The organism is Cobetia sp. MC34, from assembly GCF_018340035.1.
Classification (GTDB): domain Bacteria; phylum Pseudomonadota; class Gammaproteobacteria; order Pseudomonadales; family Halomonadaceae; genus Cobetia; species Cobetia amphilecti.
This window is the reverse complement of the sequence record NZ_JADPPY010000012.1, coordinates 56,648-111,054: the sequence shown is the minus strand read 5'-3', so window position 1 is coordinate 111,054 and position 54,407 is coordinate 56,648. Positions and strand designations below refer to the sequence as shown.

Genomic DNA, 54,407 nt, shown 5'->3' with positions numbered 1-54,407 from the left:
GCACTTGATGATGAGTCAGTCGACTGCCTCTAAGCATCATCAAGCGGTGAGGAGCGTTGCTCGATCACCTGTTCCGTAAGGAGTGCGACGTATTCTAGCGAATCGCCCGGGATTGTCAATCGATGATCTTCGAAGCGGACTTCAAAAACCTCAAGCAAAACAACCACCTGCAAACCTCTTTCACCGCTGGTAACGCCATGCGTCCCCGGCAGCGGATGCGTACTTTACGCACGAACCACCGTGAGGGCAAGGGCTTTTTCAAGAGATTGTCATTCTCGGGACATACGGGTGACATCTCTGCTCTGCCTTTCTCTCCCCTCCTCATACTACTTCTCTTTTCTTCTTGTCCTCGTCGCGCCGTTGCTTGCTGACATCTTCCCCCGGCCAGAAACGCATTCGGCCCCGCCAGGAATGGCGGGGCCGAATATCGATCATCACATTGCTGACAGCTGACGCTTACTTGTTACCGCGCAGCTTGCGCCCCAGCGCCATGATCGGGCCACTGGCGACATAGCAACCGAACAGGCCCAGCAGCATCACGGACGGCTCCAGCGAGATGACCACGAAGGCCAGCACGATAGCGAGCAGCGCCACGAAGGGCACCGGCCCCTTGAGGTCGATTTCCTTGAAGCTGTAGTAGCGGATGTTCGACACCATCAGGATACCGGCAGCCGCGACCACGAAGACCATCAGCGACTTGAAGGCGAAGGTCTCGGCGTCGAAGTTGTGCATGGTCCATACGCAGCCGGCCACGAGTGCCGCCGCTGCCGGGCTCGGCAGACCGATGAACCACTTCTTGTCGGTGGAGCCGATCTGGACATTGAAGCGCGCCAGACGCAGCGCAGCGCCTGCCACGTAGACGAAGGCGGCGATCCAGCCGATCTTGCCGACATCCTGCAGAATCCAGCTGAAGGTGACCAACGCCGGCGCCACGCCGAAGGACAGCATGTCCGCGAGGCTGTCGTACTCGGCACCGAAAGCGCTCTGGGTGTTGGTCAGGCGCGCCACACGACCGTCCAGGCCGTCGAGCACCATCGAGACGAAGATGGCGATGGAGGCGTTGGCAAACTCCCCGTTCAGCGCACACACCACAGCGAAGAAGCCGGAGAACAGCGCGGAGGTGGTGAACAGGTTAGGCAGCAGATAGATGCCACGCCGACGAACGGGCTTGCCGTCCTCGATGGCTTCTTCCACGACCTCGCTGTCGTCGGTGAACTCCTCCACTACCTTGTCCAGCACTGAACTGCTGCGGCGTGTCTGTGCTTCGGGGGCTTCGTCTGCGCCGGGATGTCGATTTTCGTCAGTCATGGGATTCCTTGCATCATGCCTCGTCGTGGCAGGGTAACCACATTCTACACCTGCCAGTGAGCGCGAATAGTGGTGACACCCTAGCGGCCTCACCGTCGACTGTCACTTCCCTCTCCCATTCGATAGCGCTTATAGAGCAACAACGCAAGCGGGGCGCCCTCCTGATGGAGAGCGCCCCGCTCATTTCACGCCGGATCCAATAGCCAGGATCAGTTGCGTGACTTGTCGACCAGCTGGTTGGCAGTGATCCACGGCATCATGCCGCGCAGCTTCTCACCAGTCTGCTCGATCGGATGCTCGGCGTTCTGGCGACGACGGGCCGTCATGGACGGGTAGTTGGTGTTGCCTTCCTGGATGAACATCTTGGCGTATTCACCGCTCTGGATGCGCTTGAGTGCATTGCGCATGGCGACACGGGACTGCTCGTTGATGACTTCGGTGCCGGTCACGTACTCGCCATACTCCGCATTGTTGGAGATGGAGTAGTTCATGTTGGCGATGCCGCCTTCGTACATCAGGTCGACGATCAGCTTGAGCTCGTGCAGACACTCGAAGTAGGCCATTTCCGGTGCGTAGCCCGCTTCGGTCAGGGTCTCGAAGCCCATCTTGACCAGCTCGACCGCGCCACCACACAGGACAGCCTGCTCGCCGAACAGATCGGTTTCGGTCTCGTCCTTGAAGGTGGTCTCGATGATGCCGGTACGGCCGCCGCCGACGCCTGCCGCGTAGGACAGTGCGATGTCCTTGGCCTGGCCAGTCGCATCCTGGTGGATGGCGATCAGGTCCGGGATACCGCCGCCCTTCACGAACTCGGAACGCACGGTGTGACCCGGTGCCTTCGGCGCGATCATGATGACGTCGAGGTCAGCACGCGGCACGACCTGGTTGTAGTGGACGTTGAAGCCGTGAGCGAAGGCCAGGGTCGCGCCCTGCTTCAGGTTCGGTTCCACCTGGTTCTCGTAGATGGCCTTCTGGTTCTCGTCCGGCGCCAGGATCATGACCAGGTCGGCAGCCTTGACCGCTTCCTCGACTTCAGCAACCTTCAGACCAGCCGCTTCGGCCTTGGCCCAGCTGGAGGAAGAGCGACGCAGGGCTACGGTGACGTCGACGCCGGATTCCTTCAGGTTGTTCGCGTGGGCGTGGCCCTGGGAACCGTAACCGAGGATGACCACTTTCTTGCCCTGGATGAGGGAGAGCTCACAATCCTTGTCGTAATAGAGTTTCATCGTCATTGCTCCTGGCGGCTCACCCCGTCAGCGGGATGGCGTGAGATCTTGAAAGAGTGTCTGTTGTTCTTGCGACCCTTCCCGCAAGGGAAAGGCGTATGACAGTGTCCAGCGCCGACGGCCATCTGTCTCGGCCGCTCTGCGTCCTGGGGAGGTCGTGCGCCTTGGATCAAGGTCTGCCGTCCTCCTCCTGCGCGGCGATGAGTCCACCTTACCTGCACCTCGACATTGCGTAAAATGCTATATTTGCACCATCATATGCCATATTGCGCAACACAAGGCATTTCCCTCTACAGCACTCACCGACAGCGGACTCCGGCATGGACAATCGTCAACTCAAGCAATTCCTGACCCTCGCCGAAACGCTGCATTTCGGGCGCGCCAGCACAGCCTGCCACCTGAGCGCCTCTGCCCTGTCACGTGCCATCCGGGCCATGGAGGAAGAGCTGGGCGTCAGCCTATTCGAGCGCGACAACCGCAGCGTCGCGCTGACACCGGCGGGTGAACGCTTCCGTCGTCATGCTCGCGAACTTCTGAGTCAATGGGATGACATTCGCCAGTCACTGCTGGAAGACAGCGATGAACTGCGCGGCGAGCTCTCCCTGTATTGCTCGGTGACCGCCAGCTACAGCTTTCTCTACGAGATTCTGGCCACCTTCCGTGCCCGTCATCCGCATGTAGAGCTCAAGCTGCATACCGGCGACCCCGCCGTGGCCTTGGAGCGCGTCCTGATGGGGCACGAGGACCTGGCGATCGCCGCGCGCCCCGACGTGCTGCCTTCCCGACTCGCCTTCACCGACTTCGCCGAGTCGCCACTGCGCTTCATTGCCCCGCGTCGTGATGGCCCCGGCCAGCAACTGGAAGGCATCGGCGAGGCGGACGATTCGGCGGCGGGCGACGACCACATCGACTGGACGCGCGTGCCGATGATCCTGTCGGAGACCGGCCTGGCGCGCGAGCGCTTCGATGCCTGGTGCCATACACGCGGCATCAAGCCTCGCCTGTATGCCCAGGTCGCCGGCAACGAGGCCATCGTCAGCATGGTCGGGCTGGGCTTCGGGATCGGCGTGGTGCCGCAGATCGTGCTCGACAATTCGCCGCTGGCCGACCAGGTGCGCATCCTTGATGTCGATCCGCCGCTGACCCCCTACAAGGTCGGCCTGTGCGTACAGGAAAAACGCCTGCGTCACCCGCTGGTGCGCGCATTGTGGGAGCAACTGCCCGGCTCGCCGCAGCGCCCCGCTGACTGATACCTGACAGCGAGCCAACGAAAACGGCGCCCCGAGGGGCGCCGTTCTTGTCTTGCGATTCCACCACCACCGTCTTACAGGCTCAATACCTTCTCACCGCGGGCAATGCCGGAGACACCGGTACGTGCCACTTCCAGCACACCCACCGGCTGCATCGCCGCCAGGAAGGCATCCAGCTTGCCACCGTCGCCGGTGATCTGGATGGTGTAGAGGCTCGGCGTGATGTCGACGATCTGGGCACGGAAGATGTCCGCCGTGCGCTTGATCTCGTCACGCTGGGCGCCCAGCGCCTTGACCTTGACCAGCATCAGCTCGCGCTCGATGTGGCTGCCCTCGGTGAGATCCACCAGCTTGACCACATCCACCAGCTTGTTGAGGTGTTTGGTGATCTGCTCGATGACGCGATCTTCACCGACCGTGGTGACGGTCAGACGGGACAGGGTCGCGTCTTCGGTCGGGGCCACGTTGAGGGTCTCGATGTTGAAGTTGCGCTGTGAAAACAGGCCGACGACCCGTGACAGCGCGCCCGGTTCGTTTTCCATCAGAATGGAGATGATATGGCGCATCAGGTCCGCTCCGTCTTCGTAAGCAGCATGTCACGCATGGAGCCGAGAGGCACCTGCATCGGGTAGACGTGTTCACGCGGGTCGACATAGATGTCGAGGAACACCAGCTCGTCCTTGTTGCGGAAGGCTTCTTCCAGCGCAGGCTCGAGCTCCTCCACCGTGTGCACCTTGATGGCACGGAAGCCATAGGCACCCGCCAGCTGCACGAAGTCAGGCAGCGACTCCATATAGGAATGCGAGTGACGGGACTTGTAGTTCAGGTCCTGCCACTGACGCACCATGCCCAGCGACTGGTTGTTGAGGTTGATGATCTTGACCCCGATCCCGTACTGCTTACAGGTCGAGAACTCCTGCATCATCATCTGGAAGCTGCCTTCACCGGTGAACAGCACCACATCGTCTTCCGGGTAGGACATCTTGATGCCCATGGCCGCCGGGAACCCGAAGCCCATGGTGCCCAGACCACCGGAGGTGATCCAGCGGTTGGGGCGCTGGAACTTGTAGTACTGGGCGGCGAACATCTGGTGCTGACCGACATCGGTGGCAACGAAGGCTTCACCCCGCGTCGCACGGTGCACGGCTTCCACCACCTGTTGCGGCTTGAGCGGCTCACCCGGGGCGGACGGCTCATACAGCTTGCCTTCACGCTCGGCACGCCAGCCATCGATCTGGGACCACCAGGCCTCCAGTGCATCAGGATTGGCCAGCTCGCGACCCTGCACGAGGCTGATCATCTCGTTGATCACGGCATCGGCCGGACCGACGATCGGCACATCGGCGCGCACGGTCTTGGAGACCGAGCTCGGGTCGATGTCGACGTGGATGATCTTGGCCGTCGGGCAGAACTTCGAGGTGTTGTTGGTCACGCGGTCATCGAAGCGCGCACCGATACAGATGATCAGATCGGTGTGGTGCATGGCATTGTTCGACTCGTAGGAGCCGTGCATGCCGGGCCAGCCCAGACACTGCCGATCGCCCTGCGGGTAGGCACCGATGCCCATCAGCGAGGTGGTGATCGGGAAGTTGAGGCGGCGCACCAGGTCAGTCAGCGCTTCGCTGGCACGCCCGGACACCACACCACCGCCGGTGAAGAACAGCGGGCGACGTGCCTTGAGCATCAGCTCGACGGCTTTCTTGATCTGGCCGCTGTGGCCACGGGTGACCGGGCTGTAGGAGCGCATGCGTACCTTCTTGGGGTAGCTGTACTCATAGCGTTCGGTCGGGGCGGTCATGTCCTTCGGGATATCGATGACGACCGGCCCCGGGCGACCACTGGAGGCCAGATAGAAGGCCTTCTTGATCACCTCGGGAATCTCGCTCGGGTGCTTGATCGAGAAGCTGTGCTTCACGATCGGGCGAGTCACACCGACGATGTCGGTTTCCTGGAAGGCGTCTTCACCGATCAGGTGGCTGGCGACCTGACCACACAGCACGACCATGGGGATCGAGTCCATGTAGGCCGTGGCGATGCCGGTGACGGCATTGGTCGCGCCCGGGCCTGAGGTGACCAGCACCACACCCGGCTTGCCGGAGGCGCGCGCGTAACCATCGGCGGCGTGGGTCGCGGCCTGCTCGTGACGGACCAGAATGTGCTGGACCTTGTCCTGGCGGAACAGGGCGTCATAGATATGCAGCGCCGCTCCACCGGGATAGCCGTAAATATATTCCACGCCCTCGTCATGCAGGGCGCGGGCGATCATGTCAGCGCCGGAAAGCAATTCCACTTGGTTATTCTCCCCTGGAGGTCTCGAGTGCGTCCGGCGGCAATGCGCAAGCCGGATCGAGTGCGACCTGAATGTCGCTACCGCAGAAATTGCGGCACCTGATGCCAAACCCTGGCGTCTGCGGCCCGGTTAGGGCCTGCACTCTTGTCGCATCGGTTGGATGCGGTCGGGGCTGATGGCCGGTCGGTACGGTTGGCGTACCCGGACCGGCGTATCCTTTGACAGGCGGACAGCGACTCAGCGTCTGTCCTTCACGCGGCGCTTCGAGGGTCGCCCGAATGGCCGCGCCCGCAATCAGGAATGGTCAAGAGTCCAACAGCCGCAAGGGGCTGTCAACTCAACCTTACGCCAGTGTGCGCCGCCTGCGCCAAATGCCACACCGATAACAACGAATCCGGCCATAAGCGTGCGTAAAACCTCACCAATGGCGATAAATTCGCAATTTTCTGCTTCGTGAATTTCAGCATGCCTCACGCCGGGTTGTCTTTTTGCGCCCGGGCGGCAGACACAAGAACGCCCCACCGCAAGCGGAAGGGCGTGCTTCCGTCACGGTGGGGCGTCACTCACGGGCGCGCGAATCAGCGCGTGAAGGTCAACTCCCCGCCCTCTTCGCCGACATGGATGACGTCACCGGGCACGAAGTCACCGCCCAGCAGGGCCTGGGCCAGCGGGTTCTCGATGCGGCTCTGGATGGCGCGCTTGAGCGGGCGAGCGCCATAGACCGGATCGAAGCCGGCCTTGGCCAGCAACGCCATCGCCGGGTCGGTGATCTCGAAGCCGAGATCACGCTCGGCCAGACGCGCCTTGAGACGCTCAAGCTGGATGCCCGCGATGGAGGCGATCTGCGCCTGTCCCAGCGCGTGGAACACGACCACTTCATCGATGCGGTTGATCAGCTCCGGGCGGAAGTGATTGCCGACGACTTCCATCACCGCCGTCTTCATGTCGTCGTACTGGAAGGCCGCCTTGCGCTCGGCACGCTCGTCGGCGCTTTCCGTACTGCTCTCGTCTTCCGCCAGCTCGCCATTGAGGCCGCTCATGCGCTGGATCATTTCCGAGCCCAGGTTGGAGGTCATCACGATCACGGTGTTGCGGAAATCGACGGTACGCCCCTGACCATCGGTCAGGCGGCCATCTTCCAGCACCTGCAGCAGGATGTTGAAGACATCCTGATGCGCCTTCTCGACCTCATCAAGCAACAGCACGGAGTACGGCTTGCGGCGCACGGCCTCGGTCAGATAGCCGCCCTCTTCATAGCCGACATAGCCGGGAGGCGCGCCGATCAAGCGAGCCACGGAATGCTTCTCCATGAACTCGGACATGTCGATGCGCACCATCGCCTCTTCGGTGTCGAACAGGAAGTTGGCCAGTGACTTGCAGAGCTCCGTCTTGCCGACACCGGTCGGGCCGAGGAACAGGAAGGAGCCGTTGGGACGATTCGGATCGGACAGCCCAGCGCGTGAACGACGCACTGCATTGGATACCGCGATCACCGCCTCGTCCTGGCCGATCACCTTCTCGTGCAGCGCCTCTTCCATGCGCAGCAACTTGTCACGCTCGCCTTCGAGCATCTTGGCAACCGGAATGCCGGTCCAGCGCGAGACGACCTCGGCAATCTCCTCCTCGGTGACATTGGAGCGCAGCAGCACGTGGGCGGAGGTATCCGCCTCGCCGTCGCCGGCTTCGCTGATCTGCTTCTCGAGCCCCGGAATCACGCCGTACTGCAGTTCCGACATGCGGCTGAGATCACCGGCGCGACGCGCCTGCTCCAGATCGATACGCGCCTGCTCCAGCTCGGCCTTGAACTGGGCCGCGCCCTGAATGCTGGACTTCTCGGCCTTCCAGACCTCATCGAGGTCGGCGTATTCCCGCTCCAGCTCCGAGATCTGGTCCTCAAGCGCGCCGAGACGCTTGAGCGCCGCCTCGTCGGTTTCCTTCTTGAGCGCTTCACGCTCCATCTTGAGCTGGATCAGGCGGCGGTCGAGACGGTCCATCTCCTCCGGCTTGGAATCCAGCTCCATGCGGATACGTGACGCGGCCTCATCGATCAGGTCGATCGCCTTGTCCGGCAGCTGGCGGTCCGTGATGTAGCGCGAGGACAGCCGTGCGGCGGCGATGATGGCGCTGTCGGTGATGTCGACCCCGTGGTGCACCTCGTAGCGCTCCTTCAGGCCACGCAGGATGGCGATGGTGTCTTCCTCGCTGGGCTGGTCGACCTGCACCTTCTGGAAGCGGCGCTCGAGTGCGGCGTCCTTCTCGATGTACTGACGATACTCGTCAAGCGTGGTGGCACCGACACAGTGCAGCTCGCCACGCGCCAGCGCCGGCTTGAGCATGTTACCGGCATCCATCGCGCCTTCGGCCTTGCCCGCGCCGACCATGGTGTGCAGCTCGTCGATGAACAGGATGACCTGGCCTTCTTCCTGCGCCAGCTCCTTCAGCACCGACTTGAGGCGCTCCTCGAATTCGCCGCGGAACTTGGCCCCCGCCAGCAGCGAGCCCATGTCGAGGGACAGCACGCGCTTGTTCTTGAGGCCTTCCGGCACCTCGCCATTGACGATACGGCTGGCCAACCCCTCGACGATGGCGGTCTTGCCGACGCCGGGCTCACCGATCAGCACCGGGTTGTTCTTGGTGCGACGCTGCAGCACCTGGATCGTGCGGCGAATTTCCTCGTCACGCCCGATCACCGGGTCGAGCTTGCCATCCCGCGCGCGCTCGGTCAGATCCAGGGTGTACTTGTTGAGCGCTTCGCGATTGTTCTCGGCATCGGCATCGCCCACGGCTTCGCCACCGCGCAGCGCATCGATGGCGGACGTCAGGGCGGGCTTCTTGATGCCCGAGGAGGTGAACAGCTTGCCGAGATCACCGCCCAGCTCCAGCGCGGCCAGCAGCGCGAGCTCGGAGGCGATGTATTGATCGCCGCGTTTCTGCGCTTCGCGATCGGCCAGATTCAGAAGCTTGCCGAGGGCCTGCGAGGGCGCGACATTGCCGTCGAACTGGGACACGGTGGGCAGATCATCCAGCTGGCGCTTGAGGCCACTCATCAGGCTGGTGGCATCGCCGCCCGCCTTGTTGACCAGTGCCTTGAGCCCGCCATCGCGGTCTTCCAGCAGTGCCAGCAGCAGATGCTGCGGGTGAATTTCATTGTGGCCTCGCCCGACGGCGAGCGACTGGGCATCCGCCAGAGCGTTCTGCAGCTTGCTGGTGAGTTTGTCGATGCGCATGGTGCCTTCTCCTGAGAGTCATGGCGGTACTCCTTTTCTCAGGAGCTTCGCCTGTAACATTTCGTATCTGACTCTCAAGATGGGGGCTGGCGCACGGCTTTCAAGGCAGGATTCGCCGCGCTGCAGCATGTTGTGGCATTTGCCTGATCCAGGTCAGATTCCCGCCACCACGACGACCCGCCGCCCTCGCCGGCCATCATCTTTGCCACACACAGAAACGCCCCGCCAACCTGAGACATCAGGTCAACGGGGCGTTTGTGGGTACTGCATGTCGAGCTGGCGGAATGCGCTGATCCAAGTCCCGATCAGAGATTCCTGATCAGCGCCTCAGCGCAGCCAGATGACCGTGGCGAGGCGTCCGGTCACGCCATCATCACGCCGATGGGAATAGAAGCGGGATTCAGAGGCGGTACAGAAGTGGCCGCCACTGACATGACCGACTCCGGCACGCTCGAGACGCAGGCGTGCCAGCTTGTAGAGATCACCCATGTAGTGCCCGAGCCGGTAGGGGCTGGCCTCGAAGGCGTCATCGGCCTCGGGCAGATCCGCGATGAAGGCATCACGCACCTCGGGGCCGACCTCGAACTGTGCATTGGAGATCGCCGGGCCCAGCCAGGCCATCAGCTCGCCGGGGTCATCACCGAGACGCTCGATGGTGGCTTCCAGCACGCCTTCGACCAGCCCGCGCCAACCCGCGTGCGCCACACCGACGCGCGTGCCCTGCCGATCACAGAACAGCACCGGCAGGCAGTCCGCCGTCATCACCACACAGGCCTGCCCGGTGCCGGTACTGATGCAGGCATCCGCCCGTGGCGGCGCATCCGGCCGGTCTTCGGCGTGGCAGACATCGAAGGCATCCACCACCTGAGTGCCGTGTACCTGATCCAGCCACGCCAGCGGACGCCCATCATCGACCTCCGCCGCGAGCAGCTCGCGCACCTGCGCCACCATCGCCGGGTCATCGCCGACATGCAGCGCCGGATTGAAGCCGGCATACGGCCCCTGGCTGGGGCCGCTCTCACGCGTGGTCACGAAGGCCTGCACCGGGCTCGGCGCGGGCCAGTCCGGCAGTATCAGGGTCGGGCGTAGACTCTCGTCGTGCATAACCTCTCCTTGTGCGGCGTGTCGCGCGAGCCTGCCGCCTCAGCGAGCGATGTCTTCCTTGAGATAGTCGATCAACACCAGCATGTCGCCCGGCATCTCGGCGCGGAATTCGACTTCCTTGCCCGTGATCGGGTGGATGAAGGCGAGACGACGGGCATGCAGTGCCTGGCGCGGGAACTGACGCAGCAGCTCCTTGAGCGGGTCACTGGCCCCCGGCGGCAGCTTCAGACGCCCGCCGTAGACCGGATCTCCGACCAGCGGATAGCGCTGGTGCGCCATGTGCACGCGAATCTGGTGGGTACGCCCGGTTTCCAGCTTGCAGCGGATATGGGTGTGACCCCGGAAACGCTCCACCACGCGGAAGTGGGTGACCGCCGGCTTGCCACTGTGAGTGACGGCCTGACGCTTGCGGTCCTTGGGGTGACGCCCGATGGGCGCATCCACGGTGGCACCGGAGGTCAGCACGCCCGTGACGACGGCATCGTACTCGCGCGACACGGTACGGGCCTGCAGCTGCTCGACCAGGTCCGCCTGGGCGGTCAATGACTTGGCCACCACCATCAGGCCGCTGGTGTCCTTGTCGAGACGGTGCACGATGCCGGCACGCGGCATCATGGAATTGCCCGGACAATGATGCAGGATGGCGTTGAGCAGCGTGCCATCGTGGTTACCCGCGCCCGGGTGCACGACCATGCCGTGCTCCTTGTTGATGACCAGCACGTCGTCGTCTTCATAGACGATCTCGAGCTCGATATCTTCCGGCTCGTGGCTGACTTCCTCTTCCAGCTCGGCGGTCAGGGCCAGACGTTCACCGCCATAGACCTTCTCGCGGGGTTTGACGGCGGCACCGTCGAGGGTCAGCGCACCGGTCTTGATCCAGTGCTTGAGACGCTCGCGGGAATAGTCGGAGAAGATCTCGGCGCAGGCCTGATCAAGGCGCATGCCAATCATCGCCTCCGGGATCCGCTCTTCGCGGTTGATGGTGTCTGCCATATTGCTCTCTGAGGCCGTTTCGCACGAAAGGGCCTTTGCTTTATAGTGAGTGCGGATCGGCGGATTCTAGCATGCCCGCCATGGATTGCCCGAGATGAGGAAACCGATGCGCGCCCTTCCCTTGACTGCCCTCGCCCTGGCCAGCACCTTGCTGGCTGGCTGTGCGTCCAACGAGCCGGCACCGGATCTTCAGGAGCAGGACCTGTATCGTCAGGCCCAGGTTTCCCTGGATACCAGCCGCTTCAACTCCGCTGTGCAACAACTTGAAGCCCTGGATACTCGCTTCCCGTTCGGCAGCTACGCCGAACAGTCGCAGCTGGAGCTGATCTACGCCTATTACCAGGTCGACAACTGGGAGGCGGCACGCGCCGCGGCCAGCCGTTTCATTCGCCTGCACCCCGATCACCCGCAGGTCGATTATGCCTACTACATGCGTGGACTGGCAGCGTACAGCGCGGGTCGTTTCAGCCTGGAATCCCTCGATCTGATCGATATTTCCAAGCGTGACCTGGGCGCGACACGCGATGCCTATGTCGACTTCGGTGAGCTGGTACGTCGCTTCCCCAACAGCACCTACGCGGCAGATTCCCGTCAGCGCATCATCTATCTGCGCAACGTACTGGCGCGCGGCGAGCTGCAGACAGCCGATTTCTACCTGCGCAAGCAGGCCTATCTGGCTGCCGTGAAGCGGGGTGAGTGGGTCATTGAGCACTACCCTAACACTCCTGCCACCCGCGATGCGCTGGCCGTGATGGTCGAGGGCTATCTGGGCCTCGGTCTGCGTGACCGTGCCAGCGAAACGCTCAAGGTGCTGATCCAGAATGATCCGGACAACGAACGTCTGGATGGTCGTACCTTCGAGCCGCGTTACGTGAAGGCTGACGACCTGACGGTCTGACGGTCTGACGGTCTGACGACCGGCAGGCGTCACCATCGAAAAGCCCGTGATCATCGATCACGGGCTTTTTCGTGCTGCCAGCATGGCCAGAATCGTCGGATTCAGGCGCTTTCAGCGTCTTGCGCAAAGAATCCGCAATCCGTCATTCGCCGGCCACCCAGCCATTGACGATCGGGTAGCGACGATCCCGCCCGAAGCCGCGCGGCGTGACGCGCACGCCTACCGGTGCCTGACGACGCTTATACTCGGTACGGTCGACCAGACGCACCACGCGATAGACATCCTCTTCCTCGAAGCCTGAGCGGATGATCGCCTCGGCGCTCATGTCACCCTCGATATAGTGGGTGAGAATCGCATCCAGGGTGTCGTAGTCCGGCAGCGAATCGCTGTCGAGCTGGTCTTCGGCGAGCTCGGCGGACGGCGGGCGCGTGATGACGCGCTCCGGAATCGCCGGACCCATGGTGTTGCGCCAGTTGGCGAGACGGAACACCCAGCTCTTGTAGACATCCTTGAGCGCGTTGTAGCCGCCGACCATGTCGCCGTAGAGCGTGGCGTAACCCACCGCCATCTCGCTCTTGTTGCCGGTGGTCAGCACCATCAGGCCCTTCTTGTTGGAGATGGCCATCAGCAGCACGCCACGGCACCGCGACTGCAGGTTCTCCTCGGTGGTGTCGCGCTCGCTGCCGGCGAAGCTCTCCGCCAGGGTCCCGGTGAAGGCCTCGACCATCGGCGCGATGGGCATCACCTCGTAATTCACGCCGAGCAGCCTGGCCTGCTCGGCGGCGTCTTCCTTGGAGATGTCCGCGGTGTAGTGATACGGCATCATCACGGCGTGCACGCGGTCCGCGCCCAGCGCATCGACGGCGATGGCCAGCGACAGGCCGGAATCGATGCCCCCGGAAAGCCCCAGCACCACACCCTTGAAGCCGCTCTTGTTGACGTAGTCGCGCAGCCCGGTGACCAACGCACAGTAGAGTGACTCCTCCGGCGACAGCAGCTCGGCGATCTCGCCACTCTGCGGCACCCAGTTGCCACCCTCTGCCTTGAGGAACTGCACCGGCATCAGGCCGACATCCCACCACGGCGCCTGCACGCAGGTCTTACCGTCGGCATCGATGGCGGCAGAGCCCCCGTCGAAGACCAGCTCATCCTGACCGCCGATCTGATTGACGTAGACCAGCGGGCAATTGACCTCGGCTGCCCGCTCGGCGAACAGCTGATTGCGCTCGGCCGGCTTCTCCAAGTGATAGGGCGAGGCGTTGAGGCTGACGAGAATCTCGGCACCGGCATCGCGCGCCTGACGGATCGGCGCGCCGTCCCACAGGTCTTCGCAGATGACGATGCCCAGGCGGGCACCACGGCACTCGACCACACACGGCTCGCTGCCCGGCGTGAAATAGCGCTGCTCATCGAAGACCTGATAGTTGGGCAAGGCCTGCTTGGCATACTCGGCGATCCACTCACCATCCTTGAGCACGCCGGCCAGGTTGTAGCGCTTGCCGTCACGCATGCCGGGGTAGCCGACGATGACCATCACGCCCGGCGCGACCTTCTTCGCCATCTGGGCGCGCGCCTCCTCAAGGCGGGATTCCATGGACTCGCGCAGCAGCAGGTCTTCCGGCGGGTAGCCGGTCAGACACAACTCGGGCAGCACTACGACATCGGCCTTGTGCTCAAGACTCGCTTCACGCACCGATTCGATGGCACGCGCAGTGTTGCCGGGAATATCACCGACCAGCGGGTCGAGCTGGGCCATCACCAGAGTCAGATCTTGCATGCGGTAAGGATCTCTCGATTGGCGGTTCGATAAGGGGCCAGTACACTGTGGCCAGACATCTGGCTCAGATCACTGAGCCGTGCACCGGCCCACCTGTCATCATGTTGGCCGCCATTGTCCCGCAAGGTCGCGCCGCTGGCAAAAGCCACGCGCGCCGCCTCATCTGGGAGTCATATAGGAATGAGCCTGTTGATCATCCGTCTGCTGGTTTTCGTCGCCCTGTTCTGGGCCGGCCTGCGCCTTTACCGCATGTATCGCCAATGGAAGCTGAGCCAGGACGACTACGGCAACGACAGCCCCGCCGAACGCGAGGCGCAGAACATGGTGCGCTGCGCCTACTGCGACCTGCATCTGCCGGAAAATGACGCCATCCGCCATGAGGCGCTGCACTTCTGCTGCCAGGAACACCAGCAACACTTCCTCGACGAAGGGCCGCGCAAATGATTCGCCACCGAGACGAGATGCTCGATGGCGAAAGACGGCAACCAATCCCTCAGGCCCAGCGGGTCTCACCGGCATCTGACGACGCATCCAGCGCAGCGATCTCGGCCAGCAGGGTCTCGGGCTGGTAGGGCGCGGGGTCGATGATCGGCGTGCGCCCGAGCAGTTGATCCGCCAGCAGCCGGGTCGAGGCCGGCGCCAGTACCAGTCCATTGCGGTAATGGCCGGCATTGACGTGCAGGTGGCGGCGTTCAGGCACGGCACCGATGAAGGGCGTACCGGTCGGCGAACCGGGGCGCAGTCCCGCCCAGTGGTGCTCGACCTCACACTCCGCCAGCGCGGGAATGATCTCGCAGGCGCTCTTGATCAGTGACTCGCGCGCCTCGGCGGTGGTCGCCTTGTCGAAGCCGACCTCCTCCAGCGTCGAGCCAGCCACGATGCGGCCATCGCCCCGCGGTATCACGTAGCGACCATTCTTGAGCACCACGCGCTCCACCAGCCCCTTGGGTGCCTTGAACAGCACCATCTGGCCGCGTACCGGCCGCACCGGCAGCGCAAGCCCCGCCTCACTCAGAATCTCTCGACTCCAGGCACCACCGCAGACCACGACCTGGCCGGCAGACAGCACCGAATTGGCGGTCTGTACGCCAATGGCGGTGTCGTCCTGCAGCAGAATGCCCTGCACCGCGACATTCTCCAGCAGCCGCACGCGCGGATGAGCGTCGAGCGCGGCACGCAGTGACTTGCCCAGACGCGGATTGCGGATGCTGCCCAGCGTCGGCATCCACAATGCCGACTCGCAGCCGGGCGCGACCGCCGGTGCCTTGTCATAGACGAAGTCGGCGTCCACGCGCGTCAGCGACTTGGCATATTCCCGGGACCAGGCCAGTGCCTGCTCGGCGTCCTCGACATTCAGGTACAGCAGGCCCTGCTGGCGATATTCGGGGTCGATGCCGGTGGTCTCGATCAGGCGCTCGGCCAAGGTGGGGTAGAAGCCTTCCGACCAGGCAGACAGGCGCGAGATCGGCGCGCTATAACGCCACGGATACAACGGCGAGACGATACCGCCACCCGCCCATGACGCCTCACGCCCACACTGGCCTCGCTCGACCAGCGTGACCTCGGCACCGCCATCCGCCAGCTCCAGCGCGGTCAGCATGCCGATCACGCCACCGCCTACCACCACAAAGTCATTCACGCCTGTTCGCTCCTGCCATCAGCCCGGGAAAGGGATCAAGAATACGCCGCCCGCAAGGCGGTGCAAGCGAGCCGCGTGCAATCCAGCATTGCGCAGAGCCTCCAGCATTGAGCAGAGCCGAGCGCTTCACGGCTACCAGCAATCGCCATCGCCTTCAGCCGTCCGGCGCCCGGTACTACTCAAGCTCAAGGACTTGCACTCAGTATCGCGAGCCTGAACACCTGTCGCCGTCGCCTTGACAGTAAAAGCAGTTGCATTGCCATCAAGACTCAATGTGTAAAAGCCATCAGGCGACGTGGTCGCACGCCCCAAACCGTCATCATCACAGCTCGAGCCACCCCCGATACTGGATGAGTATTCACCACAGCGCGCCATGTAGCGCTCCTGCGCCTGTGCCAGCGACACCAGCGCGACATGAGCGTCCTCGCGGTGGGTACGCAGAACATGATTCTGGTAACTGGGATACGCGATGGCAGCCAGAATGCCGACGATGGCAACCACTATCATCAACTCGATCAGACTGAAGCCCCGCCCTCTTCGATAAGCGCTTGACTGACTGTCTATACGCTCATTGGCAATGGCTTGTTCAATCATGGGCATGTCCTGTCGTGAAACAGCCACCGCGGCAAGTTGCGGTGGCTGACATAAGAAGTAAAAGTACACGCTTTACCGAAAGCTTCAGCGCAGCTGGTACCAGGAGACACGGCCAGATGTCGCAGACGTCTGCACATTGAGCTCGAACGGAGTAACCGTGCCAGGGTCGCTGCCACTGGCCCCTGTAGCGACAAAGACATGATTGCCAATACTGGCCAGGCCACTAGGCTCACCAGAGAGTTTGATGCTGACCAGGATATTGCCAACCTCAGGACCAGCTTCATTTACTGTTCCAATAAGATCTCCATCATCGAAGCTACTGTCTCCATTGAGATCGAAAATCGGGACATAGCTTGAGTTGCCGCTATCGTAAGACGGCAAACCAGTCTGTACGTCGACCGCTATCAACCAGCCACTACTATTGGCTTCACAGAAGTTACTGCCGCCGCCGTCAGTGCGTGTTGAGACGACCAGCAGATTGCCCAGCAAACTGGCAGGCTGGACGACCTCCTCGCCAGCATCAACGAGATCCAGATACCAGCCGAAGCGTGACTCCTTGTCACTGGCTAAAGGCTGCTGGCCGTAATCAAAAAGCTGGCCATCCAGCGTGCGCCCGACAATCTCTCCCTCAGCATGCTCCACACCAGTAAACTCACGCTGCTCAAGCTGCTCACGCCCCAGGCCGAGATGCTGGCCGTCATCGAGCACGGTATACAGACTTTGCTGGCTGGCCACGTCATCATCAATCGGCGTATAGAGCTGTTCACCCGTGCCGAATGACACAAGGAGATTGGGCTCTTCCATGGTATTCGTCGCACCAGAGAGGCGGCTCAATGTCGGCTTGACCGTGATCGGCTGAACACTCCCGCTGGCGCAGCCTTCACTACTATCCGAGTCACAGGTGGCAGTGAAAAGCAGACTGGACTTCCACTCCGCTGGGTCCCTCTCACTAAGGTCAAACTTCCACATTCTCCCCTGCATATCACCGCCGTAAGCAAAATCGATCGTGCCGTTGCCATCAAGGTCAGCGACCTGAAGGCTGGTGAGTTCTCCTGCATCACTCCCGCCGACAAGCTTGGCTATCGCGGTACCAGACGTCAGCTCACGCAGAAACAGAGTGACAGAAGCCTTGTCGTTCTCCGGTTTGAGTCCATTGGGGATCAGCAAGGCCTGCTGGCCATTGTTGAGTTGACCAACATGAACACTGCCATAGACATAGCCGATATCCTTATCCTTGAGGCCATTGCGGTTATTGGCGACCCCAAACTCCCAACCTGCCAGTCCAGCAGCCGAAACCTCATTGCCTTTGACGGCATCCGAGACATTGAGCACAAAAACCCCACGGCCACCGCCGCCCAACCCGGACGCCAGCCAGGTACTCCCATCAGCTAACGTCGTCACACGTGGTACGGCATCAACATAATAACGATGCTGGTAACCGGTGCTTGCCAGATAACCGAGCCCTTCTCCATCTTCCTTGCTGAACAACAGCTCAGGAATATACGCGAACTGCTCATCGCCAGACTCGAGATCAAAGGCATGCAACATGCCGTCATTGGCTCCCACAAAGACACTGCCCTGCTCATTTCCGCCATCGCGAGTCACAACGACTGGGGAAGATCCAATGATATCGCCCAACACGCTACCCTGACGGGTACGCAGGCCCTTACCCTCGAGTGCGCGACTCCCCTTGAGCCAGGCAACCACCGCCTCGCGCCCCTCTCTTTTGCTCAGATCATCGGGCGCATAACGCTCCAGATCCTTCTGCTGCGCACTGGTGAGGTTGCCCTCTGACAACACGACTGTTGAACCGTTATCCGCGGTATAGACCTTGCGACTGGCGACTCCTGACTTATTGAGATTGGCCGTCAGCCTGTCCGATGCATTCCATACAGGGGCCTCTTGGTTTGCCTCGAATGTCTCGCTATCCACCACTTCGGCATCGGAGTCTCCCTGAGCCACTGCCGATACCGCCGTGACTTCCCCCGACCAGCTGGCGGGGGAATAGCTGACCTGAAGTACGACACCACCTGCTTCAACCTCCGCAGTACTCAGATTGGTCGCCACACCGCTGACACTCTCACCACGCGCCACGATATCTCGCGAAATGGCTGCCAGAGCATCGACCAAGGCCGCAGGATCAGCGGCATTGAAGTAGAGCCCGCCCCCATCTTCCGCAGCTTGCTTGAGGTCATCGATGGTGCTGGAGGTCGATTCCTGCACATATCCAGGTATGTCGCTATTCAGCCGAGTATTCCACCTGTCATCATCAGCCTCGACACCAAATGCGACGGTATAGGTCGTCATCACCTGGTTCTCATAACTACCACTACCCAATGATTCCTTGAGGTCCTTGTTCGCGTAGTAATAGGCAACATCAGCCAATGTCGTTTTGCCTCCGTATCCTCCATTGGAGTAATACCAACGTCGCCCATCATTATTTGCATCTCCGATCGATTCAACGCGAGTACGATCGCCACTGGTACTTTCGCGGTTCCAGAAACCATCAGTAACCAGAATGGTGAAGTTTTGCTGACACATGCCGCCCAAATCAGCACTCATGATAGGTGAGCTATCACCGCGATAATATTCGCCAGCACGATAGAGTGCTTCACGCAATGGTGTGCCGCGATAACTATTGACACTACTGATTACACTGGTAGCAATGGCATCACGCACATCGTCGAAGTGCGCATTGGTATTGACAGCGGCCCCACCAAGAGCAGAACCCAAAAGACTGCCGACCGCATTTAGTATCTTGGTGATAATATCATCGACTGGTACTTGTTGAGCTGTATCAGAATCTGGATTGATCGTCATGAAGCCAGTACGATATTGCGTCCCTGTCAACAGCTCCAAACTGGCCGCCTTACCCACACTCAGACGATCTCGATAATAGGTAAACCAATTAGCATAATTTTGTTTTTGTGCAGGTAATAGATCTGAAACTTCATATTTTACACTGCAACCACTACCAGCATTACCACTATCCACATAATAGGAAAAACCACGCTTACGATCTGTCAAGTCAACGCGATTTCCTGAGACATCGCCTTTAGAATAATCAATCAAAGCATTTTCTGGATCACTATCATCGGCCCGAGCGCCATCTTCCTCTAGCTTCCAAGGAAGATAATCAAGATTTGGATTATAGGCCTGCGAGTTATATGACGAACAGAAAAAATGCTTATCAAGCTCATACTGGGAGAACACATACTTCCAGCTGCTATTCCAATTACAATAACTGGAACAACGCCAATCGTATCCGAATAGCTTATCATAACCACGAGGCGACCCCCCGCCTTCTACTGTATCTTCAAAGGACATTGACCCAGAATCATCCAACAACAGCAGAACATTCGGAGTGACACCCACGTTCTGGGTAATCGGCAGCTGTGAGAGCGTACGCTCGTCATTTGAAGAGGCAGCAAAGCTTGCTGTAGTGATAAATGCCAAGCCATACATAGGCAGCAGGCAATAACGTAAAGTACGCGGAGTCATGTCAAGAATCCTTACTGTGCCAGTATGATTTCGCTCTGCACGACTGCCAGCGCCTGGCGCTCACTGCCATCCCAGCCAGCTGCAGTAATGCGATATCCATTTTCAGGCAAGGCATTGTTCATGTTGTCGGCATTGAGAATGCCCTGAACGGTGCTGCCCAGATACTCGATGATGTAATTTCCGCTCTCTCCTTCCTTTAAGTGACCGATACCGGTCCAGCCATCTGGAGTCAGCAGATCACTCGGCGCATCAACACCCGATACCGTCAGATCGTAGAGTCCGTTGCTCTCTCCTGTCGAAAATTCGCCCAGTGAAATGACACCACTTTCCAGCTTTTCCTCAGCCTCTTTCAACAATCCTTCAGCACGTGCATAAGCAGTGTCATATTGCTGCACATTGACCGTCATACGGGTTTGCAACTGAGTATTTTCACTGCCCGACACAGCCATCATGCCTACGACTACCAGCATGACCAGGACCATCAGCAGCACCATACCACCTTGCTGGTGGGCCGAAGCATAACGAGGACTCATAAGCCAAGGTTCCGTGGGCTAAACGTCATGGAGAAGGTACGTTGCATGGTGCCACCAGCTTCGCCTTCAACCTGAAGTGAAGGCGGCGTGCTGAGCGCCAGATCAAGGTGGATGCGCCGCACTTGATCCCAACGACCTGCGACTTGGCTGGCAGTCTGATCAACGGCGTAACCGCTGCCTACGGCGAGGTCAAATCGAAGCTGTATCTCATTCACGTAACTGGCCAGCTCCTCTGCACATCCAGCCTCCGGGCCGACACCTGACGCATTATCCGAGCTGAGGCAAAGCCGTTGTGGGTTATCAGTGGTAGACGCCAGCATTACAAGATACCAACGCTCGAAAGGATAGACGAAAGGACGGGTTTGCTGATTACCGCCGTAGCCATGCTGCAAGCCACTCGACAATGACAATTTGCCATCTTCACTACCACTGACAGTGTCGATGTCACCACTCTCACAATCGCTGATCATGACGTAACTACCAGATGACAATTGCTCGCCACTGTAGCTCTTCACCTCAATGGAGCGATCGCCCTGCGCGGCCGCGGAAGACAACTGCCAACCGCGTTGACCGTCATCAGCCAAAGCCAGGGCAGGAATCTGCATGGCAAGGCGGTCATAGCCCACCCCACCCTCAGTGACAGTCTTAACGGCCAGAGGTTGAGCGTGAGTTCCCGTGTTATCGCTGACATTCGACCAGGGTGTACACCCCGAGAAGCCAATATTGCGCATGACCGGCTGCAGACGGTGTGAAACATGACGAGCACTCTCCTGAAGATAGGAAAGAGCTTCTTGGGTCGTTGCGGTAGCGCGTATCGTCAGGAAGTACTGAAGCGCCATACCCGTGATGAACAACCCCAGCACCAATCCCAGCATCAACTCAACCAGCCCAATACCCTGCTGACGGCGAAGTCCTTGTAGTCGGCACCGGCGGTGACCAAATGAAGGTTTCATGGCGCTATCCGGATCTGAAGTGTCTCAGTGAGTGTTTGGCTATCCGTATCTCCGGAACTCCCCTTGTCGGCTGCTGCCTGCCAGGAAAGAGTGAGATCAAGCTGGCCGCCACTTTCAGTGATGGTGCCTATGGATTCAGGTAAACGACTATTGGCAAGTCTTTGCTGCCACGACCAGACGTCATGGGCAGCCAGCGCATCATCGCTTGTCACGGCCTGCTGCTCCGTGGCGGTTTTCGTATTGCTCCCCGAATATTGGCCTTCAGGGTTCGCCTGAATGCGCTCAGCCATACCCACCAGCAAAATGCGCGCTTCAGTGCGAGCGAAGCTCTCATTATTCGCCTGCAGAGTTTCCATCTGCATCAATGCAAACCCGAGCAGTGCAAGCCCCATCAACAGCACGGCAATCAATGCCTCGATCAAACTAGCCCCGTGCTGGTTAGGACGTACTGGCCAGCATGCCTTATCCACAGCTCATTCCTCCGGCTCCATACGCCTCTGGCGCCAGGCGACCAATGATAGAAAGACCCAGCTGACGATGTGCCTGTGACGTTACACGACCACATATCAGAAGGCGCGTCGTGCTTTGCACCGCGCCTTGGCTATCAAAGGAAATGCTTTTACTCGCGATCTGCACTGAAGCGCTGCCAGTGTGCTCGCGTAATACCTCGACTTTATCGGTACTAAAGTTGCTCAAAGCCTCTGCTGGGCTCCCTATAACCACTGCCCAGCCATTGTTCCAGGCAGCCGTATCCTCACAACGAGTACCGTCCCCACTAAGCGGGCACACGGATACCTGGCGCCCTCGAGTCACAGCGGTGCTCCGCGCATAGTTGAGCGCAGCGGTGAGTGTTTCGGCCGTGCTTGCCACCTCCTGACGGGTGATGAACCCCTGCCAAGCAGGCACAGCGACTGTCGAGATGATGGCCAACACCGAAATGGTGACCATCAACTCGACAAGGGTAAAACCACGCATCGCGCTGACCCGCTGCCCGGAGTACCCGGTAGCCATCTGGAGGGATTGCTTCATTGATTCATCCATTGGAGTGGCCCGAAAGACGACCAAAATGCAAATATTCGTAGTTAAGCAGTTACACATTCTCACTCAGCCGATACTCAACAACAAGACCAGGGAGCTTGCGTCCAAACATGCGTGCCTTGAAATACTGGCACATGACAAAAAAAGCCCCGATCATCGTAGATCGAGGCTTCAGGCGCTTGCCATGCAATGTCGGCTGTCAGTGACTACCAACAATCACTGCTATCGGTGTCTTCCGAGTCCTCAAGGACTGCCGCTCCCTTCACTCCCAACTCCGTGAGCGTAAAGGTGGCGCAGTCCTCATCATTGGCCTGACTGCCGGTAGCAGTGGCAGTCAGGGTATAGCTGTCTGCATCCCCTGCGACGGCCAGGTTGTAGAAGCCTTCCTCGCTGACGGCATCTGCCTGTCCCAGCCCGATACCACCGCCACCGCCTCCGAGCGCATCTCCACAGCTGGTCGCCGCTGTCACGCTGGCCGTCGCGTATTCACCGCAGGTTGCCATGATGCGCTCCTGGGTCTGGGCCAGTGCCAGCAAGGCGGTGGTGGCGTCGGTGCGACGTGAACGCTCCACCTGATCCTGGTAGCTGGGATAGGCGATCGCCGCCAGAATGCCGATGATGGCCACGGCAATCATGAGTTCCAGCAGACCGAAGCCGCCTTGTGCCCGAGCCCCCCCTGTTCGCCTGATCATCAGCGCCCCCGACGCAGCAGCGTGATGTCGATGACCTGCTTCGGCTCACCACGTGGGTCGAAGCGCACCTCGACCTCCTGCCCCGGCGTGAGGTGGAAGGCCTTCAGCTCGCGCCCATTGCGATTGAGTATCCGGCTATCCGGCTGAAGCACGAACCCCATGTCGTCGACGAGCAGCTGATCCCCCTCTCGCTCGTCGATGACGCCGGTGACGCTCTGCTCCATGACCAGCGGAATCGGGGCATCTTCCGCCAGGGCCTGGGAGCCCCAGCTCGTGAAGAGCAAGCCCGCCGCCAGCATCAGTCCACTACCAGTCAGCTTGAGTCGTGATGTCTTCATGGTCTCTCTCCTAGCGCAGCTGATACCAGGCACTACGGCCTTCCAGCCCATCGATCCCGAAGTCCATGGCCATTTCGACCACCTGATTGGTGCCACCCTGACCGACATACTGGGTATCACCCAGGAATTTCGGTGAGGTGGGCTCGCCTTCTGTCTTGATCGAGAGTACGACCTGATTGTTGACGTTGTCGCTCGCGTTGACCTCGCCATCATCGTTGTAATCAAAGACCTGCTGCACATTGTTGTAACTGCGTACCGGCTGCAGGCCGTTGCGCAAGCTGAGCGCATTCAGCCAACCACTGGCACCGCCAGTACAGGGGCCATTGGAGCCCGGGATGGTGGTATTGAAGACAATCAGATCACCACGGACAGCCGGGATGGTCACCAGACGCTCACCGGAGTCCGGTAGCTCCAGGTACCAGCCGTACTGCATACCATTGTTGTTCTGATTGGAATAATCGACGCCTACCCCCGTGACCGTACGCGCGTCACTCACACCACTGATATTGGAGAAGCTCTGCTTTTCCAGCTGGCCATGATGACGGCGAGTCGAAGACCCGGTATGCAGCACGCTGTAGAAGGATTGCGTCGAGGTATCGACCGCATCCTGCAGCGTCAGCAATTGCCCGGTGCCCCAGTACACATTCAGGTACGGCGTATCGACGGTGCTGTTGAAGACACCGCTGCGTGCCACGGCTACCCGCGATGTGATGGGCTGTCGGGAAGCTGCCGGACAGGTCGATGACGTGCTGTTCAAGGCAACGGCACATGACTGGAACAGACGCGACATTTCGCTGCTGCCGATGTTGCTCAGCGAGAACTCGCGCATGTCGAACACCCAGACATTGCCATGCAGATCGCCGGCATAGACCCAGTCGGTGATGCCATCGGCATCGACGTCGGCCAGCTCAGGACTCGACATGCCATTGCAGTCACTGCTGCCAGAGGTGCACGACCCACCGGCATTGCTGCCCTGTTGAGAATCCAGCAGCGCATAGTTGTCGGGGTCTTCCAGGTCCACGATGAACAACTTGGCACGCCCATCGCTGTCGGCGTTGTAGCCATTGCCGAAGATGGCATACCACTTGCCGTCATCCAGACGCGCTACCTGAATATCGCTGAAGGTATAGCCGAGGTCCTCGTGCGTGAATTCCCACTGCACGATCTCGGCCGGCGAGGTGCCGTCGGATTCACCCAATGACTCGAAGCCTTCAGGATCGGTGATATCCAGCATGTAGACCGCCTTGCCGCCAGCGCCCAGCCCACCCAGCAGGACCGAGTGCCAACCGGGCGCATCCTCATCCCCCAACTGGACATGCACGTCACGCGCGACCGGAGTGGCATCGACATAGTACTGGTGCACATAGTTCTGATCAGCGAGCTGGCGAATACCGCGCCCGCTCTCGATGCTGAAGGCGGCATACGGCATGTAGGCGAACTTCTCTTCACCGGTCTCCATGTCGATGGCGTGCAGCATGCCGTCGTTGGCACCGATGTAGATCATGTTCTGGCGCTCCTCATACAGCGTCTTGAAGGAGCGGTACGAAGACACTTCCATGTCATTGCGATAGCTGGCCGAAGGCGGCCCGACGATCGCCGGCGAGGCATGCACGATATCCCCGAGATAGTTGTCGTCACGCTCGCGGAACAAGGTGCCTTCGTAGGCATCATCACCCTTGAGGTAGCCGATCAGATTCTCGAGATCCGACGTTCTGACACCAAGGTCAGCGCCATCCAGCTTCAGGAAGGTACCCGTAGTATCCAGGACGCGTCCCGTCAGCTGAGCCACGCCACTGGTGACGCCTCCGACCACTGAGCCGACTCCGCCAAGAATGCCATCATCATCATCATCGTCATCGTCGTCGTCGTCGTCGTCGTCATCATCCCGGACGGTTCTCCGCAGCGTTGCCAACAGCGTTTCTGACAGCAGGGTCTCATCGAGGAAGCCCACGATGTCCAGTACCTGTTCGGCCTCCAGTGATCCGGCCTCCTCGATATTGAAGAAGAACGCCTTCTCATCCACTTCGGAGATCCCCGGGTTGTAGGTGATCACCTTGCGGCTGGAGCTACGGCTATCATCGTCACGCAACCACTCCGCGACGGACCAGTCCGAGGTGGCGCTCAAGGCGCCATTGGTGCCGATCTTGCGTGCAACGACATCGCCCGACCAATCGGCGGGATCATAGATGGTCTGAATCACATAAGCGCCGCTGGTCTGCCCGCCACTGCTGATGTCCAGACTACCGGTGCTGGCCGCGCGTCCTGCGATGGACTGCGCGATATTGTTCAGCGCATCAATCAATGCCTGCGGATTGGCGGCGCTGAGATATTCACCACGTCCGTTCCAGGCCGCATGGCGCAGATCATCGATGGTGGTATTGGTATTGGCGGAAGGCTGCGGCCAGGTGAAGGCAGACTCGAGATCAGCAGGGTTCTCGGACAGCGAGCCATCCACACCGAAAGCGACGGTGTAGGTCACCATGTGCTGAGCGGAGTTTTCATCCACTCCCGGTATGGTAGGCACGCTGTCAATCAAGTCAGTCCGCAGGTCCTCGCGATAATATTTCATCGCGACATCGCCAAGCGTATTGGAATAGCTGTCACGGTGACTGGCACTGATGTGATCACCGCTGCCACCATCGACGTTGCCGACACTGGGGCTGGAGCCATTCCAGTAGCCATCGCTCATCATGATGGAATAGTTCTGCTGGCACATGCCGCCCTCATCCGCACTCAGGATGGGAGCATTGCTTCCAGTGCTGGAATAATACTCACCGGCATTCTTGAGCGCGGTACGCAGAGGGGTGCCACCGGAGGGATAGGCGGTAAACAGCTCCTCCAGCAGGTCTTCACGCTCATCGACATCCGTCATGTCCGCAACGTTGCGATTGTTGCGACCCTGGATGGTACGTAGCCCGACCCGGGACTCGTTGGCGTCGATCACGCCGGCCATGGCGGATTTGGCCACGGACATGCGGTCACGGTAATACGTGAACCAGTTGGCGAAGTTGGTCTTCTGCGCGGCGGACTGCTGGTTGATGTAGGTCTGACGTGTGTTGTCCACATAGAGGCTGCTGCCGCTTGGATAGAGGCCACACTCCTCGAAGTCATACTCTCCATCACCATCATTATCCGTCCAGGGCATGTAGTAGACCCCGGTGAGGTTGACGGTGGACGTCGGCTCATAAGGATTTGAACGCGCCGTCAACAACGTGGCATCTGCGTACTCCACCCCAAAGCGGTCCTTGCCCGCCCAAGGGGTGTAGGTCAGCTCCGGATTGTAGGCCAGCACATTGAAACCATTGCACGAGCCGATGGCCCGAGCGATGGTGTTCTGGGTGCGATGGCTGACGACCCCGGCATTGATCGAGTAGACCCCGGAGTTCCCAAGCACCGAGGACGCTGGCTGATACCCCCAGTGTTCCACCCCCTTGTTGAGAGTGTCCTCCCAGGCCATGCTGCCCGAATCATCCAGAATGAACAGGATATTGGGCTGAACCCCGGTCGCTTCCGTGACCGGGGCTCGGGCGATTTCCCCGGGGGCCGCCAGACAGGGCAAGGCGACAAGGCACAGGGCACCACTCAGCAGATAACGCATATTCATGCTCCTCTCAGAAGTAAGGGCCCAGTTCCATCTCGCTTTGCACTACTGTCCAGGAGGCACCATTGCCGCCCCCCGTGCCCATCGCGTTGATACGGAAGGCATCCAGGCGCGTGCCCACCGCATTCACTTCGTTGCTGGCATTCAGCGGCGGCTCGCCGACCTTGCCCAGATACTCGATCACATAGGCCCCGATGACCGCACCGGTATCACTATCCAGCGTCTGGATACCGCTGGCTTGCCAATCCGCTTCCGAGAGCGGGTTGATCGGCGGTGCATCCTCGGGCAGTGCCAGCATCAGGCCGGCCGAGTCATCGAAGCTGTCCAGGCTCCAGGTGCCATCCTCCAGGCTTTCCTGCAGCGCACGCTCACCGATGCTCAGGCTGGTTTCCGCGTTGTAATAGGACTGCTCGAAGTTGCGGCTGTTGACGGCCATGCGTGTCTGCAGCTGACTGTCCTCGACCCCGGTCACGGCCAGCAGGCCGATCACGACCAGCATGATCAACACGATCAGCAAGGCGATGCCTTGCTGACGTGCTGGCCCCCGGGTGACCGCGCAGACTCTGGACGTTGAAGACGATGTATTCATCAGCTGCCCCTCAGTTGCAGATTGCGCGGTGTGAACGTGAGATTGAAGGTTCGCGTCAAACGCCCATCGTTATCCCCGCCCGGCACCACTCCCGGCAGGCTCTCGAGCGTCAGGGCGATCTCGATACGGCGCACCTCATCCCAACGGCCTTCGCTGCGCACCGTGGCGGCCGGCACCTTGACGCGATCGACACTGCCATTGCCGGTGGTATCCAGGCTGAAACTGACATCGAAGCCCTGTACGCCGGAGGCCAGTTCTTCGCGTGCGAAAGCGGCATCGATACGGTCGATATACAGTGAACGCACCGAAGAATCGTTGGCCTGGTCATCCAGCCGCAGCTCCCAGGCCTGCACCGGGTAGAGATAGGCATTCGAGGACTGAGAGCTGCCATAGGAACGTGACAGGGTGTCGTTGGTTTCCACATTGCCCTGGGTAGTGCCCGACACCCTGAAGACATCGGTGCTGCTGCAATCACTGACCAGCGCATACTCGTTGGTCACGAAGGCATCTTCGCTGCCGTTGCGCACGGACAGTGGGCCGCCCAGCGACGTCATGCTGCTGGTCAGCGTGGTTTCATCGCCGTCCTTGCTGGCAGCGACGAACGTCAGATTGAAATAGCTGAGGCCCCGCTGGGTACGCTGCTGACCACCGAAAGGCGCCGTGAGGTCATGGGACGCATCCACCGAGCTGGCATTGGTGATATCGCGGCTATTGGCACAGCCTGCGTAGCCCACATTGCGCATCAGCGGCTGAAGCCGGAAGGACACGTAGCGGGCCGACTCCTGCAGATAGGAAAGCGCCTCCTGGGTGCTCACGGTGCTGCGTGAGGTCGAGAACATCTGCACGGCCATCGCCGTGATCAGCAGCCCCAGCACCAGGCTGATCATCAGCTCGACAAGCCCCACACCCGCCTGGCGCTTCATGCCATGAGGGTGGGTGGTGGCGGGGGCGAAGCGTCGGCGGGCCGATGCAGGGGAACAGCGATTCATGGCTCTACCTCGAAACGATAGGTCTGCTGGTCAACTCCCCCGCTGATGGGGTCACTCCACTGCACCTGGACACTGACGTCGTGAACGCCGATGCCGGCGCCGCCGACAACACGCTCGTCGACGTCCACGCTGCCGACGCCACTGGTCAGCGTGGAGCCGATGATGGCGTCACCCCAATCAATGATGTCCTGGTCCGCCAGCTCTGCGGGCACGCAGTCCGAGCTGCATCCATCCGCCGGCGCATTGGTGGTGTCGGCATCATCATATTGATCGATGGCCTCAAGGTTGGCGCGGATACGCTCAGCCATGTCCAGCGACAGCAGTTGTGCCACGGTATTGCTGTAGCTGACGGGCTGATGTTGAAGCGTCTGAACTTGCAACAACCCCAGCCCCAGCAGGGAAACCCCCAGCAGCATGACCGCGACCAGCGCCTCGATCAGGCCAACGCCGCGCTGTGAATGCCGAGCGGAACGGCGCCGCTGCAGGCGAGACAGCAATGTCTTTCTCAGCGCTCGCGGCTGCAGGGCTTGCTTGAGGGATGTGGTCATCAACGATGCTGTCATGAGCAGTCCCCTCCTGATTCAAGGCGTACACGGCCTGAAGGCGCCACTACCACAGAGGTAGCATCGGAGGCCGCACAGAACACCAGCGTACTGTTGCCACTAGTCAGCGTGCCGCGATCGTTGTAGGTGATCCTGGAAGCGCCCCCCGACTGGGCAACCGCATTGCTGTCCTGATGAATCCACAGGCGGTCGTCGAGGGTGAAGTTGGAAGTACTCCCGACATAGACGACCCAGCCATTCGCCCAGTCATCATCACAGGTCGTGGGGTTGGGGGTGGCGACGCTCGGCGCATAGGGACAGACACTCACATCCACACCGCGCGTGGTGGCGGTGCTGCGCGCCATGCCGAGCGCATGGGTCAGGGCACGCACATCGGACTCCACCTGAGAGCGCTGCACCAGGCCTTGCCAGGCCGGCACCGCCCAGGTCGCGATGATGGCAATGATCGCCACTGTCACGACCAGCTCGATCAGGGTGAAACCACGGGATTGGCGCATAAGAGATACTTCTCCTTGCCGCTGAGGGTCGACCGGCCGTGCCGGACTCGAGTCTGTCTTCTGGGGGCCCACCATCACCAGCACCGACCTCCTCCTTCGGCACCGGTATTCATGTCCTGGTCCATCCACAGCACGCCGCAGTCATCATTGAGCTGTGCCCCTTGAGGCGTCGCCTGCAGGACGAAGGCCGAGGCAGACAGACTGCGATACGTGATCAGGTAGCGAAGATTGCCACCGCCGTCCTCTATACGGCTGACGCCATCCGTCGGCTGGTCATCATCCCCCACGGGCGCCTCGGAGAAATTCTGGTAGTAGAAGCCATGCAACTGTCTGGCCTGCTGCCCCAGTGCCTGCTGAGCATGCGAGCGCCAGCTGCGTTCCACATAACCGAGATAGGAGGGAATGGCGACCGCCGCCAGAATGCCGATGATCGCGACCACCATCATCATCTCGATCAGGGTGAAGCCCTTGGCCCGACGCCTGCCAGCTGCCCCGCGCCCCGGTCTCGGCTTGCGGCGTGCACCTGCACTGCTGACACCGGTGACCGAGAACAGTCGTGGCATGGGGAATTCTCCAGAGTACGAACCATACCTCTATTATGTATCATTTTGGTAACTGCGCATTACATTTTTTTTCAATACGCACTAGATCGATCAACGATCGTGCTCAAGAATGCCGTTGCTTATACAAAAAACTGCTGAATTGGATGGCAAAATGCGAATGGCGCGCACAAAAAAGCCGCGACAGGGTCGCGGCTTCTTCACTGGCAGAAACTTACAAGGCGTTACAGCTCGCGGATCTGATCCGAGGCGATCAAGCGCTCCTTGAGCTCCTTGGGCATGGAGAAGACGATGTTTTCCTCCTGGCCCTCGAGCTCCTCGGGCGCCGAGGCTCCCAGCGCCATCAGACGATCGATCACGCCCTGCACCAGCACTTCGGGGGCACTGGCCCCGGCGGTGATGCCGATGCTGCCGATACCCTCGAGCCAGCTGGCCTCGATCTGCTGCGCATCGTCGATCAACCAGGCGGAGGTCTGCATGCGCTCGGCCAGTTCGCGCAGGCGATTGGAGTTGGAGCTGTTGGGGCTGCCGACCACCAGCACCACATCGCAGGCTTCCGCCAGCATGCGCACGGCGTCCTGGCGATTCTGGGTCGCGTAGCAGATGTCATCCTTGCGCGGGCCCTGAATCGCCGGGAAGCGTTCGCGCAGCGCGTCGATCACCCGCGCCGTATCATCCATCGAGAGCGTGGTCTGGGTGACGAAGGCCAGCTGCTCCGGGTCCTTGACCTCCAGACGCGCCACATCGGACTCGTCTTCCACCAGATGGATGGTGCCACCCTTGGAAGTGTCATAGCGGCCCATGGTGCCCTCGACCTCCGGGTGGCCCTCATGACCGATCAGCACGCAATCCTGACCCTTGCGCGCATAGCGCAGGACTTCCATGTGCACCTTGGTCACCAGCGGACAGGTGGCATCGAAGACCTTGAGGTTGCGACGCTCGGCCTCTTCCTGCACGGCACGCGAGACACCGTGTGCCGAGAAGATGACGATGACGTCATCCGGCACTTCGTGCAGTTCCTCGACGAAGATGGCGCCGCGCTCCTTGAGGGAGTCGACCACGAAACGGTTGTGCACCACCTCGTGACGCACGTAGATCGGCGGCCCGAACACGTCGAGCGCCCCGTTGACGATATCGATGGCGCGATCCACTCCGGCGCAGAAACCGCGCGGGTTGGCCAGCTTGATCTGCATGACAGGCTCCGCTTGATGGCGAGGTGCGCTCACGGGGAGCGCACCTCTGGAAAGAAGACTCAGTGCGTGGTCGCGGGGGCGACTGACAGTACCTCGACCTCGAAGGTCAGGGTACGCCCGGCCAGCGGGTGATTGAAGTCGACCTTGACGTCACGCTCATCGATCTCGCGGATGATGCCCGGCAGCTCCGAACCCGACGGCTCGGCGAAGGACATCACCATGCCGACCTCGATCTCTTCATCGAAGCTCTTGCGCGCCACGGTCTGGACGTTCTGCGGATTGTGCTGACCGAAGGCATGCTCCGGCGTGATCGTGAAGCTGCCGGTCTCGCCCGCCGCCATGCCCATGATCGAACGCTCGAAGCCCGGCGGCAGATTGCCGTCACCCACCTGGAAGGTGGCCGGTGTCTTGTCGAAGGTGGAGTCCACCTCGGTGCCGTCTTCCAGACGCAGACGGAAATGGAGGCTGACCTCCATGTTATCGGCGATACGATGCTCGCTCATGCTGACCTCGCTTGTGGCGCTCATTCGGAGCGGCCACGGAAAGATTCAAGAATCAGTGCCACGGCTCCCAGGCTGATGGCGACGTCCGCCACGTTGAAGGCCGGGAAGAAGGCATTGCCCCAGTGGAAGGACAGGAAGTCCACCACGTAGCCATGCACGACACGATCATAGAGATTGCCAAGCGCGCCCCCCAGCACCAGCGCGATGCCCAGCGCGGTGAAGGTCTCGTGACGCTTGAGGCGCGCAAGCCAGATGCTCAGGCCGATGGCTGCCACCACCGCGATGCCCGCAAACAACCAGCGCTGCCAGCCATCATGGCCGGCCAGAAAACTGAACGCCGCGCCGGTGTTGTGGAGCAGCGTCAGATTGAAGATCGGCAGCACTTCGTTGGCCTGACCATAGACCAGCGAACTGCTGGCCAGCCACTTGGTGGCCAGGTCCAGCACCACGATCACCAGCGACAGCCACAGCCAGCGCAGCGGCGAGCGCATCGGCTCACTGCCGGCCGAGGGGGTATCCGTCGCGGGGCCTTGTGAAGAAGACGTCATGTTACCTTCCTGTCGTGAAATGAGTCTGCGACCGGCAAGACACGAACGCCGGGCCAGAGCCCGGCGTTCGATATCAGCGCTCAGCGGAGGCTGAACGATGCCGCGGTCGCATCAGCGATCAAGCGAAGTGACGCGTCTCGCCTTCGCCATCCGGCAGGTTGGTCACACAGCGGCTGCACAGCGTCGGATGTTCCGGCAGGGTGCCGACTTCCGGACGGTGGTGCCAGCAACGCTCGCACTTGGCATTCTCGCTGACCTTGACCGCCACCTTGAGGCCGGACACTTCGGTCTCTTCCGCCTCACCGGCCGCCTCGAGAGGCGCCAGGGTCACGCCGCTGGTCAGCATCACGAAGCGCAGCTCGTCGCCGAGACTTGCCAGCAGCGTGTTGAGCTCGTCATTGACGTAGAGGGTGACTTCCGCCGCCAGGCCGTTCTTGACCAGACCGGCGTTGCGCGCGCCCTCCAGCGTCTTGTTGACCGCCTGCTTGACGTGCAGCACCTGCTCCCAGAACTCACGCCCCATGGCCGCATCATCCGCCAGAGTCGTCAGGCCGGTGTAGGCCGTCTCGAGGAAGATGGTGTCCTTGCGCGGGCCCGGGATGTTGGCGTAGATCTCTTCACCGGTGAAGGAGAGGATCGGCGCCATCCAGCGTGCCAGCGCCTCGATCACGTGATACAGCGCCGTCTGGCAGCTACGACGCGCACGCGAGTTCGGCTGCGTGGTGTACTGGCGGTCCTTGATGACATCCAGATAGAAGCCGCCCAGCTCACGCGAGCAGAAGGTCAGCACCTGCTGATAGATGTCGAGGAAGCGGTATTCCTCGTAGGCCAGCTCGACACGTGCCTGCAGCTGGGCGGCACGATCGACCACCCACTGGTCCAGCGCCAGCATGTCGTCAAAGGCCAGCGCATCACGCTCGGGCTCGAAGCCGTTCAGGTTGGACAGCAGGAAGCGCGAGGTGTTGCGGATACGACGATAGGCATCGGCGGTCCGCTTGAGGATCTCGTCCGAGACGGCCATCTCGCCGGAGTAGTCATTGGAGGACACCCACAGGCGCAGGATGTCGGCGCCCAGCTTGTCCATCACCTGTTGCGGTGCGACCACGTTGCCGACGGACTTGGACATCTTGCGACCCTGGGCATCCACGGTGAAACCGTGAGTCAGCAGCGCCTTGTAGGGCGCGTGGCCGTCGATGGCACAGCCGGTCAGCAGTGACGAGTGGAACCAGCCACGGTGCTGGTCGGAGCCTTCCAGGTACAGGTCGGCACGCGGGCCTTGCTCGTGACCATGCGGGTGCGAGCCACGCAGCACATGCCAGTGGGTCGTCCCGGAGTCGAACCACACGTCCAGCGTGTCGGTGACCTTCTCGTAGTTCTCGGCCTCATCGCCCAGCAGCTCCTGGCTATCGAGTGACCACCAGGCATCGATACCGTGCTCGGCGACGCGATCGGCGACCGCTTCCATCAGCGCCACGCTGTCGGGGTGCAGCTCCCCCGTCGCGCGATGCAGGAACAGCGGGATCGGCACGCCCCAGTTGCGCTGACGCGAGATGCACCAGTCCGGACGGTTGGCGATCATGCTCTTCAGACGCGCCTGCCCCCACGCCGGGATGAAGGCGGTATCCTCGATGGCGGACAGCGCCTTGTCACGCAAAGTCACGCCGTCGGTGCCGGCAATGTCCATGCCGACGAACCACTGGGCCGTCGCGCGATAGATGACCGGGGTCTTGTGGCGCCAGCAGTGCATGTAGCTGTGGCTGATCTTCTCGTGCGCCATCAGCGCGCCGAGCTCTTCCAGACGCGCGACGATGTTCGGGTTGGCCTTCCAGATGAACTGGCCACCGAATTCCGGCAGGTCCGGCACGTACACGCCGTTACCCTGCACCGGGCTTTCGATCTCGTCGAAGCTCATGCCGTAACGACGGCAGGTATGGAAGTCATCCTCACCGTAGGCCGGCGCGGAGTGGACGATGCCGGTACCGGCGCCGGTCTCGACGTAGTCGGCCAGATAGACCGGCGACAGACGATCGTAGATCGGGTGACGGAAGTTGATCAGCTCCAGCGCCGCGCCGTTGACGGTCGCCAGCGTCTCGCCGCTCAGACCGAAGCGCGCCAGACTGTCCTCGACCAGCTCCTCGGCCAGCACCAGCAGGCGCTCGCCGGTGTCGACCAGCGAGTAGACGAAGTCCGGGTGCACGTTGAGTGCCTGGTTGGCCGGGATGGTCCACGGGGTGGTGGTCCAGATCACGATCGCCGCCGGCTTGCTCAGTGACTCGAGGCCGAAGGCCTTGGCCAGCGCCGCGCTATCGTCTGCCGCGAAGGCGACGTCGATGGCGTCAGAGGTCTTGTCGGCGTACTCGACTTCCGCTTCCGCCAGCGCAGAGCCGCAGTCGAAGCACCAGTTGACCGGCTTCAGGCCCTTGAAGACATACCCGCCCTTGACCATCTCGGCCAGCGCACGGATCTCGCCGGCTTCATTGGCGAAGTCCATGGAGCGATAGGGGTTGCCCCAGTCACCGACGATACCGAGACGGATGAACTCGTGCTTCTGGCCTTCCACCTGCACGCCGGCGTATTCACGGCAGAGATGACGCGCCTTCTCGGACTCGAGGTGCTTGCCGTGGGTCGTCTCGACCTTGTGCTCGATGGGCAGACCATGACAGTCCCAACCCGGCACGTAAGGCGCGTCGAAGCCCGCCATCGTCTTGGACTTGACGATGATGTCCTTGAGAATCTTGTTGACGGCATGACCGATGTGAATATTGCCGTTGGCATAGGGAGGGCCGTCGTGGAGCACGAAGCTCGGACGGCCCTTGCCTGCTTCACGCAGACGCGCGTAGAGGTCAATCTCGTTCCAGCGTGCCAGTTGGTCCGGCTCACGCTTGGGGAGATTGCCGCGCATCGGGAAGTCGGTATCGGGCAGATTCAAAGTGTGCTTGTAGTCGCTCATAGCCTTTCGGGTCAGCCGTCGTGGGGGCGGGAAGCCTGGGCTTCCCGAGCTGTGGAATCAGACACCTCAGCAGTGCCGTGTAAGGGTGCCGTCGGCGCATCCGTCATCAGTGCGCTCAGCGGACGGCTGGCCAGCGGCAGGTCAGCCATCGAGGTCATGCAATCGAGCAACGCCTGCTCATCACCGGCAGGCGTCTCGCCCGCGGCCAGCGCGAAGAAGCGCTTCGCCAGGGCGATGTCGGCGTAGATGGCGGCCTTGAGGGCTTCCAGGCCATCGAAGCGCTGTTCACCGCGCAGGAAGGCGCAGAAGCTGACGCGCATCGGCTGGCCATAGAGGTCTTCCGCGAAGTCCAGCAGATGGACCTCGAGCACCGGCCGCGGCGTACCGACCGTCGGGCGCCAGCCGATGTTGGCCACCGCCGGACAGTCGCGGCCGTCGGCAAGGTGCGCCATCACCGCGTAGACGCCGGAGACTGCCAGCGGCGCATTCGGCAGCGGCAGGTTGGCGGTCGGCACGCCCAGCGTGCGACCCAGCTGGCGGTCCGCGACCACGCGTCCCTGCCAGTGGTGGGCACGCCCCAGCAGCCGGGCGGCCAGCGCCATGTCGCCTGCGGCCAGCACCTCACGCACGCGGGTACTGGAAACACGCTCACCGGCGATCTCGAAGGTGCGGGTATGCTCCACCGCAAAGCCTTCGGCGGCGCCGATACGTTCCAGCAACGCGAAGTCTCCGGCGCGATCGCAGCCGAAGCGGAAATCGTCACCGACCACCAGATGACGCACGCCGAGTCCATCGATCAGCACCTGCTCGATGAACTCACGTGCCGACAGCGAGCGCAGCGTCTCATTGAAGGGCAGACACAGCACGCGCTCGGCGCCATGGCTGCCCAGCAGACGCACCTTGTCCGCCAGACGCGTCAGCCGCGGCGGCGCCTTGTCACCCGCGAAGAACTCACGCGGCTGCGGCTCGAACACCACCACCGTGGCGGGCAGGCCATAGGCCGCCGCGCGCTCGCGAAGTTGCTCCAGAATCGCTTGGTGGCCGAGATGCACGCCATCGAAATTGCCGATGGTGGCCACACAGCCGCGACTGCCATCCTGCTTGCGCAGGCGGGCGAGATTGTGGAGTCCTCTGATCAAGTCCATGCGTGCATCACACAAGCCGCCGAAAGTGGTCGATTATAGCGAAGGGGCACGGCGCTGACAGCCACCGTTGCCCCGCCAGGGAGAAAACAGCTGGAACCGGGGGCACCAACCTGCATGGCACCCGGGCAGCAGACTCAGCTCTGCATGCGGAAATGGCGCGGGCGGACACCGCACAGCCCCAACCACACCGCATAGGCCAGTACACCGCCGACGACCAGCGCTCCCATCATCGCACAGCGCTCCCACAGGCCCCAACCAAGCCAGGTGGTCCAGTCCGGCGACAGCCACATCAGGCCGCCGCCCATCAGGGCACAACCGCCGATCAGCGTCAGGGAATAGCGTCCCCAGCCGGGCTGGAAGCGCAGCACGCCGTCACGATACAGGCCGCGTGCCAGCAGACCCGCATTGAGGAAGGCCGACAGCGCCGTGGCCAGCGCGAGCCCGGCATGCGCCAGCGGCACGATCAGCGCCAGGTTGAAGGCCATGTTGGCGACCATCGCGATGATACCGATCTTGACCGGCGTTTTCGTGTCCTGACGCGCATAGAAGCCCGGCGCCAGCACCTTGATCAACATGAAGGCCAGCAGCCCGAAGCTGTAGGCACGCAGGCTCTGGGCCGACATCACCACATCGTTGTCGGTCATCGCGCCGTAGTGGAACAGCGTGATCAGCAGCGGTTCGGCCAGCACGCCGAGCGCCAATGCCGCCGGCACACCGATCAACAGTACCGAACGCAGCGCCCAGTCGAGCATCTTCTGGAAGTGCTCCAGTGATTGCTCGGCGTGGCGCTTGGAGAGCGCCGGCAGAATCACCGTCCCGATGGCGATGCCGATGATGCCCAGCGGCAGCTCGACCAGACGGTCGGAGTAATAGAGCCACGACACGCTGCCGGTGACCAGAAACGAGGCCAGCACGGTATCCAGCAGCAGATTGATCTGCGAGACCGAGACACCGAACAGCGCCGGGGTCATCAACTTGAGGATGCGGCGCACGCCTTCATGGGCGAAATTCGGCCATGGCTTGGGCATCAGGCCGAGGCGCAACAGGAACGGCACCTGGAACAGCAGCTGCACGCCACCTGCGATCAGCACCCCCCAGGCCAGCGCCATGGCGGGTGTTTCGAAGCGCGGGGCCAGCAACAGTGCCGCACCGATCAGGCTCAGGTTGAGCAGCACCGGCGTGATGGCCGGCACCGCAAAGCGATTCCAGGTATTGAGCACGCTGCCCGCGAAGGCGGTCAGCGAGATCAGCAGCAGATACGGGAAGGTCAGGCGCAGCATGTCGCCGGTCAGCGCCAGCTTGCCGGCATCGTCACCGAACCCGGGCGCGAAGACCCACACCAGCCAGGGTGCGCACAGCATCGCAAGCGCGGTGATCAACGCGAGTATGACGCCAAGACTGCCGCTGACGGCGTCCAGCAACTCACGGACCTCTTCCCGCGTCCGGCGAGTCGCATACTCCGACAGCACCGGAATGAAGGCCTGGTTGAAGGCACCCTCGGCAAACAGGCGGCGCATGAAGTTGGGGATCTTGAAGGCGACGAAGAAGGCGTCCGCCCCGCTGCCGGCGCCCAGCAGGGATGCGATGGTCACATCGCGCGCCAGGCCCAGCACGCGCGACAGCATCGTCATCACGCTGACGATCAACCCGGAGCGCAACAGACCACCCCGCACCGGCAGGCTGTCGCCCGAGCGGGTCTCGCCCTGGGCACTCACCTGTGAAGCGGACTGCGCGGCGGCCTCGGCCTTGCCGTCTTCTCCCCTGACTCCCTTCTCGCCTGCGGGCGACTCATCCTGCGGCTTGCTCACCCTGACACCCCTCTCGCTTCCCTGACCTGACACCGATGTCATCCACTCGACAGACAGACACAAAAAAACCGGCCGAAGCCGGTTTTTTCACACTCACACGTCTTAGACAGCCAGTGCCTTGACGCGAGTGTTCAGACGGCTCTTCAGACGAGCGGCCTTCTTCTTGGACAGAATGTCCTTGTCGGCGTAACGGTCGAGGACCTTCTGCGCGACATTGAAAGCGGCCATGGAAGCAGCGTGATCGCCAGTCTTGACGGTCTTCAGCACGTTCTTGATGCTGGTACGCACGGCGGAACGCTGTGCGGAGTTGTGCTGACGACGAACTTCAGCCTGACGAGCGCGCTTACGTGCTTGCTTGGAATTTGCCACTTTGATGCTCCTTATGAGTCCACCCGTAGGCGCGTACTCATGAACTTGAATTTGGAAGACGTTGTCGCACCGCGACAGCGAGTCCGATCATCTCTCGCCTTTCGACACTGAAGTGAAGACTTTCGAGAAATCAGCGACTTGACGTGGAAGCCCCGTCAAACCTTCGCCATCGGGGCGGACCAGCACCCGACAGGACGGCAGAGTCTAGCATGACCCGAGCGCATATCGCCAGTCTGAGCTTGCCCCAGGCACAGAGCCAGGAAGCAGGCCTCATGGGTGCTACAGCACGATGAGGTTGTCGCGGTGGATCAGTTCCGGCGCCTCGATATAGCCCAGCGTGGCTTCGATCTGATGGCTGGGCAGGCCGAGAATCCGCCCGGCATCTTCGGCGCTGTAATTCACCAGGCCCTTGGCAATGCGCTGACCGGATTCATCGACGCACTGCACCAGATCACCGCGCTTGAAGGCGCCCTCGATCTTCCTGACGCCCACCGGCAACAGGCTGGAGCCACGCGTGGTCAACACACTGACGGCGCCGGCATCCAGCGTCAGGGTGCCGCGCACCTGCAGCTGCCCCGCGATCCAACGCTTGCGCGCCGCGATCGGCGCATGCTCCGGCAAGAGGAGCGTGCCGAAGCGCTCACCGGAAGCCAGCCGGGTGATGACCTCGGGCTGACGACCAGAGGCGATCACGGTCAATGCGCCACTGCGCGCCGCCAGACGCGCCGCGCGCACCTTGGTCGCCATGCCGCCACGCCCGAGCACGCCGCCACCGCCGGCCACCTTGACCAGTATCGGGTCATCGGCCTGGGCTTCCTCGATCAGGCTGGCCGCCGGGTCATGACGCGGGTCGGCATCATAGAGGCCTTCCTGATCGGTGAGCAGCAACAGCGCATCGGCCTCGAGCAGGTTGGCGACCAGCGCGCCGAGGGTGTCGTTGTCGCCGAAGCGGATCTCGTCGGTGACCACGGTGTCGTTCTCGTTGATCACCGGCACCACCCGCAGGTCGACCAGGGTGCGCAGCGCCGAGCGTGCATTCAGGTAGCGCTTGCGGTTGGAGAGGTCATCGTGAGTCAGCAGAATCTGCGCCGTGGTCAGGCCATGACGATGGAAATGCTCTTCATAGCACTGGGTCAGGCCGTTCTGACCGACCGCCGCTGCCGCCTGCAGCTCATGCACGCCGCTGGGGCGAGCCGACCAGCCCAGCCGCGACATGCCAACGGCGATCGCCCCGGAGGACACCACGATCACCTCGACACCCCGCGCGTGCAGCGCCGCGATCTGATCGACCCAACGGCCGATACCGGCATCATCCAGCCCGCGGCCGTCATCGGTCAGCAGCGCACTGCCGATCTTGACCACCACGCGTCGTGCATTGGCCAAGGTCTCGCGCCCCGATTGACTGCCCAGTTCCGCCACTTCCGCCACCTTCTGCTCCGACACCGTGCTCTCTCCTGTCATGAAATCCCTCGCCCGGCAGGCTCTGCCTCCCTGCTTGCCATTGTCTGCTCCCGCCCGCCCGCTGTCATCACTCCTCGCCGGCCCCGACAACGAAAACGCCCCGCCGCGAAACCATGAGGTTCGGGGCGGGGCGTGAATCGCGAAGCGGGTCGCTCGTCACTCGGTGGCTGCCGCGCAGGACAGCCACCGGACGAACTGATACCTCAGGGCGCGTATTCGACTTCGACGTCGTAATCGTCGTCATTGAAGTCGTCATCGTCCTCTTCTTCGTCATCCTTCTTGCGCTTGCGACGTGTCAGGCGCTCTTCAGCGCGCTCCAGCGACTCGTTCTCCATGCGCGCCAGCAAGGCGGCATGTGCCTCGGCAGCTTCCGGATCTTCCGCCAGCTGCAGGCGTTGCTCGCCCAACCAGCGGTGAGCGGCCTGCACCAGCTCCTGAGTGCCGATACCGCTGGCCGCGGAGACGACGAACAGCTCGCCCTCCCAGCCCAGGCGCTCGACGAGGTCCTTGACCATCGCGTCGCGATCGTCCTCGGGCAGCAGGTCGATCTTGTTGATCACCAGCCAGCGCGGCAGCTCCGTCAGTGCTGCGGAGAAGTTCTTGAGCTCCTTGAGGATCGCCTCGACCGCATAGGCCGGGTCGCTCTCGTCAAAGGGCGCAATATCCACCACGTGCAGCAACAGGCGCGTACGCGTCAGGTGCTTGAGGAAGCGCAGACCCAGGCCAGCGCCGTCAGCAGCGCCTTCGATCAGACCGGGGATATCGGCCATCACGAAGTGCTGGTGGCTACCGATCTTCACGACACCGAGGTTCGGCACCAGGGTGGTGAACGGGTAGTTGGCGACCTTGGGCTTGGCGGCGGAGACGGCGCGGATCAGCGTCGACTTGCCGGCATTCGGCATGCCGAGCAGACCGACATCTGCCATCACCTTCATCTCGAAGCGCAGGTTGCGACGCTCGCCCCAGGTTCCCTTGGAGGTCTGGCGCGGCGCGCGGTTGGTCGAGGACTTGAAGTGGATGTTACCCAGACCACGACGCCCGCCCTGCGCGACCAGCAACAGCTGACCGATTTCCGTCACGTCACCGATGATCTCGAGGGTTTCCTCGTCGATCACGGTGGTGCCGACCGGCACCTTGACGATCAGATCCTCGCCCGCCTTGCCTGCCATCTGGCGGCCTTGACCGGCATCGCCGCTCTCCGCCTGATAGTAGCGCTGGAACTTGAAGTCGATCAGGGTATTGAGCGAGTCATCCCCGATCAGGTACACACTGCCGCCGTGCCCGCCGTCGCCCCCATCGGGACCACCGCGCGGCACGTATTTTTCACGGCGAAAACTCAGGCAACCATTGCCGCCACGTCCGGCCTCTACAATGATCGACGCTTCATCAAGGAACTGCATGCTGCTCTCTCCTGACGACGACCCGGGCCGTCATGCGACAAAAAAGCCCCGCCTGAGCGGGGCTTCCTTGCAGACTGCCATGCGACACCGGGGCATCGAGCAGTCTGCGTAAGCTGTCAGACGTTTCAGGCAGAAACGATGCTGACGAACTTGCGGTTCTTCGGACCCTTGGTCTCGAACTTCACGTGGCCGTCGGCCAGCGCGAAGAGAGTGTGGTCCTTGCCGATGCCGACGCCAGTACCAGCGTGGAAACGGGTGCCGCGCTGACGCACGATGATGTTGCCGGCGATAGCCGCTTGGCCACCGAACAGCTTCACACCAAGGCGCTTGGATTCAGAATCGCGACCGTTGCGGGTAGAGCCCGCCGCCTTCTTATGTGCCATTGGATAATTCTCCTATGGTGGGTAGCGCTGCAATTAAGCAGAGATACCAGTGATCTTGACTTCGGTGAACCACTGACGGTGGCCCGAACGACGCATGGAGTGCTTCCGGCGACGGAACTTGATGATGGTGACCTTGTCGCCACGGCCGTGAGACACGACCTCGGCAGAAACCTTGGCACCTTCAACCAGCGGAGCGCCGACCTTGATGTCGTCGCCTTCAGCGACCATCAGGACTTCGTCAAACTGGATAGCTTCGCCAGTCGCGACTTCAAGCTTCTCGAGCTTCAGGGTCTGGCCTTCCTGAACGCGGTACTGCTTGCCACCGCTCTTGATAACTGCGTACATGATTCTCTCCATCGGACTCATCAAGGGTGTGCTCTTGGGTGGCCTGCTGCGAGTGGCGCCCCTTCTGGAGCCATCTGACAGGGAGCGGGATGAGTCACGGCCGCGTATTATAGCGCCACGTGCCGCGACCGACAAGCAATGTCAAGGTTTACGCGACCAATCGGCCGCCAGCCAGCGTCCTTGCGCGGGTGCACGCCTTGACGGCCATAGGGGTGCCCCATAGCATTACCGCCAAACGGCACGCCACGGCGGCCTCACCTCTCGCTACGGGCACGACGATCTCATGCAAGCCGACGCATCGACCCTTCACGCGGCAGTGGCAGATGACTTCGCCGCCGTCGACCGCACCATCCTCGCGCAGCTCGAGTCGCGCGTGCCGCTGGTCCAGACCATCGGTCAGTACATCATCCAGAGTGGTGGCAAACGCCTGCGCCCGGTGCTGGTGCTGCTGGCAGCCCGCGCGCTGGGCTATCAAGGCGAGAAACACGTTCATCTGGCCGCGCTGATCGAATTCATGCACACCTCGACCCTATTGCACGATGATGTCGTGGATGAATCCAGCCTGCGCCGTGGCCGCTCCACCGCCAATGACACCTGGGGCAATGCGCCTTCGGTGCTGGTCGGTGACTTCCTCTATTCGCGCTCCTTCCAGATGATGGTCGAAGTCGGCTCGATGGACGTGATGGCGATTCTCTCCGCTGCCACCTGCACCATCGCCGAAGGGGAAGTCCTGCAGCTGACCAATATCGGCAATGCCGACATTGATGAAGCCGCCTACTTCGAGACCATTCACGGCAAGACCGCCATGCTGTTCGAGGCGGCCGCACATGCCGGCGCGATTCTGGCCAGGGAAACCGACGACACCGTGACCCCGGCACAGGTCAGCGCGCTGCAGAACTATGGCCGCTACCTGGGCCTCGCCTTCCAGCTGATCGATGATCTGCTCGACTATCAGGGCGATGCCGAGACCATGGGCAAGAACGTCGGTGATGACCTGGCCGAAGGCAAGCCGACCCTGCCGTTGATTCGCGCCATGCAGGTCGGCAGCCCGGCGCAGGCCAGTCTGGTGCGCGGCGCCATCGAGAAAGGTGGGCTGGAGCAGCTCGACGAGGTACTGGAAGTGGTGCGCCTCACGGGCGGCCTCGACTATACCCGCAGCCGCGCCCAGGAGATGGCCGACAACGCCCTGAGCGAGCTCAAGGCACTGCCGGAGAGCGAATTCCGCGACAGCCTCGAGCGCATCGCGCTGTTGAGCGTTGGCCGCCAGGCCTGATACCCGCATGACGATGGCCTGCCTGGCAGGTCATCAGTCAGTGGGTCCGTCAGTCCATCATGACAGCAGAAAACCCCCGCCAGCGTGGCGAGAAACGCTGGCAGGATGAGGTGAAGAGAAGCGCGCTTCTCGGCAGCGGAATTGCCCCTTGAGACTCAGATAAAACTTTTTGACCTCAAGGGCTTGCAAAGCAAAGCTGCCTGCGTATAATTCACCTCCGTCGAGACAAGCTCACGACGCATCGGAGTATAGCTCAGCTTGGTAGAGCGCTGCCTTCGGGAGGCAGAGGTCGTAGGTTCGAATCCTGCTACTCCGACCAGATATATGAAAAAGCCGCTGATCACTGATCAGCGGCTTTTTTGATGCTGGAAGGTTTTTCCTACCTCACAAGCTTCCTTCTGCTTGCTCGCGCCTGCGACGCACTCCCCAACGCGCTACATCCCTCAGGATGCCCCATGCACACACTGCGTCTTGCCTTGCTGTCCCTGCTGCTGACCTCACTGCTCTCCGCCTGCGCCACCCCACGTGCGCAATGGGAAAAGCCCGGCGCCAACAGCACACAAGCCCACAATACCTATGCGGGCTGCCAGTACGAGCTTGGCCTGACCGACAAGTCCGCCAACGAGAAGCAGACACTGCTGAAATACTGCATGGAGCGCGACGGCTACCGGCTGCAGAGTTACTGACTCATAGCGCGCACTGAACCATATCGAGCGGCGAGTCAGTCGGACATCCAGCTGTCACTCGCCTTGCGGGCCCGCTCGCGACCAGCACGTTCACGGTCGCGGCGGGCCTTTTGCTTGAGGTAGTAACTGCGCAGGGCAAGGCCGAGACCGAAGGCCAGCATCAGGGCGAATACCAGCCCCTGCCAAGGGCGGGCGGCATCGCCAAGCCAGGTCTCCAGCGCGACGATGGCGATCAGGCCGCTGGCCTGACTGGCAACGGCGATCGCACGGCTACGGTCATAATGATGTGACAGCATGGGGATATCCTTGCAGCGTCCTCGGCGGCAGAGCAATGCTCAGCGCGAGGCGTGGATGTCGAAGTCCGTCGATTATCGCATACTCGAGCCTCGCGACTGCAGCGCCTGCCGAGCGTTTGCCAAGCACTTGCCACATACAGTGGCCGACAGGTATTGCTGCCCTGAACGCTCCCCCGGACACCGCCAGAGGATAAACGCATGGACGCCATCGCCCTGGGCCCTGCCCTGATTTCCGTCGAACGCCTCTATGCCTTCGTGGCAGCCCTGGTGATGCTGATCGAGTTCTCGCTGCTGATTCGTCTGCTGGCACGCATGCACGCCAGGGGCACGACCGCGCCCGCTCACGATTCTCCCCCGCTGAGCCCCTCGCGCTGGTTCAATCGCATGCTGGTCAGCTGGGTGATCGGCGCGCGCCTCACTCATGTCGCGCTGCACTGGGCAAGTTATCAGCAGGCACCGCTGGATATCCTCAAGCTGTGGCAACCGGGCTACCACCTGTTCGGCGGCATGCTGGTCGCGACCCTGGCCAGCCTGTGGCTGTTGCGCCGGCATGGCGCGATTCGCCAGGTCATCGCGCTGGGCAGTCTGACGCTGGGGCTGACCGCCTTCCTCGGCCTCAAGCAACTCGACCCGCTGGGCAACGCCTCCGCCATCGAGGCGATGCCTGCCATCACCCTCAATCATCTGGACCGCCGCCCCGTCGCGCTGAATGACATCCGGGACGAACGCGTGATCGTCAATCTATGGGCCACCTGGTGCCCGCCCTGCCGACGCGAGATGCCACTGCTGGCGGAGGCCGATCAGAGACCCGGCGTCACCGTGGTACTCGCCAATCAGGGCGAGCAGGCACTGGCGGTGACCCGCTTTCTGAAAAGCGAACAGCTGACGCTCGAGTACGCGCTGCTCGACCCCGCCATGCAACTGATGGCGCTGGCCGAGGCGCAGGGACTGCCCGCGACCCTCGTCTTCGATGGCGACGGACAGCTGATCGAGCGTCATATCGGCGAGCTGAGCCGCGCCCAGCTGGACGCCCTGCTACCGGCGTCACGGCCATAGTGCGACACCCTGGGGGCCTCGCTCGGTGCGACAAAGACGCTCGCCGCAAGAAAAGGCGCTTAAGCCACGGCGTCTGATCCGGTAAGATACCGCGCCCCTGTATTCCCGATTCCCGTCTTTGTCCTACCCCGAGGCTTCATGAGCGACTTCATTCCCGGTCAGCGCTGGATCAGTGACGGCGAGGCTGATCTCGGCCTTGGCACCATCCTCAATGTCGACTTCCGCACCGTCACCGTGCTCTTTGCCGCCAGCGAAGAAACCCGCACCTACAGTCTGCGCGAAGCGCCCCTTACCCGGGTGGCCTTCGGCAATGGCGACCGCATCCAGTCCGACGATGGCGAATGGCTGATCGTCGATGACTTCAAGGAAGTGCGCGGCCAGATCGTCTACATCTGTGAGCGCAGCGGCGAGCATGCCGGCGAGCTCATCGAGCTTCCCGAAGCCCGTCTGAACGACAAGATGCAGTTCAATCAGGCACGTGATCGCCTGCTGACCGGCCAGGTCGACCGCAATGACTGGTTCGACCTGCGCTACCGCACCCTGCGCCACTTCCATCGTGTCGAGCAGAGCCCGGCGCTGGGCCTGTCCGGCCCCAAGGTCGACCTGGTGCCGCACCAGCTCTACATCGCCGATGAAGTCTCGCGCCGTCACGCGCCGCGCGTACTGCTGGCCGATGAAGTCGGCCTCGGCAAGACCATCGAAGCCGGCCTGATCCTGCACCGCCTGCTGCTCAGCGGCCGCGCCAGCCGAGCGCTGATCCTGGTACCGGCGAGCCTGACCCACCAGTGGCTGGTCGAGATGCTGCGCCGCTTCGCGCTGGATGTCTCGCTGCTCGACGAGGAGCAGTGCAAGGCCTACGGCACGCGCAACCCCTTCGAAGGCAACCAGATCATTCTGGCCAGCCAGGACTGGCTGTTCGCCAACCCGTCGCGTCAGGTCCAGGCTGCCGCCTGCGATTGGGACATGCTGATCGTCGATGAGGCCCACCACCTCGACTGGAGCGAAGACAAGGTCGGCCCGGGCTACGCCTGTGTCGAATCCCTCGCTCGCCAGACCGCCGGTGTGCTGCTGCTGACCGCCACACCGGAGCAGATGGGGCTCGAGAGCCACTTCGCGCGCCTGCGCCTGCTCGACCCGGAGCGCTATCACGACATCGAGCGCTTCAAGGCCGAGGAACAGGGCTATGTGGCCGTCGCCAGCGCCATCGATGCCCTGGAAGCGCTGCCCGCCGATCAGTCCGGTCTCGACAGCCTCGCCAGCGTGCTGGATGACAGCGACAGCCGCGCCCTGCTCGACACCCTGATGGACAGCGATGCCGACGATGCCCAGCGCGACAGCGCGCGTCGCCAGCTGCGCGACCAGCTGCTCGACCGCCACGGCACCGGCCGCGTGATGTTCCGCAACTCACGCACCCATGTCGCCGGCTTCCCCGAGCGTCGCCTGCACGTCCATGAGCTTGAGCTGCCCTCCTCCTACCGTCGCGTGGTGCGCAAGCTGGAGCGTGACGAGGACTATCTCGATGATCTGCTGATCGAGACCGGCATGAACCACCCCGAGGTGGTGCTGTTCCTCGACGAGATGTATCGCGCCCTGCCCGATGACCGCATGAACGCGGAGCCCTGGTGGCAGATCGACCCGCGCGTCATGTGGCTGCTGGAAACCCTGACCGACCTCGGCAACGAGAAGGCGCTGGTGATCTGCCATACCGCCGATACCGCGCGTGAGCTGTCCGAAGGCCTGCGCGTGCTGGGCGGTGTGCATGCACCGGTCTTCCATGAGGGCATGAGCCTGGTCGAGCGCGACCGCGCCGCCGCGGCCTTCGCCTCCGAAGAGGAAGGCGTGCAGCTGCTGGTGTGCTCGGAAATCGGCTCGGAAGGTCGCAACTTCCAGTTCTGTCACCACCTGGTGATGTTCGACCTGCCGGTACATCCGGACCAGCTCGAACAGCGCATCGGGCGTCTGGATCGCATCGGTCAGCAGTTCCCGATCGAGATCCACGTGCCGGTCTTCGAAGGCTCGCCGGGCGCCCAGCTACTGCGCTGGTACCGTGACGGCATGGACGCCTTCAGCGCGCCGCACGGCATCGGCAGCGAGCTCTACGCCCAGTTCGGCGACGAGCTGGAAGAAGCCCTGCTCGACAGCGAAGAGATCGACAGCATCATCGAGCAGACCCGCGAGCGCTTCGATGCCCTGCAGGAAGAGCGTCAGTCCGGCCGCAACCGCCTGCTGGAACTCAATGCCTGCCGTCACGAGCGCGCCGAGGAAGTCATCGCCGCCATCGAGACGCTGGACAACGACAAGGCACTGCCCGGCTATCTGGAGCGCGCCTTCGACATCTTCGGCATCGAGAGCCGGGACCTCGGCGACGGCATCACCTATCTGGCACCGGGCCCGCACATGCTCGACGGCCTGCCGGGGCTGGTGAAGGGCGAGGAAGGCTTCAGCGTCACCAGTGACCGCGCCACCGCGCTGTCACGCGAAGACGTGCAGCACCTGTCGTGGGAGCACCCGCTGGTACGCGAGATGCTGGTCCGTATCCTGGACGGCTCGATGGGCAACACCGCGCTGGCGCTGCTCAAGCACCCGGCGATTCCCGGTGGCCGCCTGATGACGGAAGTGGTCTTCCGCACCCAATCCACCGCGCCGCGCGGCCTGCGTCTGGGCCGTTTCCTGCCGCCGACCGCCATCCGTGTCCTGCTGGATGAAACCGGCAGCAACCTGTCCGACAAGGTGTCCTTCGGCGGACTGGCCAAGAACCTCAAGCCGGTCAAGAAGGCGGTCGCGCGCGACCTGATCAAGCAGAGCCACGCCACGCTGCGCAAGCTGATGAGCGATGCCGAGCAGGAAGCCGAGCGCGAATTGCCGACCATCGTCGAGCAGGCCCAGCAGCAGATGCGCGAGCAGCTCAGTGCCGAACTGGCGCGCCTGGAAGCATTGGCCAGCCACAACCCGGCCGTGCGCGAGGAAGAGCTCGAAGCGCTGCGTCAGGAGCGTGCCGCGCTGGATGGCGCCATCGAGACCACCCGTCTGCGCCTGGACAGCGTGCGCGTCATCGTCACCGTGGATGCCCACGAGCATTGAGCTGACCGCAGTCGTCAGTGATGCACCTGAAACGCCCCATCTGCCACCGGCAGGTGGGGCGTTTTGCCGTGTGCGCCAGCGACAATGGCCCGCTGGACTTGCCAGATCGACCAGCGGCCGCGACGATGCCATCGCTTGCGTGCCACACCCGCGGTCCGTCACTTACGCTTCACCCTTTTCGTTTCATCCTATCGTTTCATTACTACAGAGCACCCTCATGGCGAGATCATATCCAGAGAGCGACGAGACAGCGTCAGGGCAGAGCTGGCAGGGAGAGCGCCTGGCCGAGGAAGGCGAGCGTGTCGCGAAGGTGGGGCTGTCGCTGCTGGCGGCGGGCGATGACTGGTGGGCCATCGACAAGCCGGCCGAGCTGCCCTCGGTACCGGGGCGTGATCCGTCGCGCTTCGACAGTGTCCATTCGCGCCTGTGCCAGCTGAGCGACGATACCCGCGCCGTGCACCGTCTGGATGTGGCGACCTCCGGGGTGCTGCTGGTGGCGCGCAACGTCGAGGGCCAGCGGCGGCTGTCGCGGCTCTTCCAGTCGCGCACCATCGAGAAACGCTACCTGGCCGTGGTGGCAGGGCATCTCACGCCCGGCGAGGGCAGTATCGCCCTGCCGCTGCGCTGTGACTGGCCACGCCGCCCGCGTCAGATCGTCGACTTCACGCATGGCAAGTCGGCCCTGACGCATTATCGGGTCGAGCAGCGTCTGACGCTCGAGGGCCAGCGCCCGGATGGTACGCCTCAGACCCTCGCCGCCAGTCGTGTAGCGCTGACGCCGCATACCGGGCGCTCACACCAGCTACGCCTGCATATGCTGGCGCTCGGCCATCCGATCATCGGCGATGGCTTCTATGCGCGCGGGGCGGCACTCAATGCCAGCCCGCGCCTGCTACTGCATGCAGCGCGCCTGGTGATTCCGCCAGCCAGCGACAGCGAGGCACCGCCACTGGTGCTGGAAGCGCCGCTGCCCTTCTAGCGTCGCCTTGCTGCCAAGGCTCACTTGCGTGACAGGATATCGGCGAAGGCCACGTCGAGGGTCGGGTAGTCGAAGGTGAAGCCGGCAGCCAGCAGACGCGCCGGCACCATGCGGGCGCCTTCCAGCAGCAGGGTACTCATCTCCCCCAACCCCAGCTCAAGCGCCTTGGCCGGCAGCGGCAGAATCGCCGGACGCCCCAGACCGCGGGCCAGAGCGTGGGTGAAGCCCATGTTGGTGACCGGATGCGGCGCGCTGGCATTGAAGGCACCGCTGAGACTGTCATCCGCCAGCAGACGCTCGATGATGCGAATCATGTCGTGGCGGTGGATCCACGGCATGTAATGGCGCCCATCACCCAGCCGCCCCCCGAGCCCGAGCTTGAAGGGCGTCAGCAGCTTGGCCAGCGTGCCGCCATCGGCCTCCATCACCAGGCCAGTACGGATGATGGCCAGCCGCACGCCGTATTCGGTGACGGGCATGGCGGCTGCCTCCCAGTCACGACACAGGCGATGATTGAAATCGTCGTAGGGCGTCGCCTGCTCGTCGATCTCGACATCGTCCGGCTCGCCCGCCTTGGGCTGTGCGCCGTAATAGCCCATCGCCGAGCCGGACACCATCACCTGCGGTGGATGGCCTTCGGCGGCCAACTGCTGACACAGCATCACCAGATGCTCGGTGGTCTCCAGCCGCGAACGGCGCAGTTCACGCTTGTGATCCTCGCTCCAACGCCGCCCGGCTATCGACTCCCCCGCCAGATTGACGATGCCCTCAGGCTGCCAATCCTTGAAGGCCAGTGACGAATCCGCCGCGACCACCGTCAGCCCCAGGTCGGCAAACTGGCGCTCAGCACGCTCCGGGCGGCGCGATACGACCGCCAGCGAGTGGCCCGCCGCGGCAAGTGACTGACACAGCGCCTGGCCGACGAACCCCGTTGCACCTGTTATCAATATTCGCATGTTGCCCTCCTCGGCGATGAAGCATCGAGTGTGCCGACTTCCGCCATAAATCTATACTTACATTGTACAATTATGCACAAGAAGTTAACTTTAGCGTATCTGCTGTCGGGTCACATGACGACCCGCCCCCCCCTGAACACCGCCCGCGCAGGAGTCGCCTCCAGATGCCAGTATCGTCCATCGCCATCATCGGTGCCGGTATCGCCGGATTGTCCGCCGCCACCCGACTGGCCGCACAGGGCCATGCGGTGACGATATTCGAGAAGGCACGCGGCCCCGGCGGACGCCTGGCCAGTCGCCGCACGAGCGAAGGCCCCATCGACATCGGCGCGCAATACTTCACGGCGCGTGATCCACGCTTCCAGTCCGCGCTCGAGCAGTGGCGGGCCGCAGGCGTCGTCGCAACTTGGGGTGAGAGACTGTTGAGCCTCGGCAAGTCGCCATCTGACGAGAGCCAATGGCAGCGGCTGCGCGATGATTCCACCCGCTACGTAGCCAGTCCGCGCATGAGCGCCCTGAGCCGCCACCTCAGTGAACAGCTGCCGGCCCACGCCAGCCTGCACAGCGAAACGCGCATCACGCGCCTGATCGCGGACGAAGGCACAGCATCAGGCAAGCGCTGGCGACTCGAGGACAGCGACGGTGATCAGCACGGCCCCTTCGATCACGTGGTGATCAGCGCACCGGCGCCGCAGGCACGCGCCCTGCTGAGCACGGCCGGCACCGACGCCCAGGGGGCGGCGCTCGCCGAGGACTCGCTGGCCCCGGCCCTGAGTGAGGCGCTGGCGCAGGTGGAGATGGCGCCGACCTGGACACTAATGGCCACTCTGGAGACGCCGCTACCCGCGCTGGGGGGCGACGCCGACTGGCAAGGGTTGCTGGTCAGCCGCGGTGATGATGGCCCGCTGCGCTGCGTGATGCGCCAGCATTCGCGTCCCGGCCGCCAGCCACCGACACATGCCCGGGAGACCCTGAGCCTACTGGCGACCGCCGGCTGGAGCCGAGCGAATCTGGAGAAGTCGCCACAGGAAGTCGCGACCTTGCTGTGGCAGGCCTTCGAGGCACTGCCCGAGCTCCGCGAGCTGGCGCCGGGCTGGAGCCAGGGCAAGGTCACCCTCACGGCGCATCGCTGGCGCTACGCTCACCCGACCCAGACGCTGCCGCAGACCTCAGCGGCAGCCGGCCACAATGGCCATGTCCACAATGTCTATGACCAGAAGGGCTATGGCCAGGGGACATCCGGGCTATGGCTGGCCGGAGACGCCCTGCGTGGCCCGCGCGTCGAGGACGCCTGGCTGTCAGGACACGAGGTAGCCGAACAGCTGCTCAACACCCTCGCCGACAGCTGATACGCTGCCGCGACCCCTCATCGCCCACAGGATAGCTGCATGACTACGTCCACAGATCACGACAACGCCTTGATTCTATTGGCCCATGGGTCACGTGACCCGCGCTGGCGCGAGCCCTTCGAGGCACTGGAAGCCACACTGGCTTCCCGCCTCAAGCGCCCGACGCGTCTGGCCTATATGGAACTGTGCGATCCGCTGCTGACCGACACCATCGATACCCTGGCGGCAGACGGTGCCGCACGTATCGACATCCTGCCGCTGTTCTTCGCGGCCGGCCGTCATCTGCGCGAGGACGTGCCCGCCATGCTGGAAGACTCGCAGCGCCAGCACCCCGACTGCCCCATCAGTCTGCTTGACCCGGTGGGTGCACATCCGGCCTTTGTCGAGGCCTTGATCCAGATTGTGGAGCAACAGGACAACGCCTAGACGGCCGATTTCATGACGGGACCTTCGGCGTCAAAGGCGCTGTGATGCACCTTCAAAACATGCGCACCGGGGATGCGACGCAGCTTGCCTCTTGTCAGGCTCTGGCGGCTGCGCCATCCTGATGCCCACATGTACAGCTAGTGCACAAGATGCATTGCCGGTATCCCACAGCGCCCCAAGTGACGACACTTCAACTTTACCCTGTGTGTCGTCCTCACCTGTGCTTCACCCGGGATGCCTCGTCACCGCCAGAGGTAACACCATTCATGACTGACAAGGCCACGGAAACTGCCAGTTCGCCGCTGTTTCCGATCCGCGAAGTCTCTCGCCTGACCGGCGTCAATTCGGTCACGTTGAGAGCCTGGGAACGCCGCTACGGACTGATCGAGCCCCGCCGGACGCCCAAGGGGCATCGCCTGTATGCCCGCGAGGACATCGAGCGGATCGAACACATCCTGCAGTGGCTCAACCGCGGAGTACCTGTCAGCCAGGTACGCGAGCTGCTCGACCAGCCGCAGCCGGAAAGCACGCCGATGCCGGACGAAGGCAGCTGGAGTGGCCAGCAGCAGCTGGCACTGGCCGCCATCGACGCCCAGGACGAGGCGCGCCTGGCCGAGCTGTACAACCAGAGTCTGGCGCTGTACCCGGTCAGCAGCGTGGTCGAGCGCCTGTGGCGTCCGCTGCTCGAGCAGCTCGAGGAGCGCGGTACCGCCACCTTCGGCACCCGCCTGGCCCAGTGCTTCTTCGAGAGCTTCCTGCGTTCGCGCATCGGTGCCCGGCTGGTGTTTGCCAATCAGGAGCGTCACGCCCCGCACATCACGCTGACGCGCCTGCCGGAAGAGCCGGGCCTGAGCTGGCTGCTGCTGTTCGCGCTGGTCGCCAGCGACGCCGGCTATCACGTCAGCCTGCTGGATGGCCCACTGCCGCTGGCGGAACTGCCGCTGGCCGCAGAGCGCCTGCAGGCACAGGCCGTGGTGCTGGTCGGCACCCAGGCCGAGCGCTCGGATGTCATGCGCCGTCAGTTGCCGCGGGTCGCAGAACAATTGAGCGTGCCGCTGGCCATCGCTGGCCCGGCCGCCCAGATTCGCCAGCAGGAGCTGGTAGACGGGCCCATTGAAGGCCTGGGGGCCGACCCGATTCAGGCGGTCGCTCGCCTGAGGTCCTTGATGGCACGTTGATCGCAGGCTCCTGCTCGGCATTGGTTTCACCGATCGCCAAGGAGCCCCGATGTCATCTGACTCACCTTCCGCCTCTTCCCCCGCCTCCGCGCCAGCGGGGGCTCCCCTGCAGCTGGTCTGGCTGCGCAGTGACCTGCGCGTACACGACAACACTGCTCTCTCGCAGGCCGCCGCACGCGGCCCGGTCGTGGCCGTCGTCGCCCCCTGCCTGGCGCAGTGGGTCGAGCACGGCCACGGCGCCAACAAGCTCGACTTCCTGCGCCGCGGCCTGCATGTCCTGCAACAGGCACTCGCCGGCTATCACATCCCGCTCAAGGTGCTCGACTGCGACACCTTCGCTGAGGTGCCCGAGGCGCTGGCTGCACTATGCGACGAGCTGGGTGCCCAGGCCCTGCACTTCAATGACGAATATGCCGTCAATGAGCGTGAGCGCGACAGGCGCGTGCGTGAGCGCCTTGCCGAGAGCGACGTCCGCCTGCATCGCTACACCGACATGCTGGCCTTCACGCCCGGCGAGCTGCTGACCGGCAAGGGCGATTACTACGGCGTCTTCACACCCTTCTCAAAGCGTTGGCACAAGGAAGTCGATTCCCGCCGTCTGGCGCTGAATGAGGCACCTGAAGTGCAAGCCACGCCCCGAGACGCCCAGGGGCGCGAGATCCACGGCGACGCCATCCCGCCACTGCCCGAGACGCTCAAGGGCAAGCCGGCGACAGCGCTGGACGCCGAGCTATGGCCGGCCGGCGAAGAGGCCGCACAGGAGCGTCTGGAACGCTTTCTGACCTTCCGCGCGCGCCGCTACCACGAACAGCGCGATATCCCCGCCACCCGTGGCACCAGCGAGCTCTCGCCCTATCTGGCG

At 62.4% G+C, this 54,407-nt stretch carries 48 protein-coding genes and 1 tRNA gene (1 of these 49 cut by a window edge); 13 read left to right on the top strand and 36 right to left on the bottom strand.

The features are described 5' to 3' along the window. Nucleotides 1-456 precede the first annotated feature (456 nt). Nucleotides 457-1,308 (bottom strand): CDP-diacylglycerol--serine O-phosphatidyltransferase, encoded by an 852-nt coding sequence (gene pssA / locus IZU87_RS08915; protein ID WP_054556944.1) that lies wholly within the window; start codon nt 1,306-1,308, stop codon nt 457-459. Between the two features lie 209 nt (nt 1,309-1,517). Further along, complete coding sequence (gene ilvC / locus IZU87_RS08910) at nt 1,518-2,534, bottom strand: ketol-acid reductoisomerase (protein ID WP_213114286.1); 1,017 nt, start codon at nt 2,532-2,534, stop codon at nt 1,518-1,520. 320 nt (nt 2,535-2,854) lie between these two features. Here ilvC and ilvY point away from each other — a divergent pair, with 320 nt between their 5' ends. Then, complete coding sequence (gene ilvY / locus IZU87_RS08905; RefSeq protein ID WP_043337230.1) at nt 2,855-3,784, top strand: HTH-type transcriptional activator IlvY; 930 nt, start codon at nt 2,855-2,857, stop codon at nt 3,782-3,784. Nucleotides 3,785-3,858: 74 nt separating this feature from the next. Here the strand turns inward: ilvY and ilvN are convergent, their stop codons facing one another. The 5 genes from ilvN to rluD form a co-directional block, all read right to left on the bottom strand. Beyond that, complete coding sequence (gene ilvN, locus IZU87_RS08900) at nt 3,859-4,350, bottom strand: acetolactate synthase small subunit (protein ID WP_043337227.1); 492 nt, start codon at nt 4,348-4,350, stop codon at nt 3,859-3,861. Next, nucleotides 4,350-6,074 carry an acetolactate synthase 3 large subunit gene (locus IZU87_RS08895; protein WP_043337225.1) on the bottom strand — a complete coding sequence of 575 codons (1,725 nt, stop codon included), beginning with the start codon at nt 6,072-6,074 and terminating at the stop codon, nt 4,350-4,352. The genes ilvN and IZU87_RS08895 overlap by 1 nt, the downstream gene beginning before the upstream one ends. Before the next feature lie 578 nt (nt 6,075-6,652). Next, nucleotides 6,653-9,301, bottom strand: coding sequence for an ATP-dependent chaperone ClpB (clpB, locus tag IZU87_RS08890; protein WP_213114285.1), 2,649 nt, complete (start codon nt 9,299-9,301; stop codon nt 6,653-6,655). Nucleotides 9,302-9,628: 327 nt separating this feature from the next. Then, nucleotides 9,629-10,405 (bottom strand): peptidoglycan editing factor PgeF, encoded by a 777-nt coding sequence (gene pgeF, locus IZU87_RS08885; protein ID WP_043337183.1) that lies wholly within the window; start codon nt 10,403-10,405, stop codon nt 9,629-9,631. 39 nt (nt 10,406-10,444) lie between these two features. Next, nucleotides 10,445-11,398 carry a 23S rRNA pseudouridine(1911/1915/1917) synthase RluD gene (rluD, locus tag IZU87_RS08880; RefSeq protein WP_054556942.1) on the bottom strand — a complete coding sequence of 318 codons (954 nt, stop codon included), beginning with the start codon at nt 11,396-11,398 and terminating at the stop codon, nt 10,445-10,447. A gap of 94 nt (nt 11,399-11,492) precedes the next feature. On the opposite strand from rluD, the gene IZU87_RS08875 reads away from it, so the two are divergent. Beyond that, nucleotides 11,493-12,296 carry an outer membrane protein assembly factor BamD gene (locus tag IZU87_RS08875; RefSeq protein ID WP_054556941.1) on the top strand — a complete coding sequence of 268 codons (804 nt, stop codon included), beginning with the start codon at nt 11,493-11,495 and terminating at the stop codon, nt 12,294-12,296. A 142-nt stretch (nt 12,297-12,438) separates the two neighbouring features. Here IZU87_RS08875 and IZU87_RS08870 read toward each other — a convergent pair whose 3' ends face one another. After that, complete coding sequence (locus tag IZU87_RS08870; protein WP_213114284.1) at nt 12,439-14,073, bottom strand: NAD+ synthase; 1,635 nt, start codon at nt 14,071-14,073, stop codon at nt 12,439-12,441. 180 nt (nt 14,074-14,253) lie between these two features. Between IZU87_RS08870 and IZU87_RS08865 the strand changes: the two genes are divergently transcribed. Next, nucleotides 14,254-14,517, top strand: coding sequence for a PP0621 family protein (locus IZU87_RS08865; protein ID WP_043337174.1), 264 nt, complete (start codon nt 14,254-14,256; stop codon nt 14,515-14,517). 49 nt (nt 14,518-14,566) lie between these two features. Here the strand turns inward: IZU87_RS08865 and thiO are convergent, their stop codons facing one another. The 26 genes from thiO to rplU form a co-directional block, all read right to left on the bottom strand. Then, nucleotides 14,567-15,712 carry a glycine oxidase ThiO gene (gene thiO, locus IZU87_RS08860; RefSeq protein WP_213114283.1) on the bottom strand — a complete coding sequence of 382 codons (1,146 nt, stop codon included), beginning with the start codon at nt 15,710-15,712 and terminating at the stop codon, nt 14,567-14,569. A 132-nt stretch (nt 15,713-15,844) separates the two neighbouring features. Then, nucleotides 15,845-16,306 (bottom strand): type IV pilin protein, encoded by a 462-nt coding sequence (locus IZU87_RS17900; protein ID WP_052384920.1) that lies wholly within the window; start codon nt 16,304-16,306, stop codon nt 15,845-15,847. A gap of 84 nt (nt 16,307-16,390) precedes the next feature. Continuing rightward, entirely contained in the window at nt 16,391-19,807 is a 3,417-nt protein-coding gene (locus tag IZU87_RS08850) for a pilus assembly protein (protein ID WP_213114282.1), read from the bottom strand. An 11-nt stretch (nt 19,808-19,818) separates the two neighbouring features. Next, entirely contained in the window at nt 19,819-20,340 is a 522-nt protein-coding gene (locus tag IZU87_RS08845) for a pilus assembly PilX family protein (protein ID WP_213114281.1), read from the bottom strand. Beyond that, nucleotides 20,337-21,293: a PilW family protein gene (locus IZU87_RS08840; RefSeq protein WP_213114280.1), complete on the bottom strand. Its 957-nt coding sequence runs from the start codon at nt 21,291-21,293 to the stop codon at nt 20,337-20,339. The genes IZU87_RS08845 and IZU87_RS08840 overlap by 4 nt, the downstream gene beginning before the upstream one ends. Continuing rightward, nucleotides 21,290-21,763 (bottom strand): type IV pilus modification protein PilV, encoded by a 474-nt coding sequence (gene pilV / locus IZU87_RS08835; RefSeq protein WP_077373459.1) that lies wholly within the window; start codon nt 21,761-21,763, stop codon nt 21,290-21,292. Before pilV (IZU87_RS08835) ends, IZU87_RS08840 begins: the two co-directional genes overlap by 4 nt. Next, a complete protein-coding gene (locus tag IZU87_RS08830) occupies nt 21,756-22,322 on the bottom strand; it encodes a GspH/FimT family pseudopilin (protein ID WP_052384817.1) in 567 nt (188 codons plus the stop codon). Before IZU87_RS08830 ends, pilV (IZU87_RS08835) begins: the two co-directional genes overlap by 8 nt. A gap of 215 nt (nt 22,323-22,537) precedes the next feature. Next, nucleotides 22,538-23,023 carry a type IV pilin protein gene (locus IZU87_RS08825; RefSeq protein WP_082388835.1) on the bottom strand — a complete coding sequence of 162 codons (486 nt, stop codon included), beginning with the start codon at nt 23,021-23,023 and terminating at the stop codon, nt 22,538-22,540. Continuing rightward, a complete protein-coding gene (locus IZU87_RS08820; protein ID WP_043335952.1) occupies nt 23,023-23,361 on the bottom strand; it encodes a hypothetical protein in 339 nt (112 codons plus the stop codon). Before IZU87_RS08820 ends, IZU87_RS08825 begins: the two co-directional genes overlap by 1 nt. Before the next feature lie 10 nt (nt 23,362-23,371). Further along, nucleotides 23,372-26,959: a pilus assembly protein gene (locus IZU87_RS08815; RefSeq protein WP_213114279.1), complete on the bottom strand. Its 3,588-nt coding sequence runs from the start codon at nt 26,957-26,959 to the stop codon at nt 23,372-23,374. Between the two features lie 13 nt (nt 26,960-26,972). Next, entirely contained in the window at nt 26,973-27,551 is a 579-nt protein-coding gene (locus IZU87_RS08810; protein ID WP_131432819.1) for a pilus assembly PilX family protein, read from the bottom strand. Beyond that, a complete protein-coding gene (locus IZU87_RS08805; RefSeq protein ID WP_213114278.1) occupies nt 27,551-28,540 on the bottom strand; it encodes a prepilin-type N-terminal cleavage/methylation domain-containing protein in 990 nt (329 codons plus the stop codon). Before IZU87_RS08805 ends, IZU87_RS08810 begins: the two co-directional genes overlap by 1 nt. Next, nucleotides 28,537-29,103, bottom strand: a complete 567-nt coding sequence (gene pilV, locus IZU87_RS08800; RefSeq protein ID WP_213114277.1) for a type IV pilus modification protein PilV — start codon at nt 29,101-29,103, stop codon at nt 28,537-28,539. Before pilV (IZU87_RS08800) ends, IZU87_RS08805 begins: the two co-directional genes overlap by 4 nt. Beyond that, a complete protein-coding gene (locus IZU87_RS08795) occupies nt 29,100-29,600 on the bottom strand; it encodes a GspH/FimT family pseudopilin (RefSeq protein ID WP_176678500.1) in 501 nt (166 codons plus the stop codon). The genes pilV (IZU87_RS08800) and IZU87_RS08795 overlap by 4 nt, the downstream gene beginning before the upstream one ends. Before the next feature lie 74 nt (nt 29,601-29,674). Continuing rightward, nucleotides 29,675-30,163, bottom strand: coding sequence for a type IV pilin protein (locus IZU87_RS17895; RefSeq protein ID WP_107335846.1), 489 nt, complete (start codon nt 30,161-30,163; stop codon nt 29,675-29,677). Nucleotides 30,164-30,384: 221 nt separating this feature from the next. Then, nucleotides 30,385-31,353: a 4-hydroxy-3-methylbut-2-enyl diphosphate reductase gene (gene ispH, locus IZU87_RS08785; protein ID WP_213114276.1), complete on the bottom strand. Its 969-nt coding sequence runs from the start codon at nt 31,351-31,353 to the stop codon at nt 30,385-30,387. Nucleotides 31,354-31,412: 59 nt separating this feature from the next. Further along, a complete protein-coding gene (gene fkpB, locus IZU87_RS08780; RefSeq protein ID WP_043335961.1) occupies nt 31,413-31,856 on the bottom strand; it encodes an FKBP-type peptidyl-prolyl cis-trans isomerase in 444 nt (147 codons plus the stop codon). A 20-nt stretch (nt 31,857-31,876) separates the two neighbouring features. After that, nucleotides 31,877-32,404 carry a signal peptidase II gene (lspA, locus tag IZU87_RS08775; protein ID WP_054556926.1) on the bottom strand — a complete coding sequence of 176 codons (528 nt, stop codon included), beginning with the start codon at nt 32,402-32,404 and terminating at the stop codon, nt 31,877-31,879. Between the two features lie 118 nt (nt 32,405-32,522). After that, nucleotides 32,523-35,354, bottom strand: a complete 2,832-nt coding sequence (ileS, locus tag IZU87_RS08770) for an isoleucine--tRNA ligase (protein WP_131432822.1) — start codon at nt 35,352-35,354, stop codon at nt 32,523-32,525. Nucleotides 35,355-35,365: 11 nt separating this feature from the next. After that, a complete protein-coding gene (gene ribF / locus IZU87_RS08765; RefSeq protein WP_153636667.1) occupies nt 35,366-36,499 on the bottom strand; it encodes a bifunctional riboflavin kinase/FAD synthetase in 1,134 nt (377 codons plus the stop codon). 134 nt (nt 36,500-36,633) lie between these two features. Beyond that, nucleotides 36,634-38,349 carry a murein biosynthesis integral membrane protein MurJ gene (gene murJ, locus IZU87_RS08760; RefSeq protein ID WP_213114275.1) on the bottom strand — a complete coding sequence of 572 codons (1,716 nt, stop codon included), beginning with the start codon at nt 38,347-38,349 and terminating at the stop codon, nt 36,634-36,636. Nucleotides 38,350-38,409: 60 nt separating this feature from the next. Continuing rightward, a complete protein-coding gene (rpsT, locus tag IZU87_RS08755; protein ID WP_043335965.1) occupies nt 38,410-38,676 on the bottom strand; it encodes a 30S ribosomal protein S20 in 267 nt (88 codons plus the stop codon). A gap of 279 nt (nt 38,677-38,955) precedes the next feature. Further along, nucleotides 38,956-40,119: a glutamate 5-kinase gene (gene proB, locus IZU87_RS08750; RefSeq protein WP_502711605.1), complete on the bottom strand. Its 1,164-nt coding sequence runs from the start codon at nt 40,117-40,119 to the stop codon at nt 38,956-38,958. A 221-nt stretch (nt 40,120-40,340) separates the two neighbouring features. Beyond that, on the bottom strand, nt 40,341-41,537 hold the full coding sequence (gene cgtA, locus IZU87_RS08745) for an Obg family GTPase CgtA (protein WP_043335967.1): 1,197 nt from the start codon (nt 41,535-41,537) through the stop codon (nt 40,341-40,343). 125 nt (nt 41,538-41,662) lie between these two features. Continuing rightward, nucleotides 41,663-41,920, bottom strand: a complete 258-nt coding sequence (gene rpmA / locus IZU87_RS08740; protein WP_043335969.1) for a 50S ribosomal protein L27 — start codon at nt 41,918-41,920, stop codon at nt 41,663-41,665. A gap of 33 nt (nt 41,921-41,953) precedes the next feature. Continuing rightward, complete coding sequence (rplU, locus tag IZU87_RS08735; RefSeq protein WP_213114273.1) at nt 41,954-42,265, bottom strand: 50S ribosomal protein L21; 312 nt, start codon at nt 42,263-42,265, stop codon at nt 41,954-41,956. A gap of 283 nt (nt 42,266-42,548) precedes the next feature. Between rplU and ispB the strand changes: the two genes are divergently transcribed. The 3 genes from ispB (at nt 42,549) to IZU87_RS08720 (ending at nt 44,224) form a co-directional block, all read left to right on the top strand. Next, nucleotides 42,549-43,538, top strand: coding sequence for an octaprenyl diphosphate synthase (gene ispB / locus IZU87_RS08730; protein ID WP_131432825.1), 990 nt, complete (start codon nt 42,549-42,551; stop codon nt 43,536-43,538). A gap of 242 nt (nt 43,539-43,780) precedes the next feature. Further along, nucleotides 43,781-43,857, top strand: a tRNA-Pro gene (locus tag IZU87_RS08725). Between the two features lie 136 nt (nt 43,858-43,993). After that, nucleotides 43,994-44,224 (top strand): hypothetical protein, encoded by a 231-nt coding sequence (locus tag IZU87_RS08720; protein ID WP_213114272.1) that lies wholly within the window; start codon nt 43,994-43,996, stop codon nt 44,222-44,224. 35 nt (nt 44,225-44,259) lie between these two features. On the opposite strand, the gene IZU87_RS08715 is transcribed toward IZU87_RS08720, so the two are convergent. Next, a complete protein-coding gene (locus tag IZU87_RS08715) occupies nt 44,260-44,520 on the bottom strand; it encodes a hypothetical protein (protein WP_043335981.1) in 261 nt (86 codons plus the stop codon). Nucleotides 44,521-44,718: 198 nt separating this feature from the next. Between IZU87_RS08715 and IZU87_RS08710 the strand changes: the two genes are divergently transcribed. The 3 genes from IZU87_RS08710 (at nt 44,719) to IZU87_RS08700 (ending at nt 49,636) form a co-directional block, all read left to right on the top strand. Then, nucleotides 44,719-45,576 (top strand): TlpA disulfide reductase family protein, encoded by an 858-nt coding sequence (locus IZU87_RS08710; RefSeq protein ID WP_213114271.1) that lies wholly within the window; start codon nt 44,719-44,721, stop codon nt 45,574-45,576. 138 nt (nt 45,577-45,714) lie between these two features. Then, nucleotides 45,715-48,657, top strand: coding sequence for an RNA polymerase-associated protein RapA (rapA, locus tag IZU87_RS08705; RefSeq protein WP_213114270.1), 2,943 nt, complete (start codon nt 45,715-45,717; stop codon nt 48,655-48,657). Nucleotides 48,658-48,874: 217 nt separating this feature from the next. Next, a complete protein-coding gene (locus IZU87_RS08700) occupies nt 48,875-49,636 on the top strand; it encodes an RluA family pseudouridine synthase (RefSeq protein ID WP_213114269.1) in 762 nt (253 codons plus the stop codon). A gap of 20 nt (nt 49,637-49,656) precedes the next feature. Here IZU87_RS08700 and IZU87_RS08695 read toward each other — a convergent pair whose 3' ends face one another. Then, complete coding sequence (locus tag IZU87_RS08695; RefSeq protein WP_213114268.1) at nt 49,657-50,592, bottom strand: TIGR01777 family oxidoreductase; 936 nt, start codon at nt 50,590-50,592, stop codon at nt 49,657-49,659. A gap of 164 nt (nt 50,593-50,756) precedes the next feature. On the opposite strand from IZU87_RS08695, the gene IZU87_RS08690 reads away from it, so the two are divergent. From IZU87_RS08690 to phrB, 4 genes are all read left to right on the top strand, one after another. Continuing rightward, nucleotides 50,757-51,941, top strand: coding sequence for an NAD(P)/FAD-dependent oxidoreductase (locus IZU87_RS08690; protein ID WP_213114267.1), 1,185 nt, complete (start codon nt 50,757-50,759; stop codon nt 51,939-51,941). A 39-nt stretch (nt 51,942-51,980) separates the two neighbouring features. Then, on the top strand, nt 51,981-52,367 hold the full coding sequence (locus IZU87_RS08685) for a sirohydrochlorin chelatase (protein WP_213114266.1): 387 nt from the start codon (nt 51,981-51,983) through the stop codon (nt 52,365-52,367). Nucleotides 52,368-52,633: 266 nt separating this feature from the next. Beyond that, nucleotides 52,634-53,545 carry a MerR family transcriptional regulator gene (locus tag IZU87_RS08680; protein WP_043335996.1) on the top strand — a complete coding sequence of 304 codons (912 nt, stop codon included), beginning with the start codon at nt 52,634-52,636 and terminating at the stop codon, nt 53,543-53,545. 49 nt (nt 53,546-53,594) lie between these two features. Further along, nucleotides 53,595-54,407, top strand: the 5' portion of a protein-coding gene (gene phrB / locus IZU87_RS08675; RefSeq protein ID WP_213114265.1) for a deoxyribodipyrimidine photo-lyase. Its footprint extends 684 nt past the window's final position; only the first 813 of its 1,497 coding nucleotides appear in the window; its start codon is at nt 53,595-53,597; the stop codon falls past the right edge of the window.

What these genes read in the sequence shown, in the direction of transcription:
- rluD (WP_054556942.1), bottom strand. Translation starts at nt 11,398, where the DNA reads ATGGCAGACACCATCAACCGCGAAGAGCGGATCCCGGAGGCGATGATT.
- pilV (WP_213114277.1), bottom strand. Translation starts at nt 29,103, where the DNA reads ATGACAGCATCGTTGATGACCACATCCCTCAAGCAAGCCCTGCAGCCG.
- cgtA (WP_043335967.1), bottom strand. Translation starts at nt 41,537, where the DNA reads ATGCAGTTCCTTGATGAAGCGTCGATCATTGTAGAGGCCGGACGTGGC.
- rplU (WP_213114273.1), bottom strand. Translation starts at nt 42,265, where the DNA reads ATGTACGCAGTTATCAAGAGCGGTGGCAAGCAGTACCGCGTTCAGGAA.
- IZU87_RS08870 (WP_213114284.1), bottom strand. Translation starts at nt 14,073, where the DNA reads ATGCAAGATCTGACTCTGGTGATGGCCCAGCTCGACCCGCTGGTCGGT.
- IZU87_RS08820 (WP_043335952.1), bottom strand. Translation starts at nt 23,361, where the DNA reads ATGAAGACATCACGACTCAAGCTGACTGGTAGTGGACTGATGCTGGCG.
- IZU87_RS08685 (WP_213114266.1), top strand. Translation starts at nt 51,981, where the DNA reads ATGACTACGTCCACAGATCACGACAACGCCTTGATTCTATTGGCCCAT.
- IZU87_RS08840 (WP_213114280.1), bottom strand. Translation starts at nt 21,293, where the DNA reads ATGAAACCTTCATTTGGTCACCGCCGGTGCCGACTACAAGGACTTCGC.
- IZU87_RS08680 (WP_043335996.1), top strand. Translation starts at nt 52,634, where the DNA reads ATGACTGACAAGGCCACGGAAACTGCCAGTTCGCCGCTGTTTCCGATC.
- IZU87_RS17895 (WP_107335846.1), bottom strand. Translation starts at nt 30,163, where the DNA reads ATGCCACGACTGTTCTCGGTCACCGGTGTCAGCAGTGCAGGTGCACGC.
- IZU87_RS08815 (WP_213114279.1), bottom strand. Translation starts at nt 26,959, where the DNA reads ATGCGTTATCTGCTGAGTGGTGCCCTGTGCCTTGTCGCCTTGCCCTGT.
- pssA (WP_054556944.1), bottom strand. Translation starts at nt 1,308, where the DNA reads ATGACTGACGAAAATCGACATCCCGGCGCAGACGAAGCCCCCGAAGCA.
- IZU87_RS08850 (WP_213114282.1), bottom strand. Translation starts at nt 19,807, where the DNA reads ATGACTCCGCGTACTTTACGTTATTGCCTGCTGCCTATGTATGGCTTG.
- ispH (WP_213114276.1), bottom strand. Translation starts at nt 31,353, where the DNA reads ATGCAGATCAAGCTGGCCAACCCGCGCGGTTTCTGCGCCGGAGTGGAT.
- ilvC (WP_213114286.1), bottom strand. Translation starts at nt 2,534, where the DNA reads ATGAAACTCTATTACGACAAGGATTGTGAGCTCTCCCTCATCCAGGGC.
- ilvY (WP_043337230.1), top strand. Translation starts at nt 2,855, where the DNA reads ATGGACAATCGTCAACTCAAGCAATTCCTGACCCTCGCCGAAACGCTG.
- murJ (WP_213114275.1), bottom strand. Translation starts at nt 38,349, where the DNA reads ATGACATCGGTGTCAGGTCAGGGAAGCGAGAGGGGTGTCAGGGTGAGC.
- IZU87_RS08810 (WP_131432819.1), bottom strand. Translation starts at nt 27,551, where the DNA reads ATGAATACATCGTCTTCAACGTCCAGAGTCTGCGCGGTCACCCGGGGG.
- IZU87_RS08825 (WP_082388835.1), bottom strand. Translation starts at nt 23,023, where the DNA reads ATGATCAGGCGAACAGGGGGGGCTCGGGCACAAGGCGGCTTCGGTCTG.
- IZU87_RS08720 (WP_213114272.1), top strand. Translation starts at nt 43,994, where the DNA reads ATGCACACACTGCGTCTTGCCTTGCTGTCCCTGCTGCTGACCTCACTG.
- ilvN (WP_043337227.1), bottom strand. Translation starts at nt 4,350, where the DNA reads ATGCGCCATATCATCTCCATTCTGATGGAAAACGAACCGGGCGCGCTG.
- rpmA (WP_043335969.1), bottom strand. Translation starts at nt 41,920, where the DNA reads ATGGCACATAAGAAGGCGGCGGGCTCTACCCGCAACGGTCGCGATTCT.
- ileS (WP_131432822.1), bottom strand. Translation starts at nt 35,354, where the DNA reads ATGAGCGACTACAAGCACACTTTGAATCTGCCCGATACCGACTTCCCG.
- IZU87_RS17900 (WP_052384920.1), bottom strand. Translation starts at nt 16,306, where the DNA reads ATGATTGAACAAGCCATTGCCAATGAGCGTATAGACAGTCAGTCAAGC.
- lspA (WP_054556926.1), bottom strand. Translation starts at nt 32,404, where the DNA reads ATGACGTCTTCTTCACAAGGCCCCGCGACGGATACCCCCTCGGCCGGC.
- ispB (WP_131432825.1), top strand. Translation starts at nt 42,549, where the DNA reads ATGCAAGCCGACGCATCGACCCTTCACGCGGCAGTGGCAGATGACTTC.
- IZU87_RS08690 (WP_213114267.1), top strand. Translation starts at nt 50,757, where the DNA reads ATGCCAGTATCGTCCATCGCCATCATCGGTGCCGGTATCGCCGGATTG.
- IZU87_RS08695 (WP_213114268.1), bottom strand. Translation starts at nt 50,592, where the DNA reads ATGCGAATATTGATAACAGGTGCAACGGGGTTCGTCGGCCAGGCGCTG.
- IZU87_RS08795 (WP_176678500.1), bottom strand. Translation starts at nt 29,600, where the DNA reads ATGCGCCAATCCCGTGGTTTCACCCTGATCGAGCTGGTCGTGACAGTG.
- clpB (WP_213114285.1), bottom strand. Translation starts at nt 9,301, where the DNA reads ATGCGCATCGACAAACTCACCAGCAAGCTGCAGAACGCTCTGGCGGAT.
- rapA (WP_213114270.1), top strand. Translation starts at nt 45,715, where the DNA reads ATGAGCGACTTCATTCCCGGTCAGCGCTGGATCAGTGACGGCGAGGCT.
- pgeF (WP_043337183.1), bottom strand. Translation starts at nt 10,405, where the DNA reads ATGCACGACGAGAGTCTACGCCCGACCCTGATACTGCCGGACTGGCCC.
- ribF (WP_153636667.1), bottom strand. Translation starts at nt 36,499, where the DNA reads ATGGACTTGATCAGAGGACTCCACAATCTCGCCCGCCTGCGCAAGCAG.
- IZU87_RS08700 (WP_213114269.1), top strand. Translation starts at nt 48,875, where the DNA reads ATGGCGAGATCATATCCAGAGAGCGACGAGACAGCGTCAGGGCAGAGC.
- IZU87_RS08710 (WP_213114271.1), top strand. Translation starts at nt 44,719, where the DNA reads ATGGACGCCATCGCCCTGGGCCCTGCCCTGATTTCCGTCGAACGCCTC.
- IZU87_RS08875 (WP_054556941.1), top strand. Translation starts at nt 11,493, where the DNA reads ATGAGGAAACCGATGCGCGCCCTTCCCTTGACTGCCCTCGCCCTGGCC.
- IZU87_RS08845 (WP_213114281.1), bottom strand. Translation starts at nt 20,340, where the DNA reads ATGAGTCCTCGTTATGCTTCGGCCCACCAGCAAGGTGGTATGGTGCTG.
- IZU87_RS08805 (WP_213114278.1), bottom strand. Translation starts at nt 28,540, where the DNA reads ATGAATCGCTGTTCCCCTGCATCGGCCCGCCGACGCTTCGCCCCCGCC.
- fkpB (WP_043335961.1), bottom strand. Translation starts at nt 31,856, where the DNA reads ATGAGCGAGCATCGTATCGCCGATAACATGGAGGTCAGCCTCCATTTC.
- IZU87_RS08715 (WP_043335981.1), bottom strand. Translation starts at nt 44,520, where the DNA reads ATGCTGTCACATCATTATGACCGTAGCCGTGCGATCGCCGTTGCCAGT.
- IZU87_RS08865 (WP_043337174.1), top strand. Translation starts at nt 14,254, where the DNA reads ATGAGCCTGTTGATCATCCGTCTGCTGGTTTTCGTCGCCCTGTTCTGG.
- IZU87_RS08830 (WP_052384817.1), bottom strand. Translation starts at nt 22,322, where the DNA reads ATGAAGCAATCCCTCCAGATGGCTACCGGGTACTCCGGGCAGCGGGTC.